This is a genomic window from Glycocaulis albus, from assembly GCF_014639075.1.
Taxonomy (GTDB): domain Bacteria; phylum Pseudomonadota; class Alphaproteobacteria; order Caulobacterales; family Maricaulaceae; genus Glycocaulis; species Glycocaulis albus.
This window is the reverse complement of record NZ_BMFS01000009.1, coordinates 1-56,082: the sequence shown is the minus strand read 5'-3', so window position 1 is coordinate 56,082 and position 56,082 is coordinate 1. Positions and strand designations below refer to the sequence as shown.

The window sequence follows — 56,082 nt, the reverse complement described above, 5'->3', positions numbered from 1 at the left end:
AGCATGGCTCAGCGCAATCACCCGGAAGCTCTGGTTGGAGCGGCTGACCGCATCCACCCGGCGTGCCAGCGCGATGATATCGCGCACGGCGCTGGCTTCGCCGCGGATCAACAGCGTGTTGGATGCCGGAACGGGCGCAATATTGAAGGCGTAGCGGCGATTATCCTCACCCTGGAAGGCCGGCTGGCGCAGGCGCTCGATAATGCGGGCCATCTCGTCTGCCGACACGTTTTGCAGCTCGACCATCTCGATGACGGTATTGTCGCGGTCCAGAGCGCGCAGCGCCTGCTCGATAGCGGCTATATTTGATGCATAATCAACAATGACGACGGAGTTGCCGCTTTCCAGTGCCATGATAGTGCCAACCGCGCTTACCATGGAGGCAAGGGTGCGCACCGCCTCGCGCGCGCTGGCCGACTGGAGCCGCACGACCGACGTGCTGAACAGTCCATCATCTGCGCCAAGGGGCGCTCCTGACCGCGCGCCCTCGCGCTCGGCCCGGATCTGGTAGACGCCTGGCGCCGTGGGAACCGCACTGAAGCCATGAACCCGCAATGTCGCCAGAAAGACCTGGAACGCCTCCTCGCGCGTAACCGGGCCTTGCGAGGTAATGGTGACCACGCCGCGTATCTGCGGATCGACCACGAAAGTATAGCCGGTCAGCGCGGCCATATCCTCGATGAAGGCCGTCATGTCGGCATTGCGGAAATTGAGCGTCGTGCGTTCACTCTCCTGCGCGGCGCAAACGCCGGACAAAAGGATCAGGGACGCCAGGATGGCGGCAATACGGACAATCATGGGGCTGACCTTGTTTGCAGGGATAGCCGCTCGCCAGCACGTTCGAGCGACAGGCTGGCAGGCAGGAAGCCGTCTGCCAGGCGGGCGGAAAGCGCGGACACCCGCTCAGGGGTCAGCGTCTCGCCATCGACCGTGGCGATAATGTCGCCGGACTGTAATCCGAGAGCGGCGAGTGCAGGCGGAACGGTTTCGATACGAAGACCCTCACCGCCGGACTGGAGCGGATGGGGGGCAAGCTGGACACCGGCCAGCGCGACCGGTTGCAGAGGTTCGGCTGGCGCCGTGCGCCGGGCGCGGGCGCGCTCCGTAAGATAAAGCACCTCGCGGCTGCCATTACGGCTGATGACGACCCTGTCATCGTGAACCGCCTCCAGCCTTACGCCGTCCTGGAGATCAGTGCCGACGCCGTAACTGCGCTGTCCGCCAGCGCCCGCCTCGATAATGGCGCTGCCGTCTTGTGGCGTGGCGCCGGTCCGCACACCGAACAACGAAAATCCCAGCCGGGTCTCGGGCAGTATCTCTACATTTTGCCTGACAGAGACAGCGCCCGCCCGAAAAAGTCCGGCAGCCGAGCCGGGAGCCACGCCTTCGGCGCGGCCGGCCCCGCGCATTGCTGTGTTGTCTGACGGACTGGGCAAAACGGTAGTGTAGCTGCCATAGACGAGCGTCCAGACCAGCGAAGCGGCGAGCGCTCCGGCCAGCGCCACAAGGGCAAGTTCAAGCGCCAGCACAATGGCTGGCACGGCGCGGCCGGCCAAACCGGGAAGGCTCCTGGACATGGCGCGCTGGTCGGCTTGGCTGGGCCGGGAACTGGTCATTGGCTCACGTTATCCACCCGCTTTTGGTCAAGCCGTGTAACGCAAGTTCGTGACAGTCTTGCAAAGCCATATACTGGTTATGGCAGTATGCTGAGAATCGAAAACGCCCGGAGCCAAGGCTCCGGGCGTTTCCAGTCTCGGGTTAGACGCCCTCTAGAAGCTGGCCGACAGGCTCAGCGAGAAGGTGCGGCCGCGATCATAGGTGTTGAACTCGGTCTCGCCGATCGTCTCGTTGCGCTGGTACTCGCGGTGCTGCTCGTCCAGCAGGTTGCGGCCCGATAAGCCCAGCGAGAATTCCCGGCCCATCGCCTGGAAGCGGCGGCGGTACTGGAAGTCCAGCTGGACACCAGGTTCATCGATAACGTCCGGGAGCACGCCCGACGGCGAGTTGAAGCCGCGCTGGAGAATGCGCTCATCCACCCAGTTCACCAGAAGGGTGAACTGGTCATTGTCCCCTTCCCAGCCGAACTGTGCGTTGATGATATTCTCCGGCGTGCCCTGAAGGTTCGAACCGTCAAGGTTGAAGAAGGACGCATCACGCAAGGTGCCGCTGATCGGGTCAAGCACCTGCGTGCCGGCCGGAGCGATGATCTCCGACCGGGTGTAGGTGTAGTTGACCGCAAAGCGCCAGTCGCGCTCGCGGAACCAGCCAATATCCAGCGGGAACTGGAAGTACTGGCGGTATTCCAGCTCGATACCCTGCAGCTCGGCCTTCGGCGAGTTCAGGAAGGTCGTTTCCGACACGAAAGAGGCGGTCTCGAACTGGACCTCCTCGATCGGGTTGAGGATTTCCTTGTAGAACACGGCTGCCGTGACGAACTGATCGCGGCCCAGATAGTATTCCAGACGCGCGTCGTAATTGGTCAGCTCGGAGTCGACCAGGCCGTCAAACCCGCGGAAACTGCGCTGGCTTTCCGGATCGAAGAAGCCGGAATTGGCAAACTCGCGGAATTGCGGACGCGCAATCGTTTGCGAGTAGCCAAGACGCAGCTGCAGGTCGTTGGCGAAATTCCACGTGACCGTGGCTGCCGGCAGCACATAATCATTGTCCAGCACCGCTCCCCGGCCAAGCTGGCCGAACCGGCTGAAGGTCTGGACGGTCTGTACCGCATCTTCGTACCGTACGCCCACGGTGGCGCGGATGAAGCTGGTGATATCCAGATCCGCCTGGGCAAACACCGAATCCACATCCAGCTCACCCGTATAGTTGGACTGGGTGTTCTGGACCTCGGTCAGCTGGAAGCGCGACGGGCCGATATTGTCCGGCGAGAACAGGAAGTCCGGACGGGCAATCTGCACATCAGCGGGGAGCGAGTTACCGCCCGCCATGCGGAAGAACAACGTAGTATATTCCCGCTCGGTACGTGTCGTGTCACCACCAACCATCAGGACCAGCTCGCGCGAGCCCGGCAGGTTGAAGGTGTAGAGCAGTTCACCGCCCAGGTTGGTCAGGTCATCGGTGAGATCGGTGAACTGGATTTCGTAGCGCGCCGCCGAAGTGAAGGCGATATCGCCATTGGCCTGCTCCAGACGGGTCAGCTCCTGGAGGAACGGAGTCTGACGTGTCGCCTGCGCAACAGAGCCGCGCCAGCGCGCCTCCAGATTGCCGAAGCTGTGATCGCCCGTTAGCTGGAACATGGCCAGTTCGCGTTCAAACCAGCCCGTGCTCTCGCGATAGATCGGACGGCCGCCCTGGGCATTGAAGTCCTCACCGCGGGTCAGCTGCGTGTCCTTGCGCGTGGAGTGCACGTAGAACAGCGTAGCTCCCAGCGCATGATCACCACGTTCGGCCGAGAGAGAGACGAGCGAATTGGCTGTCGCCTCGTAGGAGGTGAGGTTCGAGGTCAGATCCGTGCCGAGAATGTCACCGCGCACACGCTGCCGCTGGGCATTCTCGATACTCCAGCCGGCATCGAAGCCCGCCGCGCCCACCAGGCCCATGTCGAACCCGCCAAGCATGAACGAGTAGCCACCATTGCCCGACACCGAGTAATCGGGGTGCAGGTCCATGGACTGAACGACCAGCAGGTTGGGTATCACCACGCTTTCGCTGACCGCTTCAAGCTCTGCCGGGCTCAGGCTGCCCAGCGTCTGGTTGTTGCGCAGCACTTCCGCCAGCGGGCCTGGAATGTCACGGACCCGGTCGGAGAAACCACGCCAATCGGCGTTGGAGCCGCGATGAGTAAGGCCGTTTTCACCCGTGGTTACGGTGTTATAGCCAATGCTGCCGGAGACGTTGAAGAAGGGTTCAACCGGACGGCGCAGCGTGCGCAGGGTGATGAGGCCACCGCCGAACTCGCCGCCATAATTCGCCGAATAGGTTTTCTGGACGTCGACACCATCGAGCACTTCGGACGGGAAGAGATCGAGCGGAACAATGCGGCGAAGCGGTTCCGGGCTCGGAAGCGGAGAGCCGTTCAGAAGCGCTGCTGCATAACGGTCGCCAAGACCGCGCACATAGGCGAAGCGGCCGCCGACAATGCTCAGACCGCTGAGGCGCGTCAGAGCGACGGCAGCGTTGGAATCGCCGGAACGCTCCAGGTCTTCGGCCGATACAAAGCTGGCTACCTGCGCCGTGCGACGCTGAGGCTCGGGAATAAACTGGCCGCGCACCGAGATGGTCTCGACGGGTTCGGAGGCGGTTGACGCCTCCTCGGCCTGGCGGGCAAGGGCAGACGGGGCCAGAAGGGCCGAGCTCGTCAGCAGTGCCGCGCTGAACAGGTAAAGCGGTTTCATGGGTTCGCAACCTTCACTGTATGGATTGGAGGGCAGGCAGGGACGCGCCGGGCGATGCCCGGCGCGTCGGATGCTCTGGCCTAGCAGGTGCTTCCGGCTTCCAGACCGCAGGTCCAGTCAGCCCACCAGCGATCACTGGAGTCACGTACCGCGCCGATATAGTCGACATCGTCGAAGTACGGATCGAGCGTGGTGACGTCGAATGCCTGACGGGCATTCTCGTTGGCACCATTCACGAAGGTGTTGGTCAGCGTGCTGGCCGTACCCGTGGTGTTATTGGAGCCGCCCGAAACCGCCGCCGAAGCCGCCGCATCGTCCGAACCGGCAACCGTCAGGCCGCCTGCACAGTCGAACAGCACCGAGTCAAAGCTCGGATCGGTGCCGACGCCCTGGTAACCAGCCACGCCGTTACCGGCAGAGCTTTCCCAGCGCATGCACGCCTGGCCATAGCTGACCACGCCATTCACATAGCGGCCAACAGTGCCCGTGTTCAGGCGGAAGGCGTTGGTACGGTTACCAATGAAGGTGAAGTTGGAGAAAGTGGCGTTGGACAGCGGGGTTACACCCGGGGCCGAGCTGGAGGCTTCGACGATATTGTCGCCGCCGCCGGCACGCTGAATGCCCAGCAGGAACTGCACATTGCCGTTCCAGCCATTATCGGTGTCGAAAGAGTCGTCGTCGGCGCCCGTCACGACCAGGTATTTGCCGTTCACCGTGCCGCCGAACCATTCGATGCCATCGTCAGAACCATTGTGGACCTGGATGTACTCGAAGGTGGTGCCACGGCCAACGCCGCCCAGCGTGATGCCGTTCAGCTCGTTACCCGGCGCGATTTCAAAGCCCGCGAACTTCACTTGCACGAAGGTCAGGGAGCCTGAGCTGTCGTCTTCCTCGATACCGCCATACAGGCCGTCCGGATTGGTCACACCCTCGATCAGGTTTTCACAATCGATGGTGCCCGGCGCAGCCGCGTCGCGGCAGCGATTGGTCGGCGCACGGCCCAGGATCACAAGACCACCCCACTCGCCGATCGCGGTTTCGCGATTACCGGTGTTGGTGATGTCGTTTTCCGACGTCATGATAATCGGATTCTGACGCGTGCCGTTGGCGAAGATCTGCGAGCCACGGTTGATGAGCAGGTAATCGGCACCCGAACGGCCGTAGAGTGTTACGCCCGACTCGATGGTGATCGAGGCAGCAACGCCGCCAGCGGCATTGCCATCCGCACCAACATCGCGGCCAATCCGGACATCGCCTTCCAGCTCATAGATGTTGCCGCGGGTCAGACGAATATCGTCTTCAACAACGCCCGTCAGACGGCAGACATTCTGTCCGTTACGCTGAGCGCCGGTATCGGTCGTGCCAATCGGGCAGTCAGGTTCCGGGAAGAGGCCGAAGGTCCAGCCAGCCGCCCAGTTATTGGTCTCGGTTTCAGTTGCACTGAACGCGCCAATATAGTCAGCGTCCTCAAAGAAGCTGTCGAGGGTCGTGACGTCGAACGCATCGACACCCTGCTCGACCGGGCCCGGGAAGAGACGCGAAGCCAGCGAGCTTTCCTGCTGGGTGTTGTTCGGATCAGCTGCCACGGCAGCCGCAGCGGCCGCTGCGTCGGAACCGGCCAGCGTGAGGCCGCCTTCGCAGTCGAACAGCACCGAGTTGAAGCTCGGGTCAACGCCAACGCCCTGATAGCCGGCCGTGCCGTTACCCGCAGAGCCTTCCCAGCGCATGCAGGCCTGCCCGTAGTCAACGACGCCATTGACATACCGGCCGACCGTACCCGTGTTCAGGCGGAAGGCGTTGGTGCGGTTACCCACAAAGGTGAAATTGGCAAACGTGGCGTTCGACAGCGGGGTGACGCCCGGCGCCGAGCTGGAGGCCTCGACGATATTGTCGCCGCCATTCTCGCGCTGGATGACAGCCACGAACTGGTTGAAGCCATTATAGCCATTGTCGGTGTCGAGCGAGTCATCGTCGGCACCGGTTACGACCAGGTAGCGGCCATTCACCGTGCCGCCAAACCACTCGATACCATCGTCGGAACCATTATGGACCTGGATGTATTCGAAGGTGGTGCCGGAGCCGACGCCAGCGAGCGTGATGCCGTTCAGCTCATTACCCGGCGCGATCTCAAAGCCCGCAAACAGAACGCGTACGTAACGCATGATGCCGGAATTGTCCTGCGGGTTGTTGCCGCCGTAGAGAGCGTCGGGGTTGGATACCCCTTCAACGAGGTTTTCGCAGTCCACCGTGCCCGGCGTCGCCGCGTCACGGCAGCGATTGATCGGCGCGCGGCCCAGAACGACGATGCCGCCCCATTCACCGATATTGTCACCGCCAAAGTCCTGCGGGTTCGCCGCACGGCGGATCAGGTCTTCATCCGAGGTCATGGTGATCGGCGAGGCTGCCGTGCCGTTGGCCTCGATCTGCGAGCCGCGGTTGATGACCAGATAGTCCGCGCCGCCCTGACCGAAAATGGTCACACCCGGCTCGATGGTGAGGCGGGCAGACACACCGCCTGCGGCGTTGCCGTCAGCACCGACATCAATACCGACATTCACGCGGCCATCGATGCGGTAGGCGATACCGTCGACGAAGGGGAGGGTCAGATTGTTCAGGATGTCGCCGGAGAGCACGCAGGCAGTCAGGCCGCCCACGTCACCACCGGTAGTGAAGCCGCTCGGGCAGGTGGCACCGCCACCGCCACCGCCACCGCCACCACCGCCACCGCCGCCACCGCCTGGCGGGGTGCCGGGATTGGTCGCGCCGGGCGACGAAATATTGGAGCCCTGACCGCACGATGCGGCAGCCAGGCCGAGCGCAAATATGGCTGCGTATTTCTTCAACGACATGATCGTCCCCTCTGCGGGCGCACGGAGCGCGCGCCGTCTGCAAATGTTTCAGCTCGCAGCGAGATGGGTGTGTAGCCATCTCGACGGGGTATCCTGTTATACAAGATTCATGTCAGGCCGGTGACATGCATTACAAGTTTCTGGAATCGGGAAAATCTGGCGGACATGCTTGTCATCGTGTGCCCACACGCCGTGCCCGGCAGTCAAGAATATCGAATAGGCGAATCAGGTGTTTAGTGAATGGCCAGTCCGCGCGGTGAGCGGAACTCACGCCAGGCGGCGCGTATCATCGCAGATCCACTGGCGCCGGCGAGAAGGCCTGTGATCGCCGCCAGAGGCAGAAACCAGGGCCCGGCCAGATCGGTCAGGAGCGACACCATGTCTGGATTGGCCGCCCCGACAAAAACATTCCCTGTGCTGGCATTTAGCCAGATGCTGACGAGGGTGGGCTCTGCCAGTTCGGCCAGCAACAAGGTCACCGAAATGATGGTGCAGACCCACAACAGGCAGGCGCCGACAAGCATCGTGGCCGGCAATAGAGGCACTATGCGTTCTCCGGCCGGCCGGCCGGCATGTCCGGTTGCAGCCATGTAGCTGCGGGCCAGCGCACGCGGTGGTCCCATGAGGCGCAGAGCCTCGGCTTCGCCCAGCAGCGCGCAGCGTTCGGCCAGATGGCTATGGGTTTCGGCCAGTATGTCATCGCGCTCATGCGCAGAAAGCCTGGTCAGCGCACGCGCGAGTTCACGAAGATAGGTCTCTATCTGGGGCGTTGAGTTCACCGGCCTGTCCCGCAAGTCTATCCAACTGCGAGCGAAACTCTGTCCATGCCTGGCTCATGGCCGACACGGCGAGTTTTCCCTCAGCCGTGAGGCTATAATATTTGCGTGGCGGTCCTGTGACACTCGGCTGCCAGCGGGCATGAATCCGGCCCTCCAGCTGCAATCTTTTCAACAGCGGGTAAATTGTACCGTCAGATATGCCGAGCCCCTGAGCTCCTGACAGAGCATCCAGCAGCTCGATTCCATACATTTCCTTGCGGGCCAACAGGCTCAGAACGGCAAATTCCGCCGCGCCCTTGCGCAGCTGTGCTTTCCAGCCCCCGATATCCAGTTGCTCTGACGTCATCGCGAGATGATTACTGTGTTCGCTGCGCGTTGTCTCGCCTTGATGCGTCTGTGGCCTACAGCCAAAGCCCCGCCCGCAGCACCAGCCAGGCCACGGCTATTCCGGCTGCCAGGAACGGGCCGAAAGGAATTGCCGAATCGGGGCCGATTTCCCGGTCCCCCGCCAGTCTCAGCGCCATGACCCAGACCAGGCCGGCAATACTGGCAACCAGAAGAATGACGGGAAGGAGCGCGGCCCCGCACCAGGCTCCCCCCACCGCGAGAAGCTTTGCATCACCCCGGCCCAGCCCATCGCGGCCGCGCGCCGCCCGATATGCCAGTTCCAGTGCGACTAGGCCGGCATATCCGATAACGGCGCCTGCCAGATGCCAGGGAACGGGGTCACCCAGCCACCAGGCCGCCAACAGGCCGGCCGGGATCAAGGGCAGGGTGAGCCAGTCCGGCAGGCGGAAGCTGCGGATATCGACGATGGACAGCGCCAGAAGGCCCGCCAGCAATACCGCTCCGGCAATAATCGTCTCAACAGGCCACATGTCTCACCGCCCGGATCCTGCCGGGGCGCGACCCGGCGACCGCGGCGAACTACAGGAAAAACCTGTCCCGGGCTATCATCGCAACAGCTTCAAAAAGCGCTGTGTCCGGTGATTGCCCGGCCGAGAATGAGGGCATGCACATCGTGTGCGCCCTCATACGTGTTGACTGTCTCCAGATTCATCACATGACGCATGACATGCATTTCGCCCGTAATTCCGGCACCGCCATGCATGTCGCGCGCCTCGCGGGCAATGGCGAGGGCCTTGCCGCAATTATTGCGCTTCATCATGGAAATGGCCTCGGGCACCCATGCGCCACTATCGAGCTGCCGGCCCAGCGCCAGTGCGCCCTCAAGACCGAGATAGATTTCAGTCTGCATGTCGGCGAGCTTCTTCTGGACGAGCTGGCGCGAGGATAGCGGCCGGCCAAAGAGCATGCGTTCGCCGGTATAGTCCCGCGCTGCCTGGAAGCAGAACTCGGCCGCGCCCATGGCGCCCCAGGCGATGCCGTAGCGCGCCTTGTTCAGGCAGGAGAAAGGCCCGCGCAGCCCCTTCACACCGGGAAGGATATTGGCCTCCGGCACGAACACATCATCCAGCCCGATATCGCCCGTGATGGATGCACGCAAGGAGAGCTTGTCGGTGATCTTGCTGGCGGTAAAGCCGGCAAAATCGCGCTCCACGATGAAGCCGCGGATCGTGTCGTCCAGCTTCGCCCAGACGATGGCGAGATCGGATACGGGGCTGTTGGTGATCCAGTACTTCGAGCCATTCAGCCGGTAACCGCCCTCTACCGCTACGGCCTTCGTCTTCATCGACGCGGGGTCCGACCCGCCATCAGCTTCGGTCAGACCAAAGCAGCCGATCAACTCGCCCGTTGCCATTTTCGGCAGGAATTTCGCTTTCTGCTCATCTGAGCCGAAGGCATAGATCGGATACATGGCCAGCGAGGACTGCACGCTCATCGCCGAGCGATATCCCGAATCCACCGCCTCGATCTCGCGCGCGATCAGACCATAGGCGACATGGCTGGCTTCAGAGCCGCCATAGGCCTCGGGCAGCATGGCGCCGAGAAAGCCCATCTCGCCCATTTCGGTCATGATGGCGGAATCAAAACTGCCCGCCTCGAAGGCTTCCACAACGCGCGGCAACAAGGCCTCGCGGGCATAGCTGCGCGCTGCATCGCGTACCATGCGCTCCTCGCCGGTCAGGCGCTCATCCATGCCAAGCGGATCATCCCAGCGGAACGTGCGCGGTGAGGAAGTGGAGCCATCAGCCATTTCGGGAGACCTTTTTAAGCAGGGTGGGGCTTGCACCTTGGCAGGCGCTGCGATTTAAATGATATAAGACTATATCTTTTAAGCGGGCAAGCATCACGCTGCACGCTGGCAGACCGGCGAGGCCTTACATGGCGCGGGGCATGACCCTGGTTGAAAAAATCATCGCCCGGGCCGCGGACCGAAAGTCGGTCCGGGCCGGTGAGATCGTGACCGTGGGTATTGATCTGGCCTTTGCCCATGACAGCTCTGGCCCCAGACGCTGGGCGCCGATGCTGGAAGAGCTCGGTGTGGGCCTGTGGGACCCGGACCGGGTCGCCATCGTGTCCGATCACTATGTTCCGGCCGTTGACGCTGAAAGCGCCGCCATCCTGAAATTCACCCGCGATTTCGCGGCCGCACACGGTGTGAAGAACTTCTTCGACATGGTGGGCATCTGCCACCTCGTCCTGCCCGAACACGGTTTGATACGCCCCGGCGCGGTCATAGCGGGCGGTGACAGCCACACACCGATGGCGGGCGCGTTCGGGACATATGCGGCGGGCTATGGGGCCACCGACATGGCCGCCATCGTCGCAACCGGGCGAACATGGGTCAGCGTGCCGGAGACCATCCGTGTGGAATGGAGGGGCGCGTTCGCCGACGGCGTCGCCGCCAAGGACGTGATGCTCTTCCTGTGCAAGGAGCTGGGCCTCGATAACGCTTTCAACGCGGTCGAATACGCCGGACCGACCGTGGAGGCGATGGGCATGGCCGAGCGCATGGTCCTGTGCAACATGGCCGCCGAGCTGGGCTGCGAGACTGGAGTCGTCGCGCCCGATGGCGTGACCTTTGACTATCTGCGCGAGATTGGCGCGCCTGTGGAAGATGAGGCGGCGGCGCTTGCTCTCGCCTCCGACGCGGATGCCCGCTACGCGACGCGCCACACATTTGATGCCGGCGCGCTGGAGCCGCAAATCGCCGCGCCGCACAGCCCTGACCGGACCTTGCCCGTTTCCGGCCATCAGGGTGTAAAGATCGACCAAGCCTATATCGGGGCCTGCGTAGGCGCGAAGATCGAGGATCTGCGGATGGCGGCGCGGGTTCTCAAAGGGCGCAGGGTCGCCCCCGGCACCCGTTTGCTGATAGCGCCGGCCTCCGCGCGCACCACCCAAGAAGCCAGCGCAGACGGCACGCTCCACACGCTGACCGAGGCCGGGGCCATCCTGCTGCCGTCCGGGTGCGGCGCGTGTGCGGGCATGGGCGCGGGCCTGCTCGCTGAAGGCGAGACGTGCATCTCGTCGACCAACCGCAATTTCAAGGGCCGCATGGGCGCAAAGTCCGCCAATGTCTATCTGGGCTCGCCCTACTCGGTGGCCGCAGCGGCGGTCGCCGGCCACATCACCGATCCGCGCCCCATGCTGGAAGGGACAGCGCCATGAGCGGCAAGGCCTTCGTATTCGGCGACAATATCGATACCGATGTCATGGCACCGGGCTATCTGATGAAGCTGCCGCCAGAGGAACTGGCCAGCCACTGCCTCAGCGCCATTGATCCTGATTTCGCCCGCACGGTGCAGCCGGGCGATTTCGTGGTGGGCGGGCAAAGCTTTGGCATCGGCTCCTCACGTGAGCAGGCAGCCGTGTCACTGAAACTGCTGGGGGTGAAAGCGGTGATCGCCCGGTCGTTTGCGCGGATTTTCTGGCGTAACGCGATCAATCTGGGGCTCATCTGCATCAGGCTGGACGAGGCGCGCTATATCGCGCCCGGGGACCGGCTGTCGCTCGACCTGCAGGTCGGCACGCTGTTCAACCACACGCAGGACCGGCGTTACAGCTTTGACCCGCTGCCGGGACATCTTACCGGCATGATTGCCGATGGCGGGTTGATACCTCACCTCAAAAAGCGCCTCGCGGCGAAGGGAGACCTTGCATGAGCCTCATCCTGAAAGACAGGCTCGCCAGCGGCCCTGCCCTTCTGGCGCCGGGCGTCTATGACGCCCTCTCTGCCCTCCTGGCCGAGCAGGCGGGGTTCGAGGCGGTATATCTGTCAGGGGCGTCGGTCGCCTATACCCAGCTTGGGCGGCCCGATATCGGCCTTGTCAGCCTGGACCATCTGGCCGACGTGACCCGGCGTATCACCGAGCGGGTCAGCCTGCCCCTGATCGTTGATGCCGATACCGGCTTTGGCAATGCGCTGAACGTGCAACGCACCGTGCGAATGCTGGAGCGGGCGGGCGCCTCAGCCATCCAGGTGGAAGACCAGACCTTCCCCAAGCGCTGCGGCCATCTGCGCGGCAAGGGCGTTATTCCGGCCGCAGAGATGGCCAGCAAGATCCGGGCGGCGACAGATGCGCGCCAGTCGGCCAACACGCTCATCATTGCGCGCACGGACGCCATCGCCGTTGAAGGCTTTGACGCCGCCATGGACCGCGCAGAAGCCTTCCTCGAAGCCGGGGCGGACATGCTCTTCATCGAGGCACCGCGCGATCTGGACCAGATGCGTCAGGCTGCGAAGCGTTTTGCTGCCCGCGCGCCGCTACTGGCCAATATGGTGGAAGGCGGCGACACACCGCTCAGCAATGTCGAGGCGCTGTCAGAGCTGGGCTACCGGCTGGTGATCTCGCCCGGAGCGCTGGTGCGTGCCCTTATCCCGGCGGCAGAAGCCTTCTTCGCCACGCTGAAGGCCGATGGGTCCACGGGTGCCTTTCGCGACCGAATGACCGACCTTGCGGGCGTCAATGCCCGCATAGGACTGGACGACATGCTGGCGACCGGTCAGCGTTACGAAGCTCCGCCAGCAGGAGACAATCAGGCATGATGACCGCCGATCCGAACCTGTACGACTATTGGCCCTACCGGGACCGGCCAAAGATTGTATGGCCCGGCGAGAAGAAGCTCGCCTTCTGGATCGCACCCAATATCGAGTTCTACGAGTTCGACCCGCCGGTGAACCCGAAGCGTCCCGGCTGGCCACGCCCGGCACCGGACGTGGTCGGCTATTCCCAGCGTGACTGGGGCAATAGGGTTGGCCATTGGCGGCTCATGGAGCTGATGGATAAATACGCGCTTCGCGGCTCCGTCTCGCTCAATGTCGCGCTGTGCCAGCATCACCCGGAAATCATCGAGGCGTGCGTGGCGCGTGACTGGGAATTTTTCAGCCACGGCATCTACAATACGCGCTATTCCTACGAGATGGACGAGGCGCAGGAGCGGGCCGTCATCGAGGACTCCATCCGCACCGTGCAGGACGCCACAGGCCAGCGCATACGCGGCTATCTGGCTCCTGCCCTGACCCATACACCGCGCACGATGGACCTGATCGCGGAGTACGATTTCTGGTACACGTGCGACCTCTTCCAGGATGACCAGCCCCAGCCGCTTAAAACGCGCTCGGGCAAGCTTGTCTCCATGCCCTACTCGCTGGAGGTCAATGACGTCATCACCTATGGCGCGCTAGCGATGACGCCCACACGCTACGCCGACGTGCTCAAACGCCATTTCGACCAGCTTCTCGCCGAAGGCGCCCAGAGCGGCACCGTCATGTGCATTCCGCTGCACGCCTATCTCGTCTCCCAGCCGCACCGGATCGGCCCGTTCGAGGAGGCTCTGAAGTATATCGCCGCACACAAGGACGAGGTGTGGTTTGCCACCGCCGCCGAGATCGCCGGGCATTTCCGCGAGAACTACTGGGATCAGAGCCTCGCCGACATCGAGGCCAGGGGCTGCAAACGCGCCGGAACGGGATTTGATGATGCCGCTGCCTGAAAACCACCTGCACTACCCGCACCGCCGCCACGGTATGGATCAGAGCCTGTATGACTGGCGTCCGTCTGGCGAACGCACACCCATCAACTGGCCAGGCGGCAAGGCGCTGGCAGCGATGATCGTGGTGCCGGTCGAGTGGCACCGGCTGAGCCCGCAAGGCAAGCCATTCCGTCATCCCGGCGCGATGGTGACGCCGTGGCCGGATTTGCGCCACTACACGACCCGCGATTATGGCAACCGGGTGGGCGTTTTCCGGCTTCTCGACGCGCTTGCAGCAGCAGGCGTGAAAGCGACCTTCCCGGTCAACGCCACCCTTCTGGAGCGCGCGCAGCCGCTGATCGAGGCCATAACGGACGCGGACCACGAAATCGCCGCTTACGGCCTGGAAGCGGACCGCATTCACTGGAGCGGTCTCGAAGCCGGCGAGGAGGAGCGCTGGATCGGCGAGACCCGCGAGGCGTTCGCCAATGCCGGCCTCAACCCGCGTGTCTGGATGAGCCCCGCGCGGCAGCAATCCTTCAACACACTGAAACTGATCGCTGAGCACGGCTTCGATGTCTGCCTGGACTGGGAGCAGGACAGCGTGCCGGTGCCTATGCGTACGCCGTCCGGCGAGGTAACCGCCGTGCCGCTCTACAACGAGCTCGATGACCGCACGCTGCTTGTTGATCGCCGTCAGAGCGAGGATGAGTGGGCGGACCAGATCCTGGAAGCCGCCCGCCTGATGATTTCAGAAACGCCGCGCACCGGAGGGCAGGTGCTGTCCTTTTCGCTCACACCCTATGTCAGCGGACAGCCCTTCCGCATGCATGCAGTGCGGCGCGTACTGGAAGCACTAGCCGGGAATGATGGTGTGTGGAGCGCCTCAGCCAGCGAGATCGCCAGCGCGGCTCGCTAGCGCGACGCCAGCCAGTCCATCACCTCCTGCGCGGATACGACATCGGCGTATTTGAGCTGGAGATCGGTGAGGTTGGCGTAGTGATAGCTCTCGTGCTTGTCGGCCACGCACTCCTCGGCAACGATGGTACGGTAGCCATGGCTGAGACTGTCTACAGCCGTCGCCCGGACGCAGCCTGATGTGGATCCGCCCGTTACCAGCACCGTATCCACCTTGTGCCAGACCAGATAGCTTGCCAGCGGCGTCTCGAAGAAGGCCGACGGCATGCGTTTGGTGAAGACAAGGTCGCGAGCCTCGTCGATCTCGCAGCGCGGGTCGAATTGGTGGCGCTCGCTGTCATAGCGGATATTCTGCAGGCTGTCGGGCGTATCGGTCCGTGTGCCCCACACGCCCGCGTCACCGGAATCCGGCTTGTAGGCCACGTGGCTCCAGATGACGGGCATGTCCTTCTGCCTAGCCAGCTGGCTGATCCGGTTCACGAACCCGATCTGATCGGGATGCGTGACATAGGCCGTCTTCGGAAACAGGTCGGGACGGGTATAGGCCTGCTGAAAATCGACATTCACCACCGCCAGCTTCTCGCCGAAACCGAACCGGGCGCGCGCAGGGTTGGCCTTGACGGCCTCGAACAGCTCCCGCGCCGTCTTGTCCTCGCGGATCATGGTGGGCTGGAATGCGAGATCGGCCATATGTCAAATCCTCTCAGAGCGGCACCGAACCAAATGTTATAAATGTAGATCATTTAAGCAAGTGATCAGCGCTGCATACCGGCTTGCGGGCTATTGGCTGGCACGAACGGCTTGCTGATCGGCGCCAACGCGGCACAATATCAAATAAAAAAAGGGTAACGTCCTGACCGGCGGCCTGCCCGTGCTTCTGGAGGATGACGACTTGCCAAAAACCCAACAGGCCGATTCCGGTTCAGAGGTTGGCCGCCGCCGTCTTGGTTCGTCTCAGACAACCAGCCTGCCCGTATACCATCAGCTTTACACCATACTGCGTCAGCAGATTCAGGACGGCATGTTCGGTCGCGACCAGCCCTTGCCGCCCGAGATGACGTTGAGCAAGACCTATGACGTATCGCGCGTCACAGTGCGGCGCGCACTGGAAATGCTCGAGCGCGAATCACTGATCGTGCGGCGCCATGGTGTAGGTACGTTTGCGTGCCCGCCAGGCGGGGAAGGCGGTAGCGAACGCCTGGCCGGCCTTGTCGAAAACCTTATCACGCTGGGGCTGGACACCACGGCCAAGCTGATAGCGTTCGACACCGCAGCGCCGGTTCCGTCCGTGGCAGCGGCTGCGCTGAACCTGAAACCCGGCTCCCCTGCTCTGCGCATTGAGCGGCTGCGCTATTACAAATCCAAGCCCCTTTCGCTGACGACCCTGTTTCTGCCAGCCGCCTTCGCCTCACGGATTTCGGAAAAGGAACTCGATGACCGGCCGGTCATGCGCATACTGGAGGCGACGGGCATCAAGGCCATGCGCGCCGAGCAGACCATCAGTGCCGTGGCCGCCGACGACCGGGCCGCGAACCGGCTATCGGTCGGTGTCGGCGCGCCGCTGATCCGCCTGCGCCGGACCGTGTTCGACGAGGCCGGACAGCCCTTCGAGCACCAGCAGGGCCTCTATAATCCCGACCAGTACGAGTATCACATGCTGCTGACGCGCGATAACAGCTCCAGCCGCCCGCAGTGGCGCCATATCGGATAGCCCGCCCATGCCTTGTGTACTGATCACGGGGGCCAGCCGCGGCGTGGGCCTGGCGCTGGCCACCGTCTTTGCCGAGCAGGGGTGGGATGTGGTGGCGACGTGCCGCGAAGGCCCGCAGAATGCGTCCCTGACCGCGCTATCGGAAGACTTTCCCGGCCGTATACGCGTTGAAACACTGGATGTCAGCGACCCTGCCTCACTGGCAAGGTTGGCATCGTCGCTCGACGATCTTCCTATTGACCTTCTGGTCAATAACGCGGGCATCACCCATCGCGACACTCAGCTGGGATCGCTGGACTACGCCGCCTGGCAGCGCGTGATGGACGTAAACCTGCTGGCGCCGGTACGCGTCACAGAGGCATTGCTGGAGAATGTTCTGGCGAGTGATCACAAAAAGATCGCAGCCATATCCAGCAGTCTTGGCTCTATCGCCCGGACGGCGGGCGGCAATTATTTCTACCGCACCAGCAAGGCCGCGCTGAACATGGCCATGCGGTCACTGGCGCACGATCTCAAAGACCGGGGCGTGATAGTGGCGCTGCTGAGCCCCGGCTATGTCGATACCGATTTCACGCGCAGTGTAGGCGGGCAGAAAGTCTCCGCCCGTGAAAGCGCGCAAGGCCTGTTCGCTGCGATGACGGCCATGACAATGGCCGATTGCGGGCGGTTCTTCCGGTATACGGGCGAGGATCTCGACTGGTAGCTCAGCCCATTCCCAGCTTGCGAAGCGGCACATTGCCGACGGGAATGGTCACCGTCTTCTCGTCGGTGAAGAAATCGCGCGACGCTGCCGCGCCATCCCGGCCAATGCCGGAATCCTTGATGCCGCCAAAGGGCGCGCGCAGCTCGCGCATGAGCGGCGTATTCACCCACATCAGGCCGGTGCGGACATGGCGGCTGATCCACAGCGCGGTATCGAGGTTCTGCGTCCAGGCATAGCCGACAAGGCCGAAGGGCGAGTGGTTGGCAATTGCCGCCGCTTCTTCCCTGCCATTGAACTTCAGGAAGGCTGCGAAGGGTCCGAAGATCTCTTCCTGGCAAACGCGGCTGGCATTGTCAGAGGCCAGTACCGCCGTGGGCTCCATGAAGTAGCCGTCACCCTCGATCGCCTTGCCGCCGGTCAGCAGTTTTGCGCCCTGGCCTTGTGCGATATCGACATAGGACAGGATGTGGTCGCGGTGACGCGCGGATGCGATAGGGCCAAGCTCGGTATCATCGGCCATCGGATCACCGACTTTCAGCCTGCGCGCACGCTCCACGAAGGCCTCGACAAAATCATCGAAAACCGGCTCTTCCACCAGGATGCGCGAGCCTGCAAGGCATTGCTGGCCATTATTGGAGAAGATACCCAGCAGCGCGCCATCCAGAGCACGCTCCAGATCAGCGTCGGCAAAAACGATATTGGCCGACTTGCCGCCGAGCTCCACAGATGCGGGCTTCAGGCGCTTGCCAGCGGCCTGCATGATGGTGCGCCCCGTGGCCGTGCCGCCGGTGAACGCAACCCGGTCGATACCGGGATGGTCCACCAGCGCCACGCCCGTCACGCCCCCGCGCCCATTGACCAGATTGACCACACCGGCGGGCACGCCGGCCTGATGAATGATTTCCACAAGCCGGGCCAGCGATAGCGGTGTCTGCTCTGACGGCTTGAGGACACATGTATTGCCGAAGGCAATGGCGGCCGCGATCTTCATCGAGGCCAGCGCCAGCGGCGCATTCCACGGCGCGATCAGAGCCGCCACACCGGCCGGCTCACGCGTGACAAAAGTCAGGTAATCCCGGTTCTGGGTCCAGACTTCGCCCGGCTGCTGACTGATGACTTCCGAGAAGAATTTGAAATTATAGGCCGCCCTGCGGATATGGCGCTGGCGTACCTCGCGCATGACAATGCCGGTATTCAGGCACTCCAGATAAGCCAGCTCCTCGTCATGCGCCAGAATTGCATCGTGAATTGCCTGCAGGACCGCCTGACGCTCCTCTATCGCCATGCGGGGCCACGGCCCGGCATCGAACGCCGCGCGGGCTGAGCGGACCGCCATGTCCACTTCACGGGCATCACTTTCGTGCAACTGCGAGACAACCTGGCCGCTCCCCGGATAGTGAACGGGAACACGATGCCCCTTGCCGCCGGGCACAAAGCTGCCATCAATAAAGCCGGTGACCAGCGTGGGTGTTGCTGCAGCGGGCTTGTGCGTGCCACCGGGGGCGGACTGGGCCATGGGTAGGTCCTCGAATCTGGATCGTGCGCTGGTCCTGTCTGGACCCGCAGATGTCTGACTAAAAATACGACATGAGGCGATCCGACAAGTCAACGGACTTGCTGCATCACCTGCCACCACATCACATTGTCTAGCAATTAGCGCTTAGGTTAGTCCGCAGGGGTTGCGGAACCGCTCGCGCAAACGTATCAAGAAACAGACAAGTGGGGTAGAGGACTTCATGCAAAAGCTTGATACGCAGGTCATTATCGTCGGTGCCGGCCCGGTCGGCCTGTCTGCCGCTCTGCGCCTGAACGCATTTGGTATATCGTGTATCGTTCTGGAAGCTGAACCGTCATTGCCAGAAGATTTGCGGGCCTCGACATTTCACCCGCCAACATTGGACATGCTCGACGAGTACGGGCTGGCGAGGCCACTGATCGATCAGGGGCTGGTTTGCCGCTCCTGGCAGATCCGCCAGCATGAAACTCATGACCGCGCGGTGTTCGACCTTTCCGTTCTGGAAGGAGAAACCCGCCACCCCTTCCGGCTGCAATGCGAACAATTCCGCCTGTGCCGCATCCTGGCCGATGCCCTGGCCGGGGCGCCATTTGCAGAAATCATCATGGGCGCGCGTGTCGAGTCGGTCACGCAGACCGATGACGCCGTGCAGGTGCGCGCCATCAGGGATGGCGAAGAATTGTCGATCAGGGGCCGTTTCCTGATCGGCGCCGATGGAGCGCGCAGCACGGTGCGCGAACAGGCCGGCCTCGCGCTTGAAGGGCTGACCTATCCGGAAACCACCATTCTCGCGATCACGGATTTTCCATTCGAAGAGCACCTGCCCGGCCTCTCCAACGTGAACTATGTCTGGCGCAATGGCGGCACGTTCTCGCTTTTGCGCCTGAAGGAATTCTGGCGTTGCTCGCTATACCCGTCAGAGGACGAGTCCATCGAGGACGCCCTGAAACCGGAAAGCATCCAGCGCAAGCTCAACGCCATCGTGCCGCGCAATGAACCCTATAATGTGTTCGAGACAAGACCCTACCGGGTCCATATGCGCATCGTGCCGGACTATCGCCGGGGCCGCGTGGTGCTGGCAGGTGATGCGGCACACGTGAACAGCCCGAGCGGCGGCATGGGCATGAATGGCGGGATACACGACGTCTTCAACCTGACAGCCAAGCTCAAGCGCGTGCTGGCAGGGGAATCGCACGATCTGCTCGATCTCTACACCCGGCAGCGCCGCCCTGTAGCCGAGGAGGAAATCCTCCAGCAGGCGGATCGCAACCGGCGGCGCATGCAGGAGCGCGACCCCGAGAAGCGCCGCGTGATTCTGGAAGGGCTGAAAGCGGTCACATCGGACCCGGCAAAGGCCAAGGCCTATATCATGCGCTCATCCATGATCGAGGGCTTGCGCCGGGCCGAAGCGACGGCATGACGCCGCGCTATTCGGGCGGCAGCGAGGCCAGCTCCTCCTCAAGTACATAGAAGACCCGCTGGTTGAACGCCTCATGGCGCTCCCGCCGGGCGGCGAGCTGTTCCGCACTGGGCTGAAAAGCATCTAGCGCCCCTGTCTCCAGAACTGCCTTCTCCGCAAGCACGGCCTCAAGGCTGTGTACCCGCTCTGACAGGACCGCGACTTCTGCCGCCAGCGCCGTAATGATCGCCGTCAGTCGGTCATTGGCCGCGTCTTCGAAGAATACAGGACGGGGGGCTTTGGGTGTGGACGACATGGGACATTCCTGTTTGCGTGAAAGGCTGGTGAGCGGGTTCTGTTTCTAGAGGCCGGCCATGAGGGCCGGAAAGCGGTCAAGCAGGCGCTGGCGCCAGGGTGCCTCTCCGGCAATCCAGTCGCGCGGTGTGGAAGGCTGTCCCAGCGCGGCACTGACCGCCCAGGCGGTGCACAGATTTGATGACAGCACCGGCGTATGTGTCTCCAGTGATGCAATCGCGAGCGCGGGAAGGCTGGGCGCGCCGGTTCCAAGCGCCAGCACAGCATCCCCATCCATTCGCGCGGCCATGCGCAGCGTGTTGAGGATCGCGCGGGCGTCGCGCGCATATATGGGATGACCCGAAGCAGCAGGTGGCACCGCCAGAACCTTGCCTATTTCATGGCCTTGTACCGTCCACCATTTGACGGCCGCAGAGGTAAGGCTGTCCGGATACGGGCTGACAAGGACCAGCTTGCGGGCCCCGAGTGCTGCCACTGCATCGCGCACCGCATTGGCGGCAGCAATCAGCGGCATATCTCTGCCTGCATGATGGAAGAGGCGGCCCGGCGCGCCTGCCGGCGGAACAAGATAGCTGGACCCCGTGCAGGCAAAGATGGCCGCATCAAGCGGTGCCTTGCCGAAGGGTGCCATCCACTGGTCCATGTCCGCTGCATAGCCTCTAAGCCGCACATTCATGTCGGGCGCGGCAATGTGCATGCGGGTTGAAAGCAGGTTGATGTCCGGCCCCAGCAACACGGAGAGTTCCGGTTCGGCGGTCGGGTTTTCTGCCGGCGTCATCAGCGCAACAACGCCTGAGCGCCCCAGATCTGGACGGGGCTGCGAAAGGGCTGGATGTGAGGCCTTGTCTGTCACAATCTCGATCCATCAGCGGAAAACATCTGGCACCTTGATCTTCTTAGATGTATTTATTTAAATACATGTTGTCCATATCGCGTGCCAGCTAGCAAAGCGAGACCGCCCGATGATTATCGACCGCACTGCCACCCACGACATCATGGCCCGTCCCAACCATGACGAGGCGGCCCGCACCCAGTACGTCGTGCAACTCAAGCGCCGGCTGACACAGCTTCAGCCGGGCAATGAGAAGGTGTTCAAGGCGCGCGCGGCAAAACGGCACGAGGCAACCACCGGCCAGCAGCCGCAAAGCCAGGCCGAGATCGGCGAAGCCATGGCCGTCGACCCCTATTACCAGCTCTGGAGCGCGCTGAGCTGCAGCGCACAGGAGCTGATGTGGAACAGTGTCGAGGAGACCGTTCAACGCGACCTGCCGCGCATGCAGCAGGCTGCTGCACAATTCCGCAATGCCCCGGCGGGCGGAACGCTGTCGCTTGCCCGTGACTTTGACGCGCCCGGCGACGCGTTTGCCGCCCACATCCATGGTCAGCCCGGTGGCTATATGCGCGATGCGGGTGAGGACGACATTATCGCCGGGGCGCTTTATGAAAGCGGCGGCAACGCGTTTTCGGCCGGTACCGGGATCGGCTCGCGGGACAGCAAGTCGGCAGCCGTCATCGATTTTCTCGAAGAGCGTTACGCCACCATGCGGCCCATGCGTATTCTCGACCTTGCCTGTTCGGCAGGAGGGGCGTCGGTCGGCTATGCGGCGCGCTTCCCGGACGCAGAGGTTCACGCCGTCGACGTGGCACCAGCCATGCTGCGCTACGCCCATCTGCGCGCCGAGGCGATGGGCCTGAAAGTGCATTTCCACCAGATGGATGCTGCCCGGATGGACTTCGAGGACGAGAGCTTTGACCTCGTCATCTCCCACAACATGATGCACGAGGTTTCGCGTCCCATGCTCGGCAGGATATTTGCCGAAGCGCGCCGCGTGCTGAAACCCGGCGGGGTGGTAGTCCATCAGGACGTGCCGGTGAAGGGCGCCGACTTCTCTGAGTTCGAGAAATTCATGTTCGCCTGGCAGACGAAGAACAATAACGAGCCCTTCTGGGATGACTTCCTGAACGCTGACGTGCCGGCGGTCATGCGGGAAATCGGGTTTGCCGGTGACGAAGTCGTCGAGACGACTGTGAAGATGCGCGACGGACCACGCTCCTGGTATCTCGTTCTGGGCGAAAAGCCGGATGCCAGCGGGCAACGCGGCACCGCCCTGAAGTCCTGACATTGCCGCCAGACCCCGCCCCCGGCGCGGGCGGGGAAGCCGCTGACGGGCTGCCGGCGCCACGGCGGCAGCTATCGGCGCTGGCGATCGCAATTGCGATCGCCATGTGCGTGCTGGACGCCAGTATCGCCAATATTGCACTCCCCGCCCTCGTCAGCGCTTTCGACACGCCGCCGTCGCGCATGATCTGGGCGGTCAATGCCTATCAGCTGACCATACTGGCCCTCCTGCTTCCCATGGCCGCATTGGGGGAAAGTATCGGGTTCCGGCGCGTCTACGCGGCAGGGCTTGCTGTTTTCATTGGCGGCGCGGGTGCCTGTGCGCTGGCACCCGATGCCAGCCTCCTGATCGCCGCGCGGGTCTTTCAGGGCATCGGCGCGGCCGCGATCATGAGCATTAATGGCGCGCTGGTGCGCCACACCTATCCGGTCTCGATGCTCGGACGCGGTGTGGGGCTGAATGCGCTGGTAGTCGCGGCATCGGCTGCAGCCGGGCCAGCATTGGCGGCCGGCATATTGTCGGTGGCAGACTGGCGCTGGCTGTTTGCTTTCAACGTGCCGATCGGCATTGGCGCGCTCGCGCTTGCGGTCTGGGTCCTGCCCGGCGCGACCGCCAGCCGGGCGCGTTTCGACTGGACAGGCGCCGCGCTCAATGCCGCGGCATTCGTGCTGTTGTTTCTCGGTATCGACAAGGTGCTGCACGGCCAGTTCACCGGCTGGATCACGGTACTGGCCGGCGCGGGGCTACTGGCGATCTCGGTCTGGCGGGCCCGCGCCCGGCCTGCACCGATACTGCCGGTGGATCTCCTGCGCGTGCGCGCGATCGCACTGGCCGCCGGCGCGGCCGTCTCAGCCTTCATTGCCCAGGCTCTGGCGATGATCGCCCTGCCATTTCTGATGCACGTTGTGTTCGGCCGCTCGCTGGTGGAAACCGGCCTGATGATGGTGGCCTGGCCCGTAGCAACCGGCATGGCGGCAAGCGTCAGCGGACGGCTTGCCGGGCGTGTGCCGTCAGGGCTGCCGGGCGCAGCGGGCATGACAGTGTTCGCCCTGGCGCTTGCCGCCTGGGCGTTCATGCCCGCCAACACATCATCACCCGTCCTGCTGGTCGCGGCGCTGGCAGGCTGCGGCATCGGCTTTGGTCTTTTCCAGAGCCCCAATGCCCGTGACATATTGCTCGCCGCCCCGCGTGGCCGCAGCGGTGGAGCCAGTGGCCTTCTGGCCTCCGGGCGGCTCGCGGGCCAAACGACCGGGGCTGTCCTCATGGGCGGGATGTTTCATCTGGCCGGCGGCGGCGCGCCGCGTCTGGCGCTGGGCATCGCCGCGCTCTTCGCTGTGCTGGCCGCACTGGTCAGCCTGGCAAAGCTCCGCGGCCGGCTTCACGGCCGCTGAAGCGTGATCTCCTCGTAGACCGGCACGCGGTGCCGGATACGCACACCGTCAACATAGGGGGCGTAGGCAAAGAGGTCCCGGTGCTCCACCAGGAAAACGGACGGGGCAGCGTCACGATAGGCGCGCGCCAGTTCCTGATAGGCTTCAAGACGGGCCGCCTCGTCATGCAGGACGCGAGCGGCCTGGAACTCCTGCGTGATGGCTTCGTCACAGAAATACGGCACGAAGCGCCCGCAGGAAAAATCATTCATCGCGCGGGTGATGTCATTGTACTGGAAGCTGTTCCAGGACAGGGCAAAGGCATCGCCGCGCCAGTTATTGGTCAGCAGGCGGTTGAGGTATTCGGGCAGGGTCACGATACGCAGGCGCGTGTTCACACCAACCTGCCGCCAATACTCCGCGACGGCCTGCGTCATCAGGTCATCGCCGGGCGCAGCGTCGGTAAGCACTTCCATGGTTAGCTCGAAACCATCCGGCCATCCGGCCTCCGCCAGCAGCGCGCGGGCGCGGTCCGGGTCGTAGGGGTATGGTTCGATCAACGGGTCATGGCCGAACACACCACGCGGTGCGGGCTGGCCGGACGGTACTGCCCCGCCGGGCAGGAGGGCGGAAATGGCATGCTTGTCGACGGCGTAGTTGAGCGCCTGACGCACTCTTACGTCACGAACGGGCGAGTTCTCGCTGCTACCCTCCACGCGGAAGGTGTACGCCTTAACCTGCATGGACGGTGTGGACAGGATCGGAAATCCGCCGCGCTCAAGCCGGTCCATCTCCTCCAGATCGATCAGGGCAAAGTCGACATCACCGGACAACAGCGCCTGCGTACGGCCAGAGGAACTCGGCAGCTCGAGGAAGATAAGCCGGTCCAGAGACGATTCGCGCCAGCTGTCGGGGTTGCGCTCCAGCGTCAGATGACGGCGGCGCTGGTCCCAGCGGGTCATGATGAAGGCGCCCGTTCCGACCGGCGCACGGCTATAGGCGTCCAGTCCCATCTCCTGCAGGGCACGCGGCTCCACCATGTTCACCGTTACCAGGCGGCGCGGGAGGATGGGATCGGGCCGGGCCGTCTCGAACTCCACTGTCAGCGTGTCGATCGCCCGCACCGCCACGATGTCGCGCATTTCGATACCGATCAGGTTCCTGCGCCCCTCCGGCGTCGCCAGCCACTCAAACACCTCAACCACGGCGTCGGCGTCGAAAGGCCGCCCGTTGGAGTAGCGTACCCCTTCGCGCAATGTGAAACGCCATACCGTTGGTGATACCAGTTCCCACTCCACCGCGAGGGCGGGTTCGGGGTCACCTTCAAAATCAAGCCGGGTAAGCCCGTCAAAAATCGCATGCCAGAGCAGCGACCCGGGCCGTCCATTGCCACGATAGGGATTACCGAGGCTGGACGGCAGGGATGCCACCCCCACACGCAATACCTGTTCATCATCGGCGCCATTGCCCGTATCAGAGCACGCGGCCAGCGCCAGGCAGATGACGGCACATAGCGCCTGTAACCACTTCATCGCGCATCTCCCATCAGGGCACCGCCGCGAATAATGTCCATAACCCCTTTGAGAGCGTCCTCGGACACAGCCTCCCCGTTCTCCAGTGCCTCGGCAAGGCGCGGATCGGAAAGTGCCGCACGCGGATTGAGAGCGGCGGCCAGCAAGAGCCGCGTATAGGCCGATTTCGGATTATAGAGCACGTCGCTGACCGCACCCTGCTCAACGACATGGCCCTTTTCGATGACGCAGACATCATCGGCCATGCGCCGCACGCTGCGCATGTCGTGCGAGACAAACAGCATGGCAAGGTTCAGATCGCGGCGCAGATCGGACAGCAGGCGTGACACATGATCCTGCGTGGTGAAATCGAGAGCGGAGAGCGCTTCGTCGGCGATAAGGATGCGCGGCTCCATGGCCAGCGCGCGCGCAATCGCCACGCGCTGCTTCTGACCACCTGACAGCTCGCGCGGCCGGCGCGTGGCGAGATCGGCAGACAGCTGGGTCATGTCCATCAGCTCGGCCACCCGGCGCTTGCGTCCGGCGGCATCGCCATATCCGGTTACGCGCAGGGGCTCTTCGATAATGGCTTGCACACGGTGCAGCGGATTGAGGCTGGCGCCCGGGTCCTGAAACACCATCTGGATCATGCGCCGCGTGTGTGGCGGCCGCTGGCGCAACGGTGGCAAGACCTGCCCGTCCAGCAGCATCTCGCCCGAAGCGGGCGCAACAAGACCGGCGACAGCCCGCACAAGCGAGGATTTGCCCGAGCCGGACTCGCCCACGACCGCCATGACCTGCCCCGGTTCAAGATCAAACGAACAGCCATGCAGGGCCCGGAACCGGTCTGCGCCTTTTCCGTAATCGATCACCAGATCGCGTATCTGAAGCAACGGACTGCTCATCGGAACCGCGCGCCTCCGGGTGCATGTGAGAGCAGTTCGCGGGTGAAAGGGTGAGTGGGCGAGGCTAGCAGCCGGTCGGTCGGGCCCTCCTCGACGATCTCGCCCTCGTTCATGACCGCGAGCCGGTCACAGATGGCCGAGGCCGCGCCGATATCGTGCGTAATGAAGAGGCATGCTGCGCTGGAAGCCTGATGACGCAATAGCGCCAGTATCTGCAGCTGGATGGTGGGGTCGAGCGCTGTTGTCGGTTCGTCGGCGATAATCAGGGCAGGCCGGTTCACCAGCGCCAGCCCGATCATGGCGCGCTGGCGCTGGCCGCCCGACAGCATGTGCGGATAGGCATCCACCGATGCCTTGCGGCCCGGAAGCCGCATCGTGGCCAGCGTGTCGATGGCCAACTCGCGCGCCTGCCGCGCCGGCAGGCGCTGATGCCGGCAGATGGATTCCACCAGTATCGAGCCCACAGTACGCAGCGGATTGAAGGAGGAGAGCGGGTCCTGAAATACCATGCCGATACGGCCGCCCCGGACCTTGCGCATCTCCGATTCGGACAGACGGTCGATGCGCTCGCCTTCAAGGCTGATTTCGCCCGACTGGGTGAGCGTATCAGGCAGCAGGCGGGCAAGGGAGAAGGCCGAGATGGTCTTGCCGGATCCCGACGCGCCAACCATGCCGACAATCTCGCCCCTCCCGATCGTCAGTGACAGGCCGGGCACAAGCACTTTGCCGCCCGCGCTTATGCGCAAGCCGGCGACCGCGAGCGAGGGCGGCATGGATGTGGCCGCTGCATTCATCGGCTGGCATTCCTGAGATGCTGGCCGAGCGCGTGCGCGCAGACGATGATGGCCACCATCGCCAGAGCCGGAGAAAGCGTCAGCCACGGCGCCGACAGCATGTAGCCGCGGCTTTCAGACAGCATCGCGCCCCAGGTCGCCGCCCCCAGCGGCGCGCCGATCCCGAGGAAGGACAAGGCACTCTCTGCCACGATCATGTCGGCAAAATGAAACACCACGAGGACGGAAAGACTCGGCACCAGGCCAGGCAGGACGTGCCGCACGAACAGCCGGATTGCCGGCATTCCCGTCATTTCCGCCGCCAGCACATGCTCACGCTCGAACAGGCTGCGCGCTTCGGCGTAGACGACACGGGAAAAGACCGGCCATGTAACAAGGCCCAGCGTCAGCACTATCGAGAAGAAGCCCGCATCGCCCATGACCGCGATCACCGTGACGGCCAGAACAAAGGGCGGGAAGGCCTGGGTAAAGGTCGTCAGCAGGCGCATGACGCCGCCAAGCGCTGACTGACCGCGTGCCGCGACCAGTCCGAACGTTGTGCCGATCATAAACGCGATGAACGTTGCGCTGAGCGCCGTGGCGACGGACCAGCGCAAACCGGTAAGCAGCCGGGCCAGAACATCGCGTCCCAGCTCATCCGTGCCCAGCAAATGTCCGTCCGTTAGCGGCGGAGCAAGCCGCCGGTCGAGGTTCATCGCGCGATGGTCATGCCCTGAAAGCGCATCGCCGAACACCATGATGACGAGGCAGGCAATGCCCACCAATGTCAGGACGAGGGCGAGTACGGGAATGCGTCTTGGCGCGCGCATCAGTCCGCTCCCCTGGCATTGCCGATCCGCGGGTCCAGCGCGGCCTGGAGGTGCTCGGCCAGGGCGTTGGTGGCGAACACGCCGACTACCATGAGGAAGACCACGGCCTGGACCACGGGAAAGTCGAGACTGAGCGTTGACTGTACCAGCAGCCAGCCAATCCCCGGCCAGGCGAAAATGGTCTCGATCACCACAAGGCCCGTCAGCATGAAGGCAAACTCTGCCCCCACCAGCGCTATCGCGCCCAGAAGCGCATTCGGCGCGACATGCCGCCAGAGAATGACATTGTCCGGCGCCCCGCTGGCTTTCGCCGTGCGGACATAGTTGGACGTCAGCGCTGCATAGGTGTTGGCCTCGATCACCCGGATGAGTTTGGGCGCCAGGAAAGACACGACCGACAGGGTGGGCAGTATCCAGGTTGCCGGCCCGCCAAAGCCGACCGTCGGCAGCCATTCCAGCCCTACAGCGAAAGCGTTGATCATCAGCAGGGCAATCACGAAGCCGGGAAAGCCCTGCATCACCGTGATAATGCCCCGGACTGTACGCCGGGCAATTCCTGAGCGCGCCTGTCCGAGCCAGAGCCCGGCAGGTAATGAAATGAGAAGATTCACGCTGAGCGCCATCACGGCAAGGAACAGCGTCGCGGGAAAGGAGATGAGTGCCTTTTCCAGTGCCGGCGTGCCATCGGCGAGCGAGGTACCGAAATCGAGCGTCAGCAGCTTGCCGGCATATACGGCATACTGGACCAGAAGCGGCTCATCAAAACCGTATTCGGCCCGGATAGCCTCCACTTGCGCGGGCGATGCGCCGTCCCCGGCCAGCACCACTGCCGGGTCGCCTGTAAGGCGCAGCAGGAAGAACAGCACGGTCATCGTCGCAAGCAGGACGAAGACAAGATCACGCAGTCCTCTAAGGGCAGACACGGGCTGAACTCATCCTTGCGGGGCTACGCAGTCAAAGGCTGGCTGTCGGGGCATTCGGGCGCTTCCGGCGTCAGACCGGAAGCGCCCTCAATGCATACGCGTACGGTGTACGCAGGCTACCCTATCAGAAGGTCATCTCGTAAGTGATGCCGAACTGACGGCCGCGCGGCAACGTGCCCAGGAAGCCACGGCGGTTGGAGTCTCCGAAGTCGACATAGCGGGTCACACCCAGCGGCTCGATATTGTCGAACAGGTTGCGCCCGAACAGGATCACCCGGTGCTGGTTCAGCTCCCAGCCCAGCTGGGCATTGGCGACATCGCGCCCGTCCACCCATGCCAGATTGCTGACCTGGGCAAACTTGCGGCCACGATAGGCATAGGTCGCATCAAAGAAGCCGCGCGACTCGTTAAACATCGGCCACCAGATATACGTCCCCACAGAGAACTGGGTGCGCGGGGCGTTGGGTGCGGTATTGCCGCTGATATCACCATTGCCCGTCAGCGTATTGGTGTCCGGGTCAAAGGCGCTGGTGTATTCGGACTCAGCGTAGGAATACGTGCCGCGCAGGCGCCAGTTTTCCGTTACCTGGAACTCGCCTTCCAGCTCTATGCCGCGAACTTCCAGCTCACCGACATTGCGGATGAAGGAGGCCGAGCCACCGACACCGACAAGCGTGCTCTGGGTCAGCTGCTGGCCGGTCCAGTCGATGAAATAGGCGGCTGCATTCAGGCGCAGGCGCTGGTCGAACAGGTCGCTCTTGACACCAACTTCATAGCTCCACGCCGTTTCCTCGCCATAAGACAGCTGGTCAGGGGCAAGGCGTACATCGGCGTTGAAACCGCCCGGCTTGTTACCGCGCGCCGCCGATGCGTAGAGCATGGTGAAATCGTCCGCCTGATAGGCCAGCGTGAAGCGCGGATTGGTGCTGCGATAGGTGGCGCTGAGATCGAAGTTCGATGCGCCGCCCTGCAGCGTCAGCTCCTCCTCGGCGATACGCACCTCCGCAGTACCGGTCAGCCGGTCGGTGAAGTCGAACCGGGCAAGGGCAAAGGCCGCATAGTTGGTCACACCGACAACACCATTGTCCTGGAGCGTGTCGGAGCTGAAACGGTAGCGGCCATTCCAGGTATCGCCATTGTAATAGTAGAGGCCGGCAAGCCAGCTGAAGCGCCGGTCGACGGGCGAGGCGATGCGGATCTCCTGCGAGAAGCTCTCGATATCGATCCGGTCATCGGCATGCAGCGCGCCGCCCAGCGCCGCAATCGGCAGGAAGTCGAGATCGGCTTTGCGGGACTCGTAGGAGTTATTGTATCCGCTGATCGCGGTCAGCGTGAAGCCGTTCTCGAAATCATATTCCGAAATCAGGCTGATACGGGTCGTTTCACGCGATACGCCGCCGCCGCCAACAGAATCGAGATTGAGCGTGATGTCTTCCGGTCCGACATCGATGGCACCGCAATAATAGCGGCTCGTCGTGTTCAGGAAGCAGTTATTGTTCGACGCCCGCTGAAGCACCATCACTTCGTGACCGTCATCGTTCTCCGCGTGCGTGGCGCGCAGGGTGAAGGACAGGTTGTCGGACGGTGTAAAGCGCAGGCCCGCCGAAATGCCGAGGGTCTCCTCGTTACCGATCGTGCGCCCGAAGCTGGGATCACCAACGGCATTATTGGTGTACTCACCGCCATAGGTGTAGGCGTTGACCGCGATCTGGCCGCTGAGCACGCCGTCCACGATAGGACCGCTTACAGCGCCGAGGAAATTGTACTCGTCATGCTCGGCAGCCGTGATGCGCAGCTGCCCTTCAAAAACATCAGACGGCTCACGCGTCGTGTAGCTGATGGCGCCGGAGAAGGTCTGGCGGCCATAGAGAGCCGATTGCGGCCCCTTGATCACCTCAATCTGGTCGACAAAGGCAAGCTCGGTCGCAAACAGGCTGTCAGGGATATACACGCCATCAATGAATGACGCGGCGTTGGGAACACCCAGCACGTTCGACTGGCCGCGGATGACCGGGCGGTCAAAACGGCGCCCCTGGTCCTGCTCCACATTCAGCCCGGGCGTGATCGAGCTGAGATCCTGCGCGTTGCGGATGCCCCGGCGCTGTATCTCGGCAGCGGTGTAGGCCGAAACCGCGATCGGAACCTCCTGCAGATTCTCTTCGGTCTTGCGGGCGGTAATGGTGATGACTTCCAGCTGCGGGCCGGAGCGGGCAGCCGGCTCGCCCTGATCTTGTGCCTGTGCCGGTGCCGACATCGCCAGAGCGATGATAGCGGTGGTCGTGAGTGCGGTGGTGCGCATGGAACTCCCCTCCTGCCAACTTGTATGGCTTATAATACCACCCAACGCTGCACCAAGCCCGCACGGTCTGTCAACGCCATCATTCCGATAAGCCAAGTATATTGCACCAAGCCTGTTGCACAAAGGGCGCGGAACGGTCGTGCACAGCTAGAAGCCGTAAATGATATATTGTACGCAAAACCATACAGGCCCTCGGTGCAGACCTTAGCCTTCCTGCTTCCAGGCACTGTCGGCAGCGGGGCGCTTTCGTCGGGTTTTCAGATGGTACTGGAAGCGGTCAGAGCGGTAATACGCCATGATCAGCTGGACCGGCCGGCCCGCCCCGTCGCGCATGACACGCTCGATGCATAAAAGCGGCGACCCGGCCGGCACGTCCAGAGCGGCAGCAATATCGGCTTGCGCGCTGGTAGCCGTAATCCATTGTTCTGCCTCGCAAACCTCGGCTCCGGCCTTCTCCAGCAAAACGAGCATGGGTTCAGAGCCAAGTGCTTCGGCCGGAATCTTGCGGGCAATCGCGTCCGGCAGATAGGTGGTCAGGTGGGAGAAGGGTTCGCCTTGCAGCTTGCGCAGGCGGATAATCCGCTTCACCGGCGCGCCGGCCGGCAAGGCAAGGGAGTCCGCCACCTCCTCGTTCGCGCTGACCAGGCTGTGCTCGACCAGCTCGATCTGGGTTTCCAGCCCCATCAGGCGCAGCGATTCGATAAGATTGTCGAACGAGCCCTTGACCATGGGCGAGAAGCCCGGCGCGGCAACCACCGTTCCCCGGCCGCGATGGCGGCTGACCAGGCCTTCCGATGCGAGCTCGTTCAGCGCGCGTTTCACCGTGATGCGGGACACGTTCATCAAGCGGGCCAGCTCCTGCTCGCCCGGCACGATATCGCCCTGCGCCAGAACGCCCCGGCGGATCCGGTCACGCAGTATCAGATAGACCTGATGATAAAGTGGCGTGGGCAGCCGCGCATCAACCATGCCCGGTGTGAAATCCATCGTCCCGACGCGCCCCTTCAAGAATCACACGCAAATCTACCCCGCCGGGCGTGCAATGTCAGGCTATGGGCCCGGCTGTGCCGCCAACGGCACGGGGCAAGGCCAGCCGCGGCAATACCGGGAACAGGTCCGGAAACTCCGGCGCGGCCAGCGAATGGCCGGACATCGTGCTACATTCATGGGTATGAAGGAGGGCCCCATCAAACAAGACCGCTTCAGGAAAGGAGTTACATGACCCACCAAATCCTCGTCTTCTACGGTTCCTATCGCGCGGACCGGCAGGGAATCCGGCTGGCGCGTTATCTGGTGAGAAAGCTAAGCGAACTCGGCAACGAGGCCGAGCTGATCGACGCCAGGGCCATCAACCTGCCGATGCTGGACCGCATGTATAAGGAATATGCCGAAGGCGAGGCACCTGCCAAGCTGGAAGAACTGGCCGGAAAGATCCGTGCCGCCGACGCGTTCGTCTTCGTCACGGGCGAATATAATTGGGGCGTCCAGCCGGGCCTGAAAAACCTGACCGACCATTTCCTGGAAGAATGGTTCTGGCGGCCTGCGGCCATTGCCAGCTATTCAGCCGGCCGCCTGGCCGGCGTGCGTGCCGCGCTTTCCTGGCACGGGACGCTGTCGGAAATGGGGATGGTCGTCATTTCCAGTTCGCTGGCTGTGGGTGGAATTCGCCACGCGCTTGATGACGACGCGAAGCCTACCTGCGAGGGCGGAGCCGCGCTGGAAAAGGCTTTTCCACGCTTCGCCGCCGATCTGGCATGGTGGACCGAGGCGGCCCAGGCTCAGCGCCTAAAAAGCGGAACACCGTATTGAAGGGCGCTGCTACAGAGGCTGAAAATGCCTGAGCGGCGTCACGCTCGCTACCACTAGACTCCTAGAGGATTTCGACGCGGGCGGAGACACCTGGAACGGCGGCGAGCTTCGTGTCGCGCGTCCAGAGCGGGACGTCCAGTGCCTCGGCGAGGGCTATATAGGCCGCATCGTAGGCCGTCAGATTATCACGCAGCGCCCATATGCGGCCCGTCAGGAAGCGATGGGAGAAGCGTTCGATGTTGAGCTCTCCCAAAATGGTCAGGCCGGCGCGCGCCCGCTTGGCATCGACGGCACCGAGCCGTTTATGCCGCCGCAGCGCCTGCAATACCTCAAGGTCCAGTATCTCAGGAGCAAGGAGGGTGCCCCCATGCTCTTCAAGCCGGCGGCTGAGGCCGGCGCCGCCGTTTGCCGATATCACAACATCCACCACCAGCGAGGCATCGACGACGATCACCGTCCGTCGCGCTCTTCGCGGATAATCCGGGTTGTGGAGACCGGAAGCTCGACCGGCTCCATCGACGCCTGGCGCGCCCTGATCGATGCCCAGTCGGGCCGCTTCAGATCCTGCTCGATCAGTCGGCGCAGATAATCGCTCATGCTCATCCCTTCCGCCGCCGCACGCGCTTTGAGCGCCCGGTGCGTCTCTTCGGGGATTTCACGTATCTGGATATGCTTGGGCATGTGCAAAACATGAAGGTGGGGGTGGGGGGAGTCAATGGGAGTTGCCCCCTACTCCCACTCAATCGTCCCCGGCGGCTTGCTGGTGACGTCATAGACCACGCGGTTGACGCCGCGCACTTCATTGATGATGCGCGTGGCGACGCGGCCCAGAAAGTCGTGATCGAAGGGGAAATAGTCCGCCGTCATGCCGTCAACGCTCGTCACGGCGCGCAGGGCCAGAACGCTGTCATAGGTGCGCTCATCGCCCATCACGCCGACCGTGCGGACGGGCAGCAGCACCGCGAAGGCCTGCCAGATCACGTCATAGAGACCTTCCTTCTTGATCTCCTCGATATAGATGCGGTCGGCGGCGCGCAGGATATCGGCCTTTTCCTTCGTCACGGCGCCCGGAATACGGATGCCGAGGCCCGGACCGGGGAAGGGGTGGCGGCCGACAAAGGCTTCGGGCAGGCCGAGCTCGCGGCCCAGCGCCCTCACCTCGTCCTTGAAGAGTTCGCGCAAGGGTTCCACCAGCTTCATGTTCATGCGCGCGGGCAGGCCGCCGACATTATGGTGGGACTTGATGGTGACGGACGGGCCGCCATCAAAGCTGACGCTCTCGATCACGTCCGGGTAGAGTGTGCCCTGGGCCAGGAAATCGGCGCCGCCAGCGAGTTTTGCCTTCTCCTCGAACACATCGATGAAGAGCTTGCCGATGGTCTTGCGTTTTTTCTCCGGGTCATCAATCCCGTCCAGCGCGGAGAGGAAGCGCTCCCCCTCATCGGCGGCGACCAGCGGGATATTGTAATGCTCGCGGAAGAGGGTGACGACCTCCTCGGCCTCGCCATGGCGCATCAGGCCGGTATCGACAAAGACGCAGACCAGCTGATCGCCAATCGCCTCGTGGATCAACACGGCGGCAACAGCGGAGTCGACGCCGCCCGATAGCCCGCAGATCACCCGGCCAGAACCCACCTGTTCGCGGATACGGGCGATCGCCTCATCCTTGAAGGCGGCCATGGTCCAGTCGCCCTTCATCCCTGCGATTTCGTGGGTGAAGTTCTTCAGGATCAGCGCGCCGCGGGGCGTGTGGACGACTTCAGGGTGGAACTGCACGCCATAGAACTGGCGCGCCTCGTCCGCGATGGCGGCAAAGGGCGCGCCGGGGCTGGTGGCGATCACATGGAAGCCTTCGGGAGCGGCCATCACGCGGTCGCCATGGCTCATCCATACGCGCTCGGTGTCACCCACCTCGCCCAGGCCTGCCAGAAGCGGGCTTTCCGCCACGATCTGGATGTCGGCGCGGCCAAACTCGCGATGGTCAGATGTCTCCACCCGCCCGCCGAGCTGCGCGCACATGGTCTGCTCGCCATAGCAGATGCCCAGCACGGGCACGCCTGCCTCGAAGATGTAAGGATCAGCGCGCGGGCTGTCCTCCCAGCTCGTCGAATGCGGGGAGCCGGAGAGGATGATGGCTTTCGGGCCGTATTCCTTCACGAATTCCGCATTGGCGCGGTTATAGGGATGGACCTCGCAATAGACGCCGCTCTCGCGCAGGCGCCGTGCGATAAGCTGGGTCACCTGACTGCCGAAATCGACAATCAGGGCGCGTTCGTGTTCGGCAGGTATATCCATGCGCAGCGATTAGCCGAGATTCTTCGCGATGGCGAGGGGGGAAGTGGGTTCAATTTGACTCTCATATTATTACTTACTTATATAAGTAATATCGAAATCATGGGAGACAGGCATGCAGATCGACATTGCAGCGGCCATCGGGGCCACAGCCCGCGAGGTGCGCAATCTGGAGCGGGACGGCAAACCGGCTGTCGCGATTGTGGCGAGCCGCACCTACCCCACCAGTATCGAGGATTTGTGGGAGGCGGTAACCACGAAAGAACGCCTCGCGCGCTGGTTCTCGCCCGTATCGGGTGAATTCCGGCCCGGCGGCCGGTTCCAGATCGAGAATAATGCGGCCGGCGAAATTAGCGTCTGCGAGCCGCCGCGCACGCTCGACGTCACATGGGAGTTCTCCGAACAGGTCAGCTGGGTGAGCCTCCGGCTCCACAATGCAGGCAATGGCCATTCCCGGCTTGAGCTGACCCATCTCTATGTGGTCGATCCCGACTGGGAAGAGAAATATGGCCCCGGCGCTGGCGGGGTCGGCTGGGATCTGGGCCTTGCCGGGCTGGCGCTGCATGTCAGCGGCGAGGTGACGGCTCCGGTGGAAGCGAGCGGCGAATGGTTCGCCTCGCAGAATTACCGCGATCTGGTCGATGCCGCCGCCAAGGCGTGGGGCGAGGCGCATACCGCCTCCGGCGCACAGGCAGACGAGGCCCGCGCGGCGGCGGCCCGCACCGCCGCCTTCTTCAAGGGCGAGGAGCAATAGCCCCATGCACGCCTTTGACGTATTGGGAGACCCGGTGCGCCGGCGCATCCTCGAACTATTGGCCGACAACGAGCTGCGCTCCGGCGAGATCGTGGAGGTCATCCACGCCGAATTCGGCATCAGCCAGGCCGGCGTCTCCCAGCATCTCAAAGTGCTGCGCGATGCAGGCTTTGCCACCTCGCGCGTGGACGGCGCGCGCCGTATCTACCGGCTGGAACCTGCCCCGCTGCAGCAAGTTGATGACTGGCTGTCGCGCTTCAAGGGCTTCTGGACGCACAAGCTGGAAGCCCTCGCCACCGAAGTGGCACGGGGGAAGAAAGAGCGGGGGGAGTGAGCTACCCTGCCCTCTCCAGTCCGCACACGTAAAATCCGTCCGTGCCGGTGCGGGCGGGGGTGAGCTGGAGGGCGCCGTGAGCGCCAGCGCAGGCGGCGAGGGTGAGCGCGCCCTCATCGGTGAGTTGGCCGGAGGCGGACAGCGCCTCCATCACCGGCACGGCACGGAAATCAGGATTGGCGGCGAGGAAGGCGTCGATCCGGTCGCCGTTTTCCTCCGGCAGGACCGAGCAGGTCACATAGACCATGCGCCCGCCGGGCTTTACGTATTTCGCGGCCTTGGCCAGCACCTCGTCCTGCTGGGTGATGCGGGTGGCGAGCGCTTTTTCCTTCAGGCGCCATTTGGTATCCGGCCTGCGCCGCCAGGTGCCGGAGCCTGTGCAGGGCGCATCGATGAAGACCAGATCCATCTTGCCTGTCAGATCGCCCAAGGCTTCTGCTTCCTTGCCCGAACGCACCTGAACATTGCGCACGCCTGCCCGCTCCAGACGCGGCCAGATGGCGCGCAGGCGCCGCCAGTCATAATCCCACGCATAAAGCTGGCCGGTATTGTTCATCAGTGCGGAGAGAGACAGCGTCTTGCCGCCCGCACCGGCGCAGAAATCCAGCACTTGCAGCCCTTCGACCGGCGCGGCGGCAAGCGCGGCGATCTGGCTGCCAATATCCTGCACCTCCACCCAGCCTTTCCCGTAAGCAGGGATGGCGTCAGCGGGCGGGGATTTGGCGCGCGGATCATGGCCGGGAATGCGGATGGCGGTTGTGATCAGCGTGGACGGGTCAGCATTGAGCTGTGCACGCACGGCGTGGAGCGCCTTTTCGGGATCGGTCTTGAGCGTATTGACGCGCAGATCCACCGGCGCACGTCCCGCCATGCTGCCCCCTTCAAGGGCGGCATCGGCGCCAAATCCGCGCTCAAAGCTGGTTGAGAGCCATTCAGGGATTTCCGCGCGCGCATGCAGCGGCGCATCGCCGGAGAGCTTTGCCAGCATCCCCGCACGCTCGGCATCGGTCAGGAGTTCAGGCGCGTGCTCATCGCCTTCAAAGATCGCAGCCACCGCGTCCGGCCCCGTCTCCCACTCATGGGCAAGCGTGCCGAGCACCAGGGCGCGGGGGCTGTCCGCGCCCATCAGGAGGCTGACAGATGCCCGTCGGCGCAAGGCATCCAGCACGAGACCGGAAATCCACGCCCGGTCGCCAGAGCCCGCATAGCGGTTGGCCTTGCCCCAGTCACGCAAGGCCTCTTTCACCGGCTGATGCCGGTTCAAAATGGTGTCCAGCACCTCGATGGCGGCGGCTATGCGCCCTGCGTCCCGCATCAGCTCGGGCTGGGATAGTTGGGCGCTTCGCGCGTGATGGTCACGTCATGCACATGGCTTTCGCGAAGCCCGGCATTGGTGATGCGCACGAACACAGCGTTTTTCTGGAAGTCGGCAATCGTCTTCGCGCCGGTATAGCCCATGGCCGCGCGAAGCCCGCCCACCATCTGGTGCAGGATCGGGCCGACCGGGCCCTTATAGGGCACCTGGCCTTCAATGCCTTCGGGCACCAGCTTCATGCGGTCGGTAACTTCCTTCTGGAAGTAGCGGTCGGCTGAACCGCGCGCCATCGCGCTGACCGAGCCCATGCCGCGATAGGATTTGTAGGAGCGGCCCTTGTAGAGGAAAACCTCGCCGGGCGCTTCCTCTGTCCCGGCCAGCATGGAGCCCATCATCACGCAGTCGGCGCCAGCGGCAATGGCCTTGGCGACGTCGCCGGAATACTTGATACCGCCATCGGCAATGACGGAACCTTCAAAGCCTTGCGCCGCGCGGCGCGCTTCCATCACGGCAGTCAGCTGGGGCACGCCGACACCGGCAACGATCCGCGTGGTGCAGATGGAGCCCGGTCCGATTCCCACCTTCACACAGTCCGCGCCCGCATCGAACAGGCCGCGCGCGCCATCATAGGTCGCTACATTGCCGGCCACGATCTGGGTGGTGTTGGAGGCACGCTTGATACGGCGCACCTGTTCCAGCACGGCCCCGCTCATGCCGTGGGCGGTGTCGATTACCAGAACGTCCACACCGGCATCCATGAGCGCGTCTGCGCGCTCGAAACCGGCATCACCGACAGTGGTTGCGGCTGCCACGCGCAGGCGGCCGTGCTCATCCTTGGCGGCATTGGGATGAGCTTGCGCCTTTTCCATGTCCTTGACGGTCATCAGGCCGACGCAGAACCCGTTTTCGTCCACAACCAGCAGCCGCTCGATACGGTGCTTGTGGAGGAGCCGGCGCGCTTCTGCCTGATCGGCGCCGGGGCGCACCGTGACGAGATGATCCTTCGTCATCAGGCTGGCCACGCTCGCGCTCATATCGTCGGCGAAGCGCACATCGCGATTGGTGATGATGCCGATCAGTTTTCCGGGCTTGGCGCCAGCCGCGCCGCCACTGCCGCCACCTTCAACAACCGGAATGCCGGAAATGCGGTGATGATCCATCAGCGCCTTGAGGTCGGCCAGCGTGGCGTCCGGGCCGATCGTGACCGGATTGACCACCATGCCGCTTTCATACCGCTTCACGCGGCGCACTTCCTCGGCCTGTTCGGCGATGTCGAGATTGCGGTGAATGACACCCAGACCACCTGCCTGCGCCATGGCGATGGCGAGCGGCGCTTCGGTGACGGTGTCCATGGCCGCCGAAAGGATCGGGATATTCAGTCCGATCCGGGGCGTGACGCGCGTGCGCACGTCTGCGTCTGCGGGGATGATTTCCGATGCACCGGGCTGCAAGAGCACATCATCGAAGGTGAGACCTTCAACAATCTCCATGGCGGAGACCTCCTTTTCTCTTGCGGGGCGGCTCTAACCCTGAATCCGCCTCCGCGCAAGGGGTGGTCTCATGCCCGTTCAGCCAATCGCGTCGGTAAGCCGCACAATATCGCTCTTGTGCGCCATGGCGGCACTGGCCCGCTCCATGATCTCGGATTTCAGCACGCCGGCCTCCTCTTCAAGATCAAGCGCGTCCAGTGAGCCGGCCGCAGCGCATAGCTCGCCAAGGGCACGCATCACTTCCAGCTGGCCTGCCCCGTCACGCGCCAGGGCGATTACCGGATCACGCAGTGCGCCGCTCGCATCCAGCGAAGGATACACCACCCGCTCGAGCGCAGGTCCGGGATTATCTTTGCCGGAGGCCTTGCTCCATCCCGCAAAGCACCGCTCCAGCGCCCGGATTGCCGAGACGGCCGTACCGGGGTCGTTGACGCCCGGCGACAGTGCGCGCGAGCCGATCTCGCTCAGCGCTGTCAAACCCAGCCGGGGATCAGCCTCCAGTGTGCGTACATTGCCGCGCACAAAGCAGGGCAGGAGCCTCTGCGCAGCGTCCGCGCCGCCGGCACCATATACGCGCGCCAGATCAAGCGCCGGTCCACACCGTTCTCCCGGCAGGGCCAGCACCTCCACGGTCGCGCCCAGCCTGCCGGCCGCTTCGTCCAGCGACCTCAGATCGATCATTTGCACATAGCCTGGCCGGTCTGCCCGCAATACCAGCGAACCGCCCTTGCCGAGCGCGGACCGGTCAGCAGAAGGGGGCAGGCAGGCAAGTGCCTTGAACGCCTCCTGTGTGGCGCTTTCCACTTTCGATATCGCGTCCTCGACATCGCCCAGCGTGGACAACTGGCGGATCCACTGGATCAGCACAACGACCACCATCAGAGTGGCCAGGATCGTCAGGGCGAACAGCACGGCTTCGCCGCCCGCACCGAGAATGCCGCTATTGAGGGCGACCAGCCCGATCATGCTGAAAATGAACGCGCCCAGAAATGTCGCAATGGCGTTCTGTGCATTGCCGCCCTGGATAAGGATGGGCCGCGCGCGCGGTGTTGCCGCATCACTGACAGCCTTCAGCGAGGTTGCCATCGTCGTCAGCGAGAAAATCGTGACAGCCAGCAGGCTGGATGAGAGGACGTTGAGGATCGTGCGCAGCGCATCTTCCTCAATCGCATCGGCGAGCACGTCCGGGATTATGAACTCGGCCAGAGGCGCGGCGAAAACCAGCGCTATCGCCCCGGCAGCGTAAAGTGCCGGCATGAACCAGAGCGAACCGGCGATCCGGCCGATAAGAAGCTTTATGCGTTCCATGAATCCCCGCGCAAAAGTATCGTCTGATAACCCGGCCGGCAGACAAGCGTTCCCTGCGCGCAGGCACACGGCAAAGAGCTTGCGGCGCGGACAGGATACACGCCAGTGTGAAACCTACAGTCACTGATAAGGGATACAGCGAAAATGGGCGGACGTCTGGATGGCAAGATCGCGGTCATTACCGGCGGGGCGAGCGGGATCGGCAAGGCCAGCGCCGAGCGCTTCATTGCCGAGGGCGCCCATGTCGTGATGGGGGATCTGGAAACCGGGCGCGGCGAGGCGATGGCGCAGTATTACGGCCCGAAGCTCGCCTTCCGCACCACGGACGTGAAAAACGAAGCTGACATCAAGGCGCTGATCGACCTTGCGGCCGAACGGCACGGACGGCTCGATATCCTGTTCAACAATGCAGGGTCTGCCGAGCCGGACTATCCGGTCGAAAAGATCGAGGCAGCGACGTTCGACCATGTCATGCATCTACACCTGCGCGCGGCTCTGTTCGGCATAAAGCACGCCCTGCCCCACATGCAGGCCGCAGGCGGCGGATCGATCATTTCGACCTCCAGCGTGGCCGGGATCGGGGTGAATTACGGTCCCCTGCTCTACTCAGTGGCGAAAGCCGCGCTGATCCACATGACCAAGACGGCCGCTGTGCGCCTCGCACCTCACAAGATCCGGGTGAACTGCATCAATCCGGGCATGATCGCCACGGCTGTATTCGGGCGCGCTTTTGGTCTCGATCAGGATGCCGCAGAAGCTGCCCAGCCAAAGCTGGAAGAGCTTGGCGCCTTTGCCCAGCCTCTGCCCGTGGGCGGCAGCCCCGCCGACATCGCGAACGCGGCCGTTTACCTGGCCAGTGACGAGGCGCGCTTTGTCACCGGTCAGGCACTTGTCGTCGATGGCGGGCTGACCACGGGAACGGTACCCGACCCCAATGGAGGCACAGCGGCCATTATTGCTGACGTGCTGGGCGTGGACCTTGCGGCATGGAAAGCCGAACACGGTATTGGCTAGACGCCATTAACGTTTGGCTAACCCTGAGGGCAAACCGGATGCCCTTACGCCCGCTTCTGGCACGGCACATGCGAGTCTCCGCAGGAAATGCGTGTGGAGACGGGCGATGTTACGCTGTGAGACAATCAAGGTGGATGCCCTGAGCCGGCAGGACCGCAAAGCTTGGGCCGAAATGGCACTGGCGACCGGACTCGCCTCGCCCCTGTTGCATCCCGAGTTTGCCGAAGCGGTTGCCACTACCCGGAACGACGTCGAAATCGCGTTGTTCCGCGATGCAAAAGGCGTTGCGGCTGTGTTCGCCTATCATCGCCGGCCGGGCGGTTTTGCGCGGCCCATCGGATCAGCCTTCTCTGACGTCCACGCCATCTTGCGCCGTGAAGACGTTCAAGCGCGTGACGAGGAATTGCTGGCCATGGCCGGCCTGTCGCGCGCCCGTTTCACCGCGCTGTTCACGCCCGACAACCCGCCCGCAGAGGGGCTTGCACCGGTGGGTCCGTCCCGCGCTGCCGTTATGCGGTCCACGTCGCAGGCGCTTCTCGCCGAGCTGCAGGCAGAACACCCGAAACGCTTCAAGGATTTCCGCCGGCGGTTGCGCAAGCTGCATGCCGAGCACGGCGACGTTCAGCTCGAAATATCCACCGATCAGGACACGCTCGACCAGCTGATTGCCTGGAAACGCCTGCAATACCGGCAGACCGGGCGCCATGACGTGCTGGCACCACGCTGGACGGCCAAGATGATGCACACCCTGTTTGCCAAGCAGGACGGGGCGGTCCGCGGGCGCCTTTACACGCTAAGGGCCGGCGGGCGCCTGATCGCCGCCGAATACGGCCCGCAAGGCCATGGCACCTTCCATCCGTGGCTGGCTGCCTATGACCCGGAAATGTCGGCGTACTCGCCGGGCCACCTGCTTGTGTACCTGCTCCTGTCGCGCATGGAAGAGTTCTGCCTGACGCGCTACGAGATGGGCACCGGGCACGAAGACTACAAGAAATACTTCACCAATCACGGCTCGCGGCTTTTTGGCGGACTGGCCAGGGCCCCGCACCTGGAAGAACGGGTTCGCGAAGCCGCGATGCAGTTATTGCGCGCAAGTCTCGCGCTTTGCGGAGAGCGCGTACGCGGGTTTGGTGAACGCATGCACAGCCGGATCGACCATATTGCGGCAGCCGAGACCAGCGCAGCCGGCCGCTGGGCCGGCTTTACACGCGCTGCGAGCTTCCTGCTGGCGGGCCAGCGCGGCCAGTAAGAACCAAACGAAAAGGCGCGGGCCAAGCGGACCGCGCCTTTGTCATTGCGTCAGATGTGGAGACGGCTATTCCTCGTCCTCCCACCCCCAGGGGGTGGGCGGCGCGTCGACCGGATTGGTGAGGTCGAAAGTCACCTCAAACAGACGGTTCGGACGCGTCAGGGCGTAGGTGAACGTGTCGTCGGTAATCTCCATGATCCAGACATTGTCCATGGACACCGGAATACCCTCGCGCTCGAACAGGTCACGCGAGAACCCGTCAGCAGGAAACTCCACGCGTGAGGTAACCGGGGGAGCGACGCTCTCACCGCCATACTGGGTCAGCACGTCTTCCGAGCCGTCTTCGTGACGATGATCATGCTTGAGACGCAGGCGGCCATCATCAAGACGGGTGATCACCCAGGTCCGGGAGTGATCATCACCGACATGGAAAGGTACCCGCACTTCATCTTCGAAGCATTCGCGCACATGCATGACGAGACGCTCGCCCGCAAAGGCGGCATCAGCCTCGGTCACAGGGCTGGTGATTTCACCTTCAAATGCCTGTCCGCAATATTGTGAGAGGCCTTCAATAAGGCCTTCCTGCGATACCAGTTCCGGCTCCGCGTCCATTTCGACTGCGGGCGCCTCGCTGGCAAGCTCGTCCATGGCCGGCACCGGTTGCTCCGCGACATCCGCCGACACACGGTCAGCATCCACTTCAGGTTCTGGCAATTCTTCCGGCAGCGGCACAGGTTCAGGCTGCGGATCAGGGATATTGTCATTCGGATCACAGGCAGCAAGCAGCGCAGCCAAGGCAACAGAGCCCCCGAGAAGGGCATGGCGGGACAGCGTCATTGAGCGGCCTCCAGTCGCGACTTCACAAGTTTCTGGACCTTCTTCACCGCCCGGTCGCGTTTCAGGCGCGAGAGGTAATCGATGAAGAGCACCCCTTCGAGATGGTCCATTTCGTGCTGAATGCACACCGCGAACAGATCTTCTGCGATCTCTTCGCGTTCGTTTCCATCATAATCGAGGTACTTAACGCTCACCCGCGCGGGGCGTTCCACCTCGTCATAAACTTCCGGGATGGACAAACAGCCTTCGCTGTAAGGCCTGGTTTCCTCCGTCAGCGGCGTGACAACCGGATTGACGAAATAGCGCGGGCTATCGCGCTTCTCAGAGAGGTCCATGACAATCACACGCTTGTCGACGCCGATCTGGATAGCGGCAAGGCCAATACCATCGGCCTCGTACATGGTCTCCACCATGTCATCCATCAGGTCACGAAGATCATCATCAACCCGCTCCACCGGCTTTGACACCAGTTTGAGGCGCGGGTCGGGAACAGTCAAAATAGGATGTACAGCCATAGCGTCAGAAGTAAGGGGCAAAAGGGTTTCGATCAAGCATCGCTGCCTCCGTTGTCAGATGGCGCAGCGAGCGAACGCGGCGTTTCATCGACCTGTGCCGGACCTTCCAGCGCCTTTGAGCCAGAGGCCGCGTTGAGTTCGGCCATCTTGCGGGCAGACACCAGAACGCGGCCCTCCAGCGAGGCCACCGCGCTGTTATAATTGGCAGTTGCAGACTTGAGGCCAGAGCCGACGCGGCCAAGATGCCCGGTAAAGGTCTGCAAGCGGTCATGTATCTCGCTGCCCAGAGCGGCGATCTTGCGGGCATTGTCTTCGAGCGCCTGTTGCCGCCAGCCATAGGCCACCGCCTTGGCCAGCGCGAGCAGGGTGGAGGGCGTGACGATAATCACATCCTGCGCGATGGCTTCGTCAAACAAGCCCGGCTCCTCCTCCATTGCTGCGGAGTAAAAGCTTTCGCCGGGAATGAAGAGCACCACAAAGTCGATCGCACCCTCCACCGATTTCGCATACTCCTTGCTGGCCAGCTGGCGGATATGGGTCTTCACCTGCATCGCATGGCGGCGCAGATGCTGCTTCCGGCTCGTCTCGTCGGGTGCCTCCACCGCATCGAGATAGGCCGTCAGTGCCACCTTGGAATCGATGACGAACCGCCCGCCGCCTGGCAGACGCACAACGAAATCAGGGCGCAATGCGGCGCCTTCGCTGTCACGCGCCTGGTACTGGCTTTCATAATCTATGCCTTTGGTCAGGCCCGCCAGCTCCAGCACATTTTCCACGGTGCGTTCGCCCCACTGGCCGCGCGTAGTTGACGAACGCTGCAGCGCGTTGACGAGCTTTGCCGTCTCCTGCTGCTGTCCGGCCAGCCCCTGACGCAGGGCATTGATCTGCTCGCCCAGCTCGCCGCGATGGGAGGCGCGCTCCTTCTCGATATGATCAACCGTCGCCTTGAACTGGTCGAGCTTTTCCCGGATCGGCGTCACCAGCTCCTTCACGCTGCCTTCAGCCTTTTCCTGATTGAGCTTGAACGTCTCTGCGGCGCGTTCCAGGAAGGCCTTCTGGGACTTGTCCAGCGCCTCGTTGGCCAGAAGCTGAAACTTCTCCTGCACGGCGTTCGAGAGCTGCGTCAGGCTCTCGCGCTCGCGCTTGACGGCCTCCGCCTCGGTATCGATGCGTGCTTTCAGGGCGGCGGCGGCCTGCTCGGCCTCGCGCCGTGCCACGCGCTCGCCCTCAAGTTCGACCTGACGCTGCGCGCGCTCCGCATCGAAGCGGCGTTCGGTGTCTGCAAGACGGTCCTGCAAGGCGGCAGCGCGGGCAGCCGCACCACGCAACCACAGAAAGCTCAGCGCAGCGCCGGCCAGCAGGCCACCCGCCGCGATAAGGGCGATGTTCAGCATGTCCATATCGTTACTCTGCCTGCTGCCAAGCGAATCACAAGCGCAGCCTAAACCAGCATGTGCGTCTTGCCGCCCGGTGAGTTGCCGGTGTTCACATCTATGTCAGCTTGGCAACGAAGGCTGGCCAGGAGCGTTGCCATCCCTATCTGAGCGTGTGAACGCCAATCGCAACACTTGGGGAGACCTGTCCATGATCCGCACCACCCTTGCCGCCAGCCTTCTTCTCACCGTCAGCACCAGCGCACTGTCTGCGCAGGACGTCTACGAGACAGAGCAAGCCAATTTTCGCGTTGAAACCGTGGCAGAGGGACTGAACATGCCGTGGTCCATCGGCTTTCTGCCGTCAGGCGAGATGCTGGTGACTGAACGTGACGGCGGATCGGACGGGCTACGCATAATTGATGCTGACGGCAATCTGCGCGCCGAGCCCGTGACGGGGCTGCCGGACGACGTTGTGGTCAACCGCCAGGCGGGCCTGTTCGACGCGATCCCGCACCCGGAGTTCGCCGATAACCGGCTGGTCTACATCTCCTACGCCCAGGGCACGCGGGAGGCGCATCGCACCGCACTGGTCCGCGGCCGCCTGAGCGATGACCTCTCGACGCTGGAGAATGTCGAGGAGCTGTTTGCGGTCAATTTCGATATTGCCACGACGCGTCACCATGGCGGCAAGATCCTGTTCGACCGCGATGGCTATCTTTGGCTGTCGCTGGGAGATGGCGGCGATCACATGGACGAAGCGCAAGACCCGTCCAACCATATCGGTACGCTGATCCGCCTGAACGATGACGGCACGGTGCCATCCGACAACCCGTTCGCCGGCGGCAATGGCGGCGCGCCGGAAGTGTGGAGCTACGGCCACCGCAATATCCAGGGGCTGGCCCAGCATCCGCAGACCGGCACGGTCTGGAGCCACGAGCACGGCCCGCGAGGCGGTGACGAGGTCAATATCCACCTCACTGGCGGCCTGAACTATGGCTGGCCGGAAATCACCTACGGCATCAACTATAACGGTACGATCATCACCGAGGAGCGCGCGCGCGACGGGCTGGAGCAGCCGATCTGGTACTGGAACCCGTCCATCGCCAATTCCGGTGCTGCATTCTACACCGGAGATGCTTTCCCGCACTGGCAGAATGATTTCTTCGTCGGCGCGCTGGCCGGCATGCACATCGCCCGGCTGGAAACCGATGGCGACCGCGTGATCGGTCAGGAGCGCCTTCTGGAAGACCTGGAGGAGCGCATCCGCGATGTGCGCACCGGTCCTGACGGTTTCCTTTATTTCACGACGGATAGCGATGAGGGCCGCGTACTGAGGCTTGTGCCCGCTGAGTAAGCCACTGACGATTACGCTGGCCGCCGCGACCGGAAGGCGGCGGCCAGCGTGCCGTCATCAAGATAATCAAGCTCGCCGCCGACCGGCACGCCGCGCGCCAGCGAGGTGATCGATACACCGGTATGGGAGAGCCTGTCGGCAATGACGTGGGCGGTCGTCTGGCCATCCACCGTGGCATTGAGCGCCAGGATCACCTCGCTCACCGATCCATTGCCCGCCCGCTCGACGAGGCTGGCAAGATTGAGATCATCGGGGCCGACACCATCGAGCGCCGAGAGCACGCCACCCAGTACATGGTATTTGCCGGCAAACGCCCCTGCCCGCTCCAGCGCCCACAGGTCACCGACCGTCTCGACCACACAGAGCACGCCGTCTGCGCGCCTTGGATCGCGGCAGACCGTGCAGGGGTCTGATACATCCAGATTGCCGCATGTGCTGCAGGGCCGGATTTTCTCGGCCGCCTCGGCCATGGCGGCGGCCAGCGGCTCCATCAGCGCCTCGCGCTTCTTCATCAGATGCAGGGCAGCGCGGCGGGCAGAGCGCGGACCCAGCCCCGGCAGCTTGGCCAGAAGCTGGATAAGCCTCTCGATTTCCGGGCCTGCCGTACCTGCCATCTTGCTCTCTCGTGCGCAGCGGGCGCGAATCACACACCCGTAATGATGGCGAGACTAGCGGTGGCCACGCCCCGCAACAGCCCCGGGAGTTCAGAGATATCAGGGTTTGATGCCAAATGGCATGTCGAAGCCTGGCGGGAGGCCGAGCCCGCCTGCGGCTTCGCGCAGAACCTTGGCTTGCGCTTCGTCGGCCTTGCGGCGGGCGTCCGACAGAGCCGCCAGCATGAGGTCTTCAAGGATTTCGGGCTCTGACGGGTCAATGAGCGAAGGGTCAATGGAAACCTTGCGCGGTTCGCCTTTCGCGGTGGTCGTGATCTTCACCAGACCGGCGCCGGCCTCTCCCGTGACCTCGACGGCATCCAGCCGGGCCTGCGCCTCGCCCATCTTCTTCTGCATTTCCTGGGCCTGCTTCATGAGGCCGGCGAGGTCTTTCATGGCTTGCGCTCCTGACGCTGGGTTTCCGCGTCCGTGATCTGGGATGGGGGGGGTTGTGTCTCAACCGGCGTAACTGATTCCAGTTCGGCGCCGGGAAACAGCGTCATCGCGCGGACGACAGCCGGATCGCGCAAGGCCCGTTCGCGCATGGCTTCGCCCTCGCGGCGGCGGCGTTCACGCACGGTCTCCGCGCCCGGGGCCCGGCCCTGACTGTCTACCAGCCAGCGAGCTCCGGTCTGCGCATGGAGAAACCCGGCAAGCCGGCTCGCCAGATCGTCCGGCGCGCCCTTTGCCGCCTCGAACACGAGCTTGCCCTGTCCAATGGACACAAGGCGCACATAGCGTTCCACCTGGTCGCGCAGCAGAACCTCACGTTCACGATCGAGAAGGACGAGCACATCCTCAAGGCTGGAAGGGTCCGATGACACCGGCGGCGCCGGTTCTGCCGCGCCAGCCCTAGGGGCGGCCTCAGGACTTGCCTGCGCTGACGGCGCATCGCGGCTTTCGCCAGCCTGTGACGCTGCACCGGGCAAGGGTGCACCTGCTTCCAGCGCGGCGATCAGGCGCGCGGCGTCTTCCGGTCCGGGCAGGCTGGCCGCTGCCATGAGGCGGATCACGCTCATCTCGACCGCCGCCATCGGGTCCGGGGCCGAACGGACATCCTCCAGCCCCGAGAGCGCGGTCTTCCACAGGCGTGTGAGGCTCGCGAGCGAGTGGGCATCGGCAAGCTCGCGAATACGCGCGGCCGTCTCTGGCGCCTCGGCGAGGTCCGCCTTGCCGCCGGTTGCCTTCACCCGGTTCATAGCATGCAGATAATCGAGCAGGTCACGCATCAGCACTTGCGGATCGGCGCCCGCGGCATACTGGCTTTCGAGCTCGGAAAGCGCTGCTTCGCCCTTGCCCGTCAGGGCCGCATCGAGCAGGTCGAGCACGCGCGAGCGGTCTACAAGACCCAGCATTTCACGCACCTGCGAGGCGGGAACCGGACCTGTCTCGCTGCCCTGCACGATGGCCTGATCGAGCAGGGACAGGCCATCGCGTACCGACCCCTCGGCAGCGCGGGCTATGGCATCGAGGCCGTCTGCCTCAACCTGTGCACCTTCCTGGTCGCATATGCGTTTGAGGTGTGCACTCAGGACGTCGCGCGGTACGCGGCGCAAATCAAAGCGCTGACAGCGGCTCAAGACCGTAACCGGCACTTTGCGGATCTCTGTCGTCGCGAAAATGAACTTCACATGCGGGGGCGGCTCTTCGAGCGTTTTGAGAAGCGCGTTGAAAGCATTGTTCGAGAGCATGTGCACTTCGTCGATAATGTAGACCTTGTAGCGGGCCGACACCGGCGCGTAGCGCACACCGTCCAGGATTTCGCGGATATCGCCGACACCCGTGCGTGAGGCCGCGTCCATCTCAAGAACATCGACATGAGCAGAGCGGGCAATGGCGTCGCAATGACGGCCGGGCGGGTCGATATCCACGGTGGGCCCGGAGCGATTATCGGACTCGTAATTCAGCGCGCGGGCGATGAGGCGCGCTGTGGTCGTCTTGCCGACACCGCGCACGCCGGTCAGCATATAGGCCTGTGCGATGCGCCCGGACTGGAAGGCATGCGAAAGCGTGCGCACCATCGCATCCTGTCCTATCAGGTCGGAAAAGCGTTGCGGGCGGTATTTGCGGGCCAGAACCTGATAGGCGGACGCAGCGGGCGAAGGCTCGAAACCCGGCAAAGCCGGCCCGGGCTCATCCGCCTCCAGCGCAAGTGCGCCGCTGTCTGGATCCTGGTCATCCATGGACGGGCAAGGCCCCCTCTTGCGGCAAGCTGACCGGGACGCCCGCAGGCGCAGCCAGGCCTTTCAGGCGAAAGCAGTAGGAAGGCGGCGGAAGACCGGACGGCGACCCGAACCGAAACTCGTTACGGCTGCTTCCTTCCGGACCTGACCGGGTTGGCGAGGGGCTCGTCCGCCGCCGGCCTTCCTGCTCCCTAGTATCGGGATCGCGGACAAGTTTCGCAAGCGCAGTGTCAGCCTTCTTCCAGCGTGTCGCGCAGGAAGGCGGCATGCTGGCTCAGCAGCCCGATCAGCCGCGCATCGCCATTATGCGCCACAAGCTGGTTCAGCCAGTCTTCCACAATGACGGACTGGGTCTCCAGCCAGTCCCTCACGCGCGGCTCAAGTACGCTTGCCGCTTCGCTGGCGCGCCGGACCCTTGTGCGGGATGGCTCCAGATTGACGATGTTGCAGATTGCCGGGCTCATTGAATGACTCTCCTGTTGCACCGACAAACTTGCGAGTCATTCTCATTCGCGTCAACTGCGGAGCATGAAAAACCCCCGCGGCCAGCCGGCCACGGGGGCTTTCGTACGGCGCCGATGCGGCGGCGCCAGCACTGTCACGCCAAACTAGAAGCGGCGGACATAGGAGATGCCGAACGCGTCAGCATCGCCATTGCCGTTCACGAAGTCATAGCGGGTGTAGTCGATACGGATGGCGTTCGGACCGGCAAAGGCCCATTCCGCGCCGCCACCGAAGGCCCAGCCATCGACATCGCCGCTGAACGCGACGCCGCCAGCAGACGCGCTGCCGTCGATATAGGTGTAGCCACCGCGCGCGAACACCGAGAACTGCTCGTTCAGCGGCAGACGGGCAACGCCGTACAGGCCAACACCGTAGTCGATCTCCGAGGTTACCGTGGTTGCGCCGATCGTCGTGGACTCATCGCCCAGACCGACAAGCAGGTCACCTTCCACCGAGAAGATCGGGGTGATGTCATAGCTGCCGCGCAGGGTCAGCGTGTCATAAGTGGCGCCGTCAGTGTCGATGGCCTGATAACCGGCACCGAGACGGAACGGGCCTTCCTGAGCGGAAGCGGCACCGGCGAGAACAGCAATGGAAGACACTGCGACAAGGAGAGATTTCATCTGATTCGACCTTTCGTCTTTTTGGGACCCCCCGGGCCCGTGCGACGAGAGATGAGGCCGGTCACCTGCACCGCGCAAGATGCCGCCAGCCGTTAATGACGCAGTGCAATACACCCCTGTGTCTTTCCGGATACGGACTATGGCGCAAGCAAGGCAATTGGGGCAAAAATGCCATGATCCCATACCTTTATACATGATCCGGTAAGGTGTGCGTAATGTTCGCAGCCGCGAAAATCGCGCGGGCTTGCAAGCCGGAGCGCATCAGGGCGCAATGCGCCGGTCAACCGGAGGCTATCGCCCATGCATCTGACTTTCACCCGGTCACCCCTGGATCATGCCGGCATCCGCCGCACCGATCCGGGCTTTATCGATGCCTGCCTTGGCCACCCACAGGCCAGAGCGGTGTTGCTTGCCGGCGGCGACGTTGTGCTGTCACCTGAGGGCGAACCGCAGATACTGCATCCCGCGCAGGCCGCAGAGTTCCCGCTTCAGCCACCGGGACCGGTATTCCTCGGACTGCAGGACGAGACACCCTGGTTTGCGGCGAGCGTTGAGCCGGGCGCGACACCACCCGGTCTCGACTTCCGAAGGGCCACCATGGTGGCGGAGCCGGACATTGCGGCCATACTGGGCAGGGCCCGCGCGATTCTGAGCTGGCACGGGCGCAGGCGGCACTGTTCAAATTGCGGCGCTGAAAATGCCCCTGCCGAAGGCGGCACAAAGCTCGTATGCCCCGCCTGCGGAACCGAGCATTTTCCGCGCACCGATCCATCGGTCATCATGTTGCCGTTCAGTGGCGAGCGCTGTGTGATGGGCCGCCAGCCTGCCTGGCCGCCGGGCCTGTTCGCCACGCTGGCCGGGTTCATGGAGCCGGGCGAAACGATTGAGGAGGCGTGTGCGCGGGAGGTCGCCGAAGAGACCGGGCTGAAGGTGATCTCTTCGCGATACATCGCGAGTCAGCCCTGGCCTTTTCCGTCCACGCTGATGATCGGGCTTCTGGCGGAAATCGAGCCGGGCGAGCCTGTGGCTGCCGATGATATCGAGGAAGCGCGCTGGTTCACCCGTGATGAAGTGCGCGAGCTCTACGAGGGGCCGATGATGCGCTGGGGGCCGCCCCATTACTCGATTTCGCGCCTGCTTATCGAGACCTGGCTGAAGGGCGGCTAGCCAGGCCGCGACGACCTGCCCCATGGGCAGGCTGGCACCATATTGATACTGACACCGGACCGTTCACCCTGCTATTTGCGGGCGTGGTAATCGCCCGAGGCGGTTGCACAGGGCGGCGGAGCGTGCCAAACACCGGCGCAATTACAGTCATGTCTGGTCGAGAGGACGTCGATGGGCGATCTGTTCTGGAACAAGGTAGCGGGCGCGGTTCTGGCCATCCTGCTTGTCGTCATGGGTTTGCGCGAGATCGGCGATATCGCCTTCCACGCGCCTTCACCTGAAACACTGGGATTCCCGGTGGACCCGGCCTTGCTTGAAGGCCCTGCAAGCGCGGAGCAGGAAGAAGCCGGACCGGTTGATTTCGGCACGCTTCTGGCTACCGCCAGCGTCGAGGCGGGCGAGCGTGTCGCGCGCCGCTGCGTGGCTTGCCACACATTCGAGCAAGGCGGCGCCAACGGCACCGGCCCCAATCTGTGGGGTGTGCTCGGACGCGCCGTCGCCAGCGTTCCGGGCTTCAACTATTCGAGCGCCATGCGCGATTACGGCGCTGACGGCACCCAGTGGCTCTACCAGAACATGTATGACTATCTGGAAGCGCCGCGCCGCTATGTCGAAGGCACCTCCATGGCGTTTGCCGGCCTTCGTAACCAGGAAGAGCGGATCAACCTGCTCGCCTACATGAACTCGATGGCCAGCGATCCGCTGCCGCTGCCTGAACCGCTTCCCGCCGAGCCGGCCATTGAGGCGGAAGGCGAGGCAACCGACGTCGCAGCAACGGCAACGCCGGACGCACCGGAAACGGCTATCGAATCCGGCAATGATATGGGCGAGCTGGCCCAGCCGGGTGAAGCGCTGCCGGACGAGGAGCTCGCGCAAGAGCTGGAAGAGGTTCTGGAAGACGGCGAATAAGACGTCTGGAGCAGACATTAAAAAAGGGCGCTTCTGCCGAAGCGCCCTTTTTCTTGCCTGCCGTCCGGCCTGTCACGCTTTCGCTGTCATCCCCGTGCGTTCGGCGCGCGGAAAATGCCGCTCATCGGCGCGTGATGGCTGGCAATGCGCGCTGCGGCCAGATTGAGCGGTTCAAGGGCAGCCGCCATGTGGAACGCATTGGCGTGCAAGAGATGCACGCCGTCGGTCATGATCCCGACATGGCCCGGCCAGAACACCAGATCGCCACGTTGCAAACCTGTCAGTGCATCGGTTGCCGGCACAGTGCTCCAGCGTTCACGCGCCCAGGCTTCCTGGTCGCCACTGTCCCGGGGAATGCGTATACCCGCCGCCTCCATGCTCACCTGCACCAGCCCGGAGCAATCCAGGCCCAGGCTTTCCTTGCCGCCCCACAGATAGGGCGAGTGCAGGAACCGCTCGGCCACAGCGACCCAGTCCGGCTCGCTGGCATCCAGCGCCGTCAGGTGCCCGGTGAAAATCCAGCCCTGGCGCTGGCTCTCGATGAACTTGCCGTCGCGGCGGCCGGCCGCAATCTTTGCGTTTAGCGAAAGCAGGAAGCGCGGCGGGGATTTCAGATCCGGCTCGCTGAACACATAGGTGCGCACCGCGCTTACGCGGTGCGTCGGGATCAGCACCGGCGCGGACAGCGCCGCCATGTCGACAAAGCCCTGATAGCCGTCATGGCGTGAAATGCCGCGTGCCCAGCCGCCGGATTCCTCCTCGACTGAAAACACCTCTCCGGCAAGCAACTGGCTGTCCATCATCGCGTCATCGCGCGGCTCGCGCCGTATGGCTGCTACACCGGCTGTTACCTGAAAGTCTTCAGTCATGGTTCGCTCCATACCGGGCTTTGAGCACTTCATACAGAGCACGCCCTGCCAACATTTCACCCCCAAGAGGACGGCCGGGCCGGGCCTTGGGGTTCCAGCCATAAATATCGAGATGGACCCAGGCCCGGGTGTCCACAAAACGGCGCAGGAACAGAGCTGCGGTGACCGAGCCCGCCATGGGGCCGGAGCCGGTATTGGACAGATCGGATATTTCTCCATCCAGCTGGCTGTCATATCCGTCCCAGAGCGGCATGCGCCACACTGGATCATCCACGCGCAAGGCGGCTGCGGCGATGTCTGCTGCGAGGGAATCGTCATCGGTATAGACCGGCGCCAGTTCCGGTCCGAGCGCGATACGCGCAGCCCCGGTAAGCGTCGCCATGTCGATCACCAGTTCGGGCTTGTCTTCGCACGCGCGCGCCAGCGCATCACCCAGCACCAGCCGGCCTTCGGCATCGGTATTGCCGATCTCGACCGTCAGGCCCTTGCGCGAGGACAGGATGTCGCCCGGACGGAAAGCGTTCCCGGAGATGGCGTTCTCGACGGCGGGCACGAGCACCTGAAGGTGAACGGGCAGGCCCGCATCCATGATCATCGTGGCAAGGCCAAGCACGTTGGCCGCACCGCCCATATCCTTTTTCATGAGAAGCATGCCGGCGCCGCCCTTTATGTTGAGGCCGCCGGAATCGAAACAGACGCCCTTGCCCACCAGTGCAATGCGTGGATGAGACGGATCGCCCCAGACAAGTTCTATCAGGCGCGGCGCATCGGTGGAGGCCCGGCCGACCGCATGGATCATCGGGTAGTTCTGCTTGATCAGGTCATCGCCGACAATGCTGGTCACCGTGGCGCCGAACGGCTTGGCGATAGCGCGTGCGGCATCTTCGAGATGGCTGGGCAGCATGTCGCCGGCTGGCGTATTGATGAGGTCCCGGCACACCGTGACGCCGGCCACAATCCGCAGCGCTTCGGCTTCGTCCGCCCCTGCCGGCAAATGGAACCGCGCCGGTTCGCGCTGTGCGGCGCGGTAACGGGTAAACTGATAGCTGCCAAGGCCGAGCGCGGTTGCGAGGACGGTCGGATCCCAGTTTCTTGGCACGCCGCCAATCCGCCAGACACCCTCGGGCAAGGCCAGCGGGGCACTGCCCGCGTCAAAGGGGGATTTCGCATCGCCGACCCCGTACAGCGCGCCGCCATCTCCAGGCAGCATGACCATCTCGCCTGCCTTGCCGGAGAACCCGGCGGCCCGGGCATGGGCAGCAGCTTCCTGCCCGATGCCCGACAGCACCGAATCAAGGTCGGCGCGTGCCGTCAGGTGGACGGTGCGGGCCGCGTGGGCGGCATCGGCAAATGCAAAATTCATCAAACTCTCCAGACAACTCGACAGGGCGGACCAGGCATGCCGAAGCGTTAACGGCTTCTTGACCGGCCCGGCCGAAACATAGGCAGCAGAAACGCTCGCGTTAACAGGGTTAGATCATGTCCATGCGATTGTCCGCCGCCGCTCTCACCGCCGCAAGCGCGCTGACACTGGGCGCATGCGCCACGACCGCTGCACCCCCGACCGCGCAGGAGGCAGCGCTGGTGCTCGAAATGGAGTCACGCTCACTTGTTCCGGCCACCACGGCCGAGCGCCAGTCCATCGCGAACCAGGACCTGCTGACACAGGCCGCATTCTGGGCCGAAGCCTATGAGCTGAACCCCGCTGACCGCGAGGCGGCCACGCAGCTGGCGCGCGTTCTGCGCCAGCTTGGCAGCGCGCCAAGGGCAATCGAGGTCGCCCGTCAGGCTCTTGCTCTCTTCCCCGATGACGCAGGCCTTCTGGGCGCGTACGGGCTGGCACTGGCCGCCGAAGGCCGTGGGCAGCAGGCCATCGAACCCCTGACCCGCGCTGCGCAGGCAGACCCCGGCAACTGGCGCCTGATAAACGCCCTTGGCGTCTCTCTCGAACAGGCAGGGCGCACCACAGCCGCACGGGCCCGTTTCCATGAGGCCATGATGATCGCGCCGCACGAACCCTCAATCCTGTCCAATCTGGCGCTTTCACATGCCCTGGCTGGTGAACCTGAACAGGCCGAACCGCTATTGCGCCGTGCCATGGACAACGATCTCGCTTCACCGCAGGTACGTCAGAATCTCGCCCTCATCCTGGCCCTTCAGGGCCGGTTTGACGAGGCCGAGCAGATCGCGGCAATCGATACGACAGCGGAAATGGCAGCGGCCAACATGGCCTATGTGCGCGCGATGATAACCAGCCCGCGCCGCTGGGACAGCCTTAACGAGGCTGCCCTGCGGGGAAGCCACCACTAGGACACAGACTCATAATTTCTGAGCCATATCTGGATAGCGGCGAGTTTGACGAGGGCAAGGTAGT

Annotated in this window: 54 protein-coding genes and 1 other RNA gene (1 of these 55 only partly in view); 19 read left to right on the top strand and 36 right to left on the bottom strand. The window is 63.4% G+C overall.

Annotated features, from left to right (window positions below; all coding sequences use genetic code 11):
- The 8 genes from gspD to IEV75_RS10290 form a co-directional block, all read right to left on the bottom strand.
- On the bottom strand, window positions 1-798 hold the start of the coding sequence (gene gspD, locus IEV75_RS10325) for a type II secretion system secretin GspD (protein WP_188452483.1). It extends 1,131 nt beyond the left edge of the window; the window shows 798 of its 1,929 coding nt (coding positions 1-798); it begins with the start codon at window positions 796-798; its stop codon lies beyond the left edge, outside the window.
- Window positions 795-1,556, bottom strand: a complete 762-nt coding sequence (locus IEV75_RS10320) for a type II secretion system protein N (protein WP_188452482.1) — start codon at window positions 1,554-1,556, stop codon at window positions 795-797. Before IEV75_RS10320 ends, gspD begins: the two co-directional genes overlap by 4 nt.
- A 213-nt stretch (window positions 1,557-1,769) precedes the next feature.
- Window positions 1,770-4,352, bottom strand: a complete 2,583-nt coding sequence (locus tag IEV75_RS10315) for a TonB-dependent receptor domain-containing protein (RefSeq protein ID WP_233351834.1) — start codon at window positions 4,350-4,352, stop codon at window positions 1,770-1,772.
- An 80-nt stretch (window positions 4,353-4,432) separates the two neighbouring features.
- A complete protein-coding gene (locus tag IEV75_RS10310; protein WP_188452481.1) occupies window positions 4,433-7,201 on the bottom strand; it encodes a beta-helix domain-containing protein in 2,769 nt (922 codons plus the stop codon).
- A gap of 233 nt (window positions 7,202-7,434) precedes the next feature.
- The gene (locus tag IEV75_RS10305; protein WP_188452480.1) at window positions 7,435-7,980 is read right to left on the bottom strand and encodes an HAAS signaling domain-containing protein; all 546 of its coding nucleotides are present in this window, start codon (window positions 7,978-7,980) and stop codon (window positions 7,435-7,437) included.
- Window positions 7,943-8,326, bottom strand: coding sequence for a PadR family transcriptional regulator (locus IEV75_RS10300; protein WP_188452479.1), 384 nt, complete (start codon window positions 8,324-8,326; stop codon window positions 7,943-7,945). The genes IEV75_RS10305 and IEV75_RS10300 overlap by 38 nt, the downstream gene beginning before the upstream one ends.
- Window positions 8,327-8,381: 55 nt before the next feature.
- Window positions 8,382-8,858: a prepilin peptidase gene (locus IEV75_RS10295; RefSeq protein ID WP_188452478.1), complete on the bottom strand. Its 477-nt coding sequence runs from the start codon at window positions 8,856-8,858 to the stop codon at window positions 8,382-8,384.
- 89 nt (window positions 8,859-8,947) lie between these two features.
- Window positions 8,948-10,138, bottom strand: a complete 1,191-nt coding sequence (locus IEV75_RS10290) for an acyl-CoA dehydrogenase (RefSeq protein ID WP_188452477.1) — start codon at window positions 10,136-10,138, stop codon at window positions 8,948-8,950.
- Between the two features lie 140 nt (window positions 10,139-10,278).
- Here IEV75_RS10290 and IEV75_RS10285 point away from each other — a divergent pair, with 140 nt between their 5' ends.
- Genes IEV75_RS10285 through IEV75_RS10265 form a run of 5 tightly spaced genes read left to right on the top strand, consistent with a single transcriptional unit; the run spans window position 10,279 to window position 14,779 of the window.
- Window positions 10,279-11,556: a 3-isopropylmalate dehydratase large subunit gene (locus IEV75_RS10285; protein WP_233351833.1), complete on the top strand. Its 1,278-nt coding sequence runs from the start codon at window positions 10,279-10,281 to the stop codon at window positions 11,554-11,556.
- Window positions 11,553-12,050 (top strand): LeuD/DmdB family oxidoreductase small subunit, encoded by a 498-nt coding sequence (locus IEV75_RS10280; protein ID WP_188452475.1) that lies wholly within the window; start codon window positions 11,553-11,555, stop codon window positions 12,048-12,050. The genes IEV75_RS10285 and IEV75_RS10280 overlap by 4 nt, the downstream gene beginning before the upstream one ends.
- On the top strand, window positions 12,047-12,934 hold the full coding sequence (locus IEV75_RS10275; protein WP_188452474.1) for an isocitrate lyase/PEP mutase family protein: 888 nt from the start codon (window positions 12,047-12,049) through the stop codon (window positions 12,932-12,934). Before IEV75_RS10280 ends, IEV75_RS10275 begins: the two co-directional genes overlap by 4 nt.
- Entirely contained in the window at window positions 12,934-13,881 is a 948-nt protein-coding gene (locus IEV75_RS10270; protein ID WP_188452561.1) for a polysaccharide deacetylase family protein, read from the top strand. Before IEV75_RS10275 ends, IEV75_RS10270 begins: the two co-directional genes overlap by 1 nt.
- Window positions 13,865-14,779: a polysaccharide deacetylase family protein gene (locus IEV75_RS10265; protein ID WP_233351832.1), complete on the top strand. Its 915-nt coding sequence runs from the start codon at window positions 13,865-13,867 to the stop codon at window positions 14,777-14,779. Before IEV75_RS10270 ends, IEV75_RS10265 begins: the two co-directional genes overlap by 17 nt.
- Here the strand turns inward: IEV75_RS10265 and IEV75_RS10260 are convergent.
- Complete coding sequence (locus IEV75_RS10260; RefSeq protein ID WP_233351831.1) at window positions 14,776-15,468, bottom strand: isochorismatase family protein; 693 nt, start codon at window positions 15,466-15,468, stop codon at window positions 14,776-14,778. The two genes, IEV75_RS10265 and IEV75_RS10260, sit on opposite strands and share 4 nt — an antisense overlap.
- 202 nt (window positions 15,469-15,670) lie before the next feature.
- Here IEV75_RS10260 and IEV75_RS10255 point away from each other — a divergent pair, with 202 nt between their 5' ends.
- Window positions 15,671-16,489, top strand: coding sequence for a GntR family transcriptional regulator (locus IEV75_RS10255; RefSeq protein ID WP_188452473.1), 819 nt, complete (start codon window positions 15,671-15,673; stop codon window positions 16,487-16,489).
- 7 nt (window positions 16,490-16,496) lie between these two features.
- On the top strand, window positions 16,497-17,192 hold the full coding sequence (locus IEV75_RS10250; RefSeq protein WP_188452472.1) for an SDR family oxidoreductase: 696 nt from the start codon (window positions 16,497-16,499) through the stop codon (window positions 17,190-17,192).
- A 1-nt stretch (window position 17,193) separates the two neighbouring features.
- Here IEV75_RS10250 and IEV75_RS10245 read toward each other — a convergent pair whose 3' ends face one another.
- Entirely contained in the window at window positions 17,194-18,708 is a 1,515-nt protein-coding gene (locus IEV75_RS10245) for an aldehyde dehydrogenase (protein ID WP_188452471.1), read from the bottom strand.
- Between the two features lie 220 nt (window positions 18,709-18,928).
- Here IEV75_RS10245 and IEV75_RS10240 point away from each other — a divergent pair, with 220 nt between their 5' ends.
- A complete protein-coding gene (locus tag IEV75_RS10240) occupies window positions 18,929-20,128 on the top strand; it encodes an FAD-dependent oxidoreductase (RefSeq protein WP_188452470.1) in 1,200 nt (399 codons plus the stop codon).
- Between the two features lie 7 nt (window positions 20,129-20,135).
- On the opposite strand, the gene IEV75_RS10235 is transcribed toward IEV75_RS10240, so the two are convergent.
- Both IEV75_RS10235 and IEV75_RS10230 read right to left on the bottom strand, forming a co-directional pair.
- On the bottom strand, window positions 20,136-20,423 hold the full coding sequence (locus IEV75_RS10235) for a hypothetical protein (protein ID WP_188452469.1): 288 nt from the start codon (window positions 20,421-20,423) through the stop codon (window positions 20,136-20,138).
- Window positions 20,424-20,468: 45 nt separating this feature from the next.
- Window positions 20,469-21,200, bottom strand: a complete 732-nt coding sequence (locus IEV75_RS10230; RefSeq protein WP_188452468.1) for a hypothetical protein — start codon at window positions 21,198-21,200, stop codon at window positions 20,469-20,471.
- Window positions 21,201-21,384: 184 nt separating this feature from the next.
- On the opposite strand from IEV75_RS10230, the gene IEV75_RS10225 reads away from it, so the two are divergent.
- Window positions 21,385-22,542, top strand: a complete 1,158-nt coding sequence (locus tag IEV75_RS10225) for a class I SAM-dependent methyltransferase (RefSeq protein ID WP_188452467.1) — start codon at window positions 21,385-21,387, stop codon at window positions 22,540-22,542.
- 2 nt (window positions 22,543-22,544) lie between these two features.
- Window positions 22,545-23,933, top strand: a complete 1,389-nt coding sequence (locus IEV75_RS10220; RefSeq protein WP_233351830.1) for an MFS transporter — start codon at window positions 22,545-22,547, stop codon at window positions 23,931-23,933.
- On the opposite strand, the gene IEV75_RS10215 is transcribed toward IEV75_RS10220, so the two are convergent.
- The 7 genes from IEV75_RS10215 to IEV75_RS10185 form a co-directional block, all read right to left on the bottom strand.
- Window positions 23,921-25,444, bottom strand: coding sequence for an ABC transporter substrate-binding protein (locus tag IEV75_RS10215; RefSeq protein WP_188452466.1), 1,524 nt, complete (start codon window positions 25,442-25,444; stop codon window positions 23,921-23,923). The two genes, IEV75_RS10220 and IEV75_RS10215, sit on opposite strands and share 13 nt — an antisense overlap.
- Complete coding sequence (locus IEV75_RS10210; protein WP_188452465.1) at window positions 25,441-26,328, bottom strand: ABC transporter ATP-binding protein; 888 nt, start codon at window positions 26,326-26,328, stop codon at window positions 25,441-25,443. The genes IEV75_RS10215 and IEV75_RS10210 overlap by 4 nt, the downstream gene beginning before the upstream one ends.
- Window positions 26,325-27,122 (bottom strand): ABC transporter ATP-binding protein, encoded by a 798-nt coding sequence (locus tag IEV75_RS10205; RefSeq protein ID WP_188452464.1) that lies wholly within the window; start codon window positions 27,120-27,122, stop codon window positions 26,325-26,327. The genes IEV75_RS10210 and IEV75_RS10205 overlap by 4 nt, the downstream gene beginning before the upstream one ends.
- Entirely contained in the window at window positions 27,119-27,931 is an 813-nt protein-coding gene (locus IEV75_RS10200; protein ID WP_188452463.1) for an ABC transporter permease, read from the bottom strand. The genes IEV75_RS10205 and IEV75_RS10200 overlap by 4 nt, the downstream gene beginning before the upstream one ends.
- Window positions 27,931-28,854 carry an ABC transporter permease gene (locus IEV75_RS10195; protein ID WP_188452462.1) on the bottom strand — a complete coding sequence of 308 codons (924 nt, stop codon included), beginning with the start codon at window positions 28,852-28,854 and terminating at the stop codon, window positions 27,931-27,933. Before IEV75_RS10195 ends, IEV75_RS10200 begins: the two co-directional genes overlap by 1 nt.
- A gap of 124 nt (window positions 28,855-28,978) precedes the next feature.
- Window positions 28,979-31,153 carry a TonB-dependent receptor gene (locus IEV75_RS10190; protein WP_188452461.1) on the bottom strand — a complete coding sequence of 725 codons (2,175 nt, stop codon included), beginning with the start codon at window positions 31,151-31,153 and terminating at the stop codon, window positions 28,979-28,981.
- Between the two features lie 204 nt (window positions 31,154-31,357).
- Entirely contained in the window at window positions 31,358-32,140 is a 783-nt protein-coding gene (locus tag IEV75_RS10185) for a GntR family transcriptional regulator (protein ID WP_188452460.1), read from the bottom strand.
- A gap of 231 nt (window positions 32,141-32,371) precedes the next feature.
- Between IEV75_RS10185 and IEV75_RS10180 the strand changes: the two genes are divergently transcribed.
- Window positions 32,372-32,962, top strand: coding sequence for an NADPH-dependent FMN reductase (locus IEV75_RS10180; protein WP_188452459.1), 591 nt, complete (start codon window positions 32,372-32,374; stop codon window positions 32,960-32,962).
- Window positions 32,963-33,023: 61 nt separating this feature from the next.
- On the opposite strand, the gene IEV75_RS10175 is transcribed toward IEV75_RS10180, so the two are convergent.
- From IEV75_RS10175 to guaA, 3 genes are read right to left on the bottom strand one after another with little or no spacing between them, the layout of a single operon-like run.
- A complete protein-coding gene (locus IEV75_RS10175; RefSeq protein WP_188452458.1) occupies window positions 33,024-33,416 on the bottom strand; it encodes a type II toxin-antitoxin system VapC family toxin in 393 nt (130 codons plus the stop codon).
- Window positions 33,413-33,643, bottom strand: coding sequence for a FitA-like ribbon-helix-helix domain-containing protein (locus tag IEV75_RS10170; RefSeq protein WP_188452457.1), 231 nt, complete (start codon window positions 33,641-33,643; stop codon window positions 33,413-33,415). The genes IEV75_RS10175 and IEV75_RS10170 overlap by 4 nt, the downstream gene beginning before the upstream one ends.
- 48 nt (window positions 33,644-33,691) lie before the next feature.
- Window positions 33,692-35,257, bottom strand: coding sequence for a glutamine-hydrolyzing GMP synthase (guaA, locus tag IEV75_RS10165; protein WP_233351829.1), 1,566 nt, complete (start codon window positions 35,255-35,257; stop codon window positions 33,692-33,694).
- A gap of 112 nt (window positions 35,258-35,369) precedes the next feature.
- On the opposite strand from guaA, the gene IEV75_RS10160 reads away from it, so the two are divergent.
- Together IEV75_RS10160 and IEV75_RS10155 are read left to right on the top strand one after the other, a co-directional pair.
- Window positions 35,370-36,008, top strand: coding sequence for an SRPBCC family protein (locus IEV75_RS10160; RefSeq protein WP_188452456.1), 639 nt, complete (start codon window positions 35,370-35,372; stop codon window positions 36,006-36,008).
- 4 nt (window positions 36,009-36,012) lie between these two features.
- Window positions 36,013-36,342: an ArsR/SmtB family transcription factor gene (locus IEV75_RS10155; protein ID WP_188452455.1), complete on the top strand. Its 330-nt coding sequence runs from the start codon at window positions 36,013-36,015 to the stop codon at window positions 36,340-36,342.
- A gap of 1 nt (window position 36,343) precedes the next feature.
- Here IEV75_RS10155 and IEV75_RS10150 read toward each other — a convergent pair whose 3' ends face one another.
- The 3 genes from IEV75_RS10150 to IEV75_RS10140 all read right to left on the bottom strand — a co-directional run bounded on the left by IEV75_RS10150 (window position 36,344) and on the right by IEV75_RS10140 (window position 40,455).
- Window positions 36,344-37,657, bottom strand: coding sequence for an RsmB/NOP family class I SAM-dependent RNA methyltransferase (locus IEV75_RS10150; protein WP_188452454.1), 1,314 nt, complete (start codon window positions 37,655-37,657; stop codon window positions 36,344-36,346).
- Complete coding sequence (gene guaB / locus IEV75_RS10145; RefSeq protein WP_188452453.1) at window positions 37,657-39,147, bottom strand: IMP dehydrogenase; 1,491 nt, start codon at window positions 39,145-39,147, stop codon at window positions 37,657-37,659. Before guaB ends, IEV75_RS10150 begins: the two co-directional genes overlap by 1 nt.
- A gap of 78 nt (window positions 39,148-39,225) precedes the next feature.
- Window positions 39,226-40,455, bottom strand: a complete 1,230-nt coding sequence (locus IEV75_RS10140; RefSeq protein WP_188452452.1) for a DUF2254 domain-containing protein — start codon at window positions 40,453-40,455, stop codon at window positions 39,226-39,228.
- Between the two features lie 144 nt (window positions 40,456-40,599).
- On the opposite strand from IEV75_RS10140, the gene IEV75_RS10135 reads away from it, so the two are divergent.
- Window positions 40,600-41,469, top strand: a complete 870-nt coding sequence (locus IEV75_RS10135) for an SDR family NAD(P)-dependent oxidoreductase (protein WP_188452451.1) — start codon at window positions 40,600-40,602, stop codon at window positions 41,467-41,469.
- Window positions 41,470-41,575: 106 nt separating this feature from the next.
- The gene (locus IEV75_RS10130; protein WP_188452450.1) at window positions 41,576-42,718 is read left to right on the top strand and encodes a GNAT family N-acetyltransferase; all 1,143 of its coding nucleotides are present in this window, start codon (window positions 41,576-41,578) and stop codon (window positions 42,716-42,718) included.
- 66 nt (window positions 42,719-42,784) lie between these two features.
- Here IEV75_RS10130 and IEV75_RS10125 read toward each other — a convergent pair whose 3' ends face one another.
- The 3 genes from IEV75_RS10125 to IEV75_RS10115 are packed head-to-tail and all read right to left on the bottom strand — an operon-like array spanning window position 42,785 to window position 45,464.
- Window positions 42,785-43,555, bottom strand: a complete 771-nt coding sequence (locus IEV75_RS10125; RefSeq protein ID WP_233351828.1) for a hypothetical protein — start codon at window positions 43,553-43,555, stop codon at window positions 42,785-42,787.
- Window positions 43,552-44,070 (bottom strand): peptide deformylase, encoded by a 519-nt coding sequence (def, locus tag IEV75_RS10120; RefSeq protein WP_188452556.1) that lies wholly within the window; start codon window positions 44,068-44,070, stop codon window positions 43,552-43,554. The genes IEV75_RS10125 and def overlap by 4 nt, the downstream gene beginning before the upstream one ends.
- Window positions 44,071-44,102: 32 nt before the next feature.
- The gene (locus tag IEV75_RS10115) at window positions 44,103-45,464 is read right to left on the bottom strand and encodes a DNA recombination protein RmuC (protein WP_233351827.1); all 1,362 of its coding nucleotides are present in this window, start codon (window positions 45,462-45,464) and stop codon (window positions 44,103-44,105) included.
- 190 nt (window positions 45,465-45,654) lie between these two features.
- On the opposite strand from IEV75_RS10115, the gene IEV75_RS10110 reads away from it, so the two are divergent.
- On the top strand, window positions 45,655-46,800 hold the full coding sequence (locus IEV75_RS10110; protein ID WP_188452448.1) for a PQQ-dependent sugar dehydrogenase: 1,146 nt from the start codon (window positions 45,655-45,657) through the stop codon (window positions 46,798-46,800).
- Window positions 46,801-46,811: 11 nt separating this feature from the next.
- On the opposite strand, the gene recR is transcribed toward IEV75_RS10110, so the two are convergent.
- From recR to IEV75_RS10080, 6 genes are all read right to left on the bottom strand, one after another.
- The gene (recR, locus tag IEV75_RS10105) at window positions 46,812-47,414 is read right to left on the bottom strand and encodes a recombination mediator RecR (RefSeq protein ID WP_188452447.1); all 603 of its coding nucleotides are present in this window, start codon (window positions 47,412-47,414) and stop codon (window positions 46,812-46,814) included.
- A gap of 99 nt (window positions 47,415-47,513) precedes the next feature.
- On the bottom strand, window positions 47,514-47,849 hold the full coding sequence (locus IEV75_RS10100; protein ID WP_188452446.1) for a YbaB/EbfC family nucleoid-associated protein: 336 nt from the start codon (window positions 47,847-47,849) through the stop codon (window positions 47,514-47,516).
- Window positions 47,846-49,636, bottom strand: coding sequence for a DNA polymerase III subunit gamma/tau (locus IEV75_RS10095; protein ID WP_188452445.1), 1,791 nt, complete (start codon window positions 49,634-49,636; stop codon window positions 47,846-47,848). The genes IEV75_RS10100 and IEV75_RS10095 overlap by 4 nt, the downstream gene beginning before the upstream one ends.
- Window positions 49,637-49,723: 87 nt before the next feature.
- An RNA gene (gene ffs / locus IEV75_RS10090) (signal recognition particle sRNA small type) lies at window positions 49,724-49,820 on the bottom strand.
- Window positions 49,821-49,866: 46 nt separating this feature from the next.
- A complete protein-coding gene (locus IEV75_RS10085) occupies window positions 49,867-50,100 on the bottom strand; it encodes a hypothetical protein (protein ID WP_188452444.1) in 234 nt (77 codons plus the stop codon).
- Between the two features lie 144 nt (window positions 50,101-50,244).
- The gene (locus IEV75_RS10080) at window positions 50,245-50,763 is read right to left on the bottom strand and encodes a porin family protein (RefSeq protein ID WP_188452443.1); all 519 of its coding nucleotides are present in this window, start codon (window positions 50,761-50,763) and stop codon (window positions 50,245-50,247) included.
- A 300-nt stretch (window positions 50,764-51,063) separates the two neighbouring features.
- On the opposite strand from IEV75_RS10080, the gene nudC reads away from it, so the two are divergent.
- Complete coding sequence (gene nudC, locus IEV75_RS10075) at window positions 51,064-51,930, top strand: NAD(+) diphosphatase (RefSeq protein ID WP_188452442.1); 867 nt, start codon at window positions 51,064-51,066, stop codon at window positions 51,928-51,930.
- Window positions 51,931-52,101: 171 nt separating this feature from the next.
- Window positions 52,102-52,839, top strand: a complete 738-nt coding sequence (locus IEV75_RS10070; RefSeq protein ID WP_188452441.1) for a c-type cytochrome — start codon at window positions 52,102-52,104, stop codon at window positions 52,837-52,839.
- 86 nt (window positions 52,840-52,925) lie between these two features.
- Here IEV75_RS10070 and IEV75_RS10065 read toward each other — a convergent pair whose 3' ends face one another.
- Entirely contained in the window at window positions 52,926-53,708 is a 783-nt protein-coding gene (locus tag IEV75_RS10065) for a C40 family peptidase (protein ID WP_188452440.1), read from the bottom strand.
- A complete protein-coding gene (locus IEV75_RS10060; protein WP_188452439.1) occupies window positions 53,701-55,071 on the bottom strand; it encodes a leucyl aminopeptidase family protein in 1,371 nt (456 codons plus the stop codon). The genes IEV75_RS10065 and IEV75_RS10060 overlap by 8 nt, the downstream gene beginning before the upstream one ends.
- A 116-nt stretch (window positions 55,072-55,187) precedes the next feature.
- On the opposite strand from IEV75_RS10060, the gene IEV75_RS10055 reads away from it, so the two are divergent.
- On the top strand, window positions 55,188-56,018 hold the full coding sequence (locus tag IEV75_RS10055) for a tetratricopeptide repeat protein (RefSeq protein WP_217980046.1): 831 nt from the start codon (window positions 55,188-55,190) through the stop codon (window positions 56,016-56,018).
- Window positions 56,019-56,082 lie beyond the last annotated feature (64 nt).

Bases quoted from the DNA above. Each gene is read 5' to 3' on its own strand.
- IEV75_RS10315 (WP_233351834.1), bottom strand. From the start codon at position 4,352: ATGAAACCGCTTTACCTGTTCAGCGCGGCACTGCTGACGAGCTCGGCC.
- IEV75_RS10310 (WP_188452481.1), bottom strand. From the start codon at position 7,201: ATGTCGTTGAAGAAATACGCAGCCATATTTGCGCTCGGCCTGGCTGCC.
- IEV75_RS10300 (WP_188452479.1), bottom strand. From the start codon at position 8,326: ATGACGTCAGAGCAACTGGATATCGGGGGCTGGAAAGCACAGCTGCGC.
- IEV75_RS10295 (WP_188452478.1), bottom strand. From the start codon at position 8,858: ATGTGGCCTGTTGAGACGATTATTGCCGGAGCGGTATTGCTGGCGGGC.
- IEV75_RS10290 (WP_188452477.1), bottom strand. From the start codon at position 10,138: ATGGCTGATGGCTCCACTTCCTCACCGCGCACGTTCCGCTGGGATGAT.
- IEV75_RS10285 (WP_233351833.1), top strand. From the start codon at position 10,279: ATGACCCTGGTTGAAAAAATCATCGCCCGGGCCGCGGACCGAAAGTCG.
- IEV75_RS10280 (WP_188452475.1), top strand. From the start codon at position 11,553: ATGAGCGGCAAGGCCTTCGTATTCGGCGACAATATCGATACCGATGTC.
- IEV75_RS10275 (WP_188452474.1), top strand. From the start codon at position 12,047: ATGAGCCTCATCCTGAAAGACAGGCTCGCCAGCGGCCCTGCCCTTCTG.
- IEV75_RS10270 (WP_188452561.1), top strand. From the start codon at position 12,934: ATGACCGCCGATCCGAACCTGTACGACTATTGGCCCTACCGGGACCGG.
- IEV75_RS10265 (WP_233351832.1), top strand. From the start codon at position 13,865: ATGATGCCGCTGCCTGAAAACCACCTGCACTACCCGCACCGCCGCCAC.
- IEV75_RS10260 (WP_233351831.1), bottom strand. From the start codon at position 15,468: ATGGCCGATCTCGCATTCCAGCCCACCATGATCCGCGAGGACAAGACG.
- IEV75_RS10250 (WP_188452472.1), top strand. From the start codon at position 16,497: ATGCCTTGTGTACTGATCACGGGGGCCAGCCGCGGCGTGGGCCTGGCG.
- IEV75_RS10245 (WP_188452471.1), bottom strand. From the start codon at position 18,708: ATGGCCCAGTCCGCCCCCGGTGGCACGCACAAGCCCGCTGCAGCAACA.
- IEV75_RS10240 (WP_188452470.1), top strand. From the start codon at position 18,929: ATGCAAAAGCTTGATACGCAGGTCATTATCGTCGGTGCCGGCCCGGTC.
- IEV75_RS10235 (WP_188452469.1), bottom strand. From the start codon at position 20,423: ATGTCGTCCACACCCAAAGCCCCCCGTCCTGTATTCTTCGAAGACGCG.
- IEV75_RS10230 (WP_188452468.1), bottom strand. From the start codon at position 21,200: ATGACGCCGGCAGAAAACCCGACCGCCGAACCGGAACTCTCCGTGTTG.
- IEV75_RS10225 (WP_188452467.1), top strand. From the start codon at position 21,385: ATGATTATCGACCGCACTGCCACCCACGACATCATGGCCCGTCCCAAC.
- IEV75_RS10215 (WP_188452466.1), bottom strand. From the start codon at position 25,444: ATGAAGTGGTTACAGGCGCTATGTGCCGTCATCTGCCTGGCGCTGGCC.
- IEV75_RS10210 (WP_188452465.1), bottom strand. From the start codon at position 26,328: ATGAGCAGTCCGTTGCTTCAGATACGCGATCTGGTGATCGATTACGGA.
- IEV75_RS10205 (WP_188452464.1), bottom strand. From the start codon at position 27,122: ATGAATGCAGCGGCCACATCCATGCCGCCCTCGCTCGCGGTCGCCGGC.
- IEV75_RS10200 (WP_188452463.1), bottom strand. From the start codon at position 27,931: ATGCGCGCGCCAAGACGCATTCCCGTACTCGCCCTCGTCCTGACATTG.
- IEV75_RS10190 (WP_188452461.1), bottom strand. From the start codon at position 31,153: ATGCGCACCACCGCACTCACGACCACCGCTATCATCGCTCTGGCGATG.
- IEV75_RS10185 (WP_188452460.1), bottom strand. From the start codon at position 32,140: ATGGATTTCACACCGGGCATGGTTGATGCGCGGCTGCCCACGCCACTT.
- IEV75_RS10180 (WP_188452459.1), top strand. From the start codon at position 32,372: ATGACCCACCAAATCCTCGTCTTCTACGGTTCCTATCGCGCGGACCGG.
- IEV75_RS10170 (WP_188452457.1), bottom strand. From the start codon at position 33,643: ATGCCCAAGCATATCCAGATACGTGAAATCCCCGAAGAGACGCACCGG.
- guaA (WP_233351829.1), bottom strand. From the start codon at position 35,257: ATGGATATACCTGCCGAACACGAACGCGCCCTGATTGTCGATTTCGGC.
- IEV75_RS10160 (WP_188452456.1), top strand. From the start codon at position 35,370: ATGCAGATCGACATTGCAGCGGCCATCGGGGCCACAGCCCGCGAGGTG.
- IEV75_RS10155 (WP_188452455.1), top strand. From the start codon at position 36,013: ATGCACGCCTTTGACGTATTGGGAGACCCGGTGCGCCGGCGCATCCTC.
- IEV75_RS10150 (WP_188452454.1), bottom strand. From the start codon at position 37,657: ATGCGGGACGCAGGGCGCATAGCCGCCGCCATCGAGGTGCTGGACACC.
- guaB (WP_188452453.1), bottom strand. From the start codon at position 39,147: ATGGAGATTGTTGAAGGTCTCACCTTCGATGATGTGCTCTTGCAGCCC.
- IEV75_RS10140 (WP_188452452.1), bottom strand. From the start codon at position 40,455: ATGGAACGCATAAAGCTTCTTATCGGCCGGATCGCCGGTTCGCTCTGG.
- IEV75_RS10135 (WP_188452451.1), top strand. From the start codon at position 40,600: ATGGGCGGACGTCTGGATGGCAAGATCGCGGTCATTACCGGCGGGGCG.
- IEV75_RS10130 (WP_188452450.1), top strand. From the start codon at position 41,576: ATGTTACGCTGTGAGACAATCAAGGTGGATGCCCTGAGCCGGCAGGAC.
- IEV75_RS10125 (WP_233351828.1), bottom strand. From the start codon at position 43,555: ATGACGCTGTCCCGCCATGCCCTTCTCGGGGGCTCTGTTGCCTTGGCT.
- def (WP_188452556.1), bottom strand. From the start codon at position 44,070: ATGGCTGTACATCCTATTTTGACTGTTCCCGACCCGCGCCTCAAACTG.
- IEV75_RS10115 (WP_233351827.1), bottom strand. From the start codon at position 45,464: ATGCTGAACATCGCCCTTATCGCGGCGGGTGGCCTGCTGGCCGGCGCT.
- IEV75_RS10110 (WP_188452448.1), top strand. From the start codon at position 45,655: ATGATCCGCACCACCCTTGCCGCCAGCCTTCTTCTCACCGTCAGCACC.
- recR (WP_188452447.1), bottom strand. From the start codon at position 47,414: ATGGCAGGTACGGCAGGCCCGGAAATCGAGAGGCTTATCCAGCTTCTG.
- IEV75_RS10100 (WP_188452446.1), bottom strand. From the start codon at position 47,849: ATGAAAGACCTCGCCGGCCTCATGAAGCAGGCCCAGGAAATGCAGAAG.
- IEV75_RS10095 (WP_188452445.1), bottom strand. From the start codon at position 49,636: ATGGATGACCAGGATCCAGACAGCGGCGCACTTGCGCTGGAGGCGGAT.
- IEV75_RS10085 (WP_188452444.1), bottom strand. From the start codon at position 50,100: ATGAGCCCGGCAATCTGCAACATCGTCAATCTGGAGCCATCCCGCACA.
- IEV75_RS10080 (WP_188452443.1), bottom strand. From the start codon at position 50,763: ATGAAATCTCTCCTTGTCGCAGTGTCTTCCATTGCTGTTCTCGCCGGT.
- nudC (WP_188452442.1), top strand. From the start codon at position 51,064: ATGCATCTGACTTTCACCCGGTCACCCCTGGATCATGCCGGCATCCGC.
- IEV75_RS10070 (WP_188452441.1), top strand. From the start codon at position 52,102: ATGGGCGATCTGTTCTGGAACAAGGTAGCGGGCGCGGTTCTGGCCATC.
- IEV75_RS10065 (WP_188452440.1), bottom strand. From the start codon at position 53,708: ATGACTGAAGACTTTCAGGTAACAGCCGGTGTAGCAGCCATACGGCGC.
- IEV75_RS10060 (WP_188452439.1), bottom strand. From the start codon at position 55,071: ATGAATTTTGCATTTGCCGATGCCGCCCACGCGGCCCGCACCGTCCAC.
- IEV75_RS10055 (WP_217980046.1), top strand. From the start codon at position 55,188: ATGTCCATGCGATTGTCCGCCGCCGCTCTCACCGCCGCAAGCGCGCTG.